The sequence below is a fragment of the Polaribacter pacificus genome, from assembly GCF_038024035.1.
GTDB classification, from domain to species: Bacteria; Bacteroidota; Bacteroidia; order Flavobacteriales; family Flavobacteriaceae; genus Polaribacter; species Polaribacter pacificus.
This window is the reverse complement of record NZ_CP150664.1, coordinates 1325235-1382905: the sequence shown is the minus strand read 5'-3', so window position 1 is coordinate 1382905 and position 57671 is coordinate 1325235. Positions and strand designations below refer to the sequence as shown.

The window sequence follows — 57671 nt, the reverse complement described above, 5'->3', positions numbered from 1 at the left end:
GTCTAAATGTCCTGTAATGATGATAATCTTATCCGTTTTCCCTTTTATTTGAACCAGAACGTTACCTCCTACAACAGTAGTGTCTGGAACATTTTTAAGATCCTTGTCAGGGTTGGCTATAGGGAACATACGTTGTCTTCTTTTTCCGCTAAAAGTGTAAGGGAACTTTTGGATATATCCCTCGCTAAAAAAAGGTTCAAGGTCTAGAAGTTCAAATTGTGAAGCAATAAACTCTTGTGCTCTGTAATTTCCAGGTTTAGAGAAGCCTCTCCCTTCATAAGAATCGCTTGCCAATTCTTTTAAATTACTAAGCAAAACTTGCTCGTCTATTTCAATTTTATTTGAGCTAAGGCTAGAGCATCCAGCTAGACTTAAAAAAGCAGTTACTACTGCAAAAGTAAAAATTTGTTTCATGTTAAAAGTTTTAAAGTAGCAAGGTACGGATTTACATGAAAGTTTTTAAATAATATTTTAAAGGATAGGGCTTTGTAAAAAGTGTCTATCAAAAGTTTTTAAAAGATACTTGGGTAGTCGTTTTTTTGGCTATAAACTGTTCTAGTAATTCTGCATCTTTGTTTGAGTAGGCCCAGTGTTGTGCTTGAGTATTACTAGTGTTTAGAAGCTTGTGCTGTTCTAGTACCATTTTTGTTTGTTTGGCAACTGCTGCGCCAGAGTCAATAATGTGCACATTTGGCCCTAAAATGGCTTGTATTTGAGGAATTAAGTAAGGGTAATGAGTACAACCTAAAACCAATTCATCTACTTGATGTTTTTGAAAAGGGGCAAGGTGTTTTTTTAGTAGCGCTGTCATCTGCTTTGAGTGCAATTGTCCATGTTCTATTAGTTCTACTAATCCCTCGCCAATCTGCTCTATAATAATAATATCTTCTTCTAATTGGCTGGCTGTTGTTGCAAATAGGCTGCTGTTTAAAGTGCCTTTTGTAGCTAAAATACCAATGTGTTTGTTTCTGCTCTTTAAGGCAGCGGGTTTAATTGCTGGCTCTATACCGATAAAAGGAATAGGATATTGTGCCCTTAAATGTTTAATGGCATTGGTGGTAGCTGTATTGCAAGCTACTACGATAAGCTTGCAATTCTGTTCTAATAAAAAAGCTGTGTTTTTTATAGAAAGCTCATTAATTGCTTTTACAGATTTTTGACCATAGGGTGCGTTAGCACTGTCTGATAAATAGATTGTTTCCTCCTGTGGTAAAAGAAGTTGTACTTCTCTTAGAATAGAAGTGCCTCCAATACCAGAGTCAAAAATCCCTATGGGTCTTAGGTCTGTAGATTTCATTGTTAAACAAAAATAAAAAATCCTACTTGATAAGTAGGATTTTTTTATAAGAATGTGAGTAACACTAAAGGGTTTTAAAATCCTAATTTAGCTTTTACTGCGTCGTAAATATCGATTCCTTTGTCAAAAACTAAAAGTCCTTTTCCTGGAGAAGAATTAAACACATAAGTCAATCCTTTCTCTGCAGCAACATCTTTAATCGCTTTTTGAGCTTTTTCAAGGATAGGATTCATTAATTCTGCATACTTTTTTTGCATTTCTTGATTTGCAAACTGCTCAGCTTGTTGAATTCTTAAAGCATCTTGTTGTACTTCTGCTTTTCTTTGCTCGTTAGTTTGTGCAGTTTGAGATTTTTCTTCTGAACCGTACTTTTGAAGTTTAGCTTCGTATTTTTTCCCTAAAGCTTCTATCTCATCTTTATAGGTTTTTTGCGTTTTTTGCAATTCAGCTTCCATAGCTTTAGTCGCTGGCATACTTTGTATTAATTTGTCTGTGTCTATATGCCCAATTTTTTGTGCATTTGCAACACCACCCATTCCCAACGTCAATACAGCGATTAATAGTAAAGTTTTAAAATTTTTCATTTCTTTTGTTTTAATTTTGATTATTTCTTTTTGTTTTCTCTACTTCCTTTTCTTTTATTACAGAATTCTTCTTTTCTAGTAATTTTTTCTTTTTATCTTCTATTTCTTTCAGTCGAGCTTCTTTTTTAGCTTGAATGATTTTATTCTGTTTGTCTATTAGCTCTTGTCTCGCTTTTTTGATAGCTTCCTTATTAGCTTCCATCTCTAGCTTTTTAGCATTTGTTTTTTCAGCAACCTCTGCTATTTTTTTGCTTTTAATGATTGTAGCTAAAACGAGTTCGCTAATATCGTATTTTTTATTGAAATATAACATGACTAGATCACTAGATTTATCAAATACAAAATCGTACTTCCTCTTTTTTGAGATATCCTGAACCGCATTGTAGATTAAGTCCTGAATGGGGTTTACCAATTGTTTTCTCAACTCAAACAATTCACCATCTGGTCCAAAATACAAAGCTTCGAGTCTAGAGAGCTCTTCTTGCTTAATCGTAATTTCTTGCTCTTTATCGCTAATGATGTCTTTGGTTAAGATTGCTTTTTCTGTAACCAAATCAGATTTTAATACTTCAATGAACCTACTTTGCTTGTTAAGATTTGCTTTCCATTCTTCTGCCTTAACATTAATCAGATCTTGCGCTTTTTTATACTCTGGTACATTTTCTAAGATATAATCCGTATCGATATAGGCAAAAGTTTGTGCTTTTTGTCCTATTGCGTATTGAATACTTAATAGTAAAATGATACTGTATGTTATTTTTTTCATGCTTCTTGTTTCTTAGTTAGAAAAATCGTGCCAAAAAAAAATCATACAAGTTAAAATTCTGTTATAATTAGAATTGTCTTCCAATTATAAAGTGTGTTTGCCATCCTGATTTTGGTGCCGTTGGACTGTTGTTGTATAATGGCAATGAATCAAATCCATGTGCAAAATCAATTCCTAACAAACCAAATGCTGGCATAAAAATACGAATACCTAAACCTGCTGATCTTTTTAATTGAAACGGATTATACTCGCTAAAATTGTCATAAGAATTACCTGCTTCAATAAACCCTAAGGTATAAATAGATGCTGTTGGCTTATCTGTGATAGAATAACGCAGCTCTAATTGAAACTTATTATAAATAGTACCACCTTCTGTTGATGAAAGTCTATTGTTTTCGTATCCTCTTAATCCTATCGTTTCTCTACCATCTAATTGATAGGCAGCTAATCCATCACCTCCAACAAAATAACGCTCAAAAGGTGTTGCTCCAACTTCACTGTTATAACTACCTAAGTAACCACCTTCTGCACTAGTCATTAATACCAGTTTTTCTGTAAATGGGGTATACCATTTTCCTTTTGCAGAAATCTTGTAGTACTCCATCCATTTGTATTTTTCAGCTAGTTCTAAACTAGAATAGTCTTTATTGTTAAACAATGAATATGGAAACGTTAATTTAAGACCTACGCTAAAATCTGATCCAGATGTTGGGAAAATTGGAGTTGGACCAGAAGAGTTTCTACTTAAGGTGATTCCATATGAAAGATTGTTTAAGCTTCCATTATCCAAAAATTCTGAACCTACTCTAAATCCATAATTATTTAAATTAAAACTTTGATAACTCAATTGCTGAGATAGCATAAAATAATCATCAGGCCATTGTAAACGCTTTCCTAAACCAACAGAGGCTCCAATAATTTTTAAATTTTGATCTCTATCAATAACACCTGTTGTGTAATCATACTGATATTGATTAGAGTTGTAAATTGAAAAAGACAATGACTGTGGCTTTTTTCCTCCTAACCAAGGTTCTGTAAATGAAAAACTATACGTGCTATAGGTTCTACTTGCTTGTAAACGAAGAGACAAGGCCTGTCCGTCACCAGTTGGTAGCGGTTTGTAAGCATCTTTTTTGAAAATATTTTTAATAGAGAAGTTGTTAAATGACAGTCCAAGTGTTCCAATAAAGGCACCACCACCATAACCACCTTGTAGCTCAATTTGACTACCTCCTTTTTCTAGTAACGGGAAGTCGATATCTGCAGTTTTGTTTTGCCAATCTGGTTTAATGTCTGGAGCTATTTGTGCGTCAAAAAATCCTAATTGTCCAATTTCTCTAATCGATCTAAGAATTGCAGAACGACTAAACAAATCACCTGGCTTGATACGTAGTTCACGATAAATTACATGATCGTTTGTTTTATCATTTCCGTAAACAGTAACATTTTTTATAGTTGCCTGCTCATCTTCATGGATACGAATTTCAACGGTTATAGAGTCATTCTCTACTTTGGTTTCAACAGCATTTACTCTAGAGAATAAATACCCTGTATTGTGGTACAATGATTGAATATCATCAGAAGTAGGTGTTCCATCACCACTTACGCGCTCTTTTAATACAGCTCCATTGTAAATGTCTCCTTTTCCAATTTTTAAGATTCTGTTTAAAGCTTCACTTGGATAGGTTTTGTTTCCTACATAAATAATATCACTAAAGTAATATTGTCTTCCTTCTTCAATAACAATTTCTAAATTAATTGTATTGTCTTCATTCCATATCATTTTATCTGAGATAATTCGAGCATCTCGGTATCCCATACGACTATACTTTTCAATAATTGCCTCTAAATCTGCTCGGTAACTATCTTCTATGTATTTAGATGCTTTCCAAAAACGACCAAAGAAACGCTCTTTGGTATTGCTCATTGCTTTTCTAAGTTTTTTTGAAGAAAGCGCTTTGTTGCCTTTAAAAATAATGTCCTTTATTTTTATTCTATTTCCTTTATCAATATAAACAGATAGGTTAACAGCATTTAAGTCACTAGTGTCTTTTTTGCTATCTATATTTACTTTCGCTTTTAAAAAACCTTTATCGGTATATTTTTTCTTGAAGTAATTATTAGAGGTCACCAATAAGTTGTCGGTAATCATCACCCCTTTTTTTAGCTCAGTTTCTTTTTTTAATTCTTTAGCTTTACTCTTTTTAACTCCAGAAATTGTTACCTCATTTAATTTTGGAAGTTCCACCACATCAAACTGTAAGTATATAACGTTGTTGTCAATCTTAGCCAGATAGACATCTACATCACTAAACTGCTTGCTTTCGTAAAGTTTTTTTATCGCACTTGTTAACTTGTCTCCTGGAAGTCTCAGCAACTGACCTTTTCTAAGACCTGTATATAGCATTACTGTTTCTTCGCTAAATATTTTTAAACCAGTAACAGAAATACCTCCTAAAGTGTATTCTTTACCTCTTTCATAAGCTAGTGGCGTAAGAATAGTGTCTTTTAGAGCAAGATTTGTTGTTTTTTTAACGGCAGTCGCATCTTGTGCTCGTGCTTGTGTTGTTGAAAAACAGATGATAAAAATTAGTATTGAGATAGTATGTTTACTCATTGGGTGTTTCAATTTGTTCGCTAGTTTTACCAAAGCGTCGTTCTCTATGTTGATATTCTATTATTGCGTCAAAAAAGTCATTTTTCCTAAAGTCTGGCCATAACACATCTGTAAAGTACAATTCTGCATAAGCCATTTGCCAAAGTAAGAAATTACTGATTCGTTGTTCTCCACTTGTACGTATCATTAAATCTACTTCGGGCAAATTAAATGTATATAAATGGTTATTAATAACTTTTTCGTCAATTTCTTCTATTTGAAGTTCGTTATTAACAACTTTTTTAGATATGTTTTTGATAGTATTAACAATTTCTTCTCGAGAACCATAATTCAAAGCAAAAGTCAAAGTGATTTTTGAATTGTTTTTTGTTTCTTCAATAACAGTTGCTAAGATTTTTTGTGCTTTCTTCGGTAAGTTACTGATGTCTCCGATGGCTCCAATTTTTACATTGTCTTTGTGGAAATTTGGTAACTCATTTTTTAATGCGCTTACCAGTAAACTCATTAAAGCATTTACTTCGTATTTGGGTCTATTCCAGTTTTCTGTAGAAAAAGTATACAGAGTAACCGCTTTTACACCAATATCAGAAGCTGCCTCTACGGATTCTCTAATAGATGTTAGTGCATTTCTATGTCCAAAAACCCTTTCCATCCCTTTACCTTTTGCCCATCGCCCATTACCATCCATAATGATGGCCACATGCTGAGGCACTTTCTGTAAATTGATATTAAGTATCTTATTCATTTTTTTATCTAAATTCTGCAAAACACGCTGGTCTTCCAAAGGTGTATACAAGTGATATCCCTGTAAATACGTACCAATCATTTGAATTGCCGCCAAAATTAAGTGACGGAAAATCCTTACTTGTATAATCTAAATCGTCTTTAAATGTGTAACTAACCTTTGATTCAATTGCTAGTGCAATTCGTTGGGTTAGTTTTGATTTAAATCCGATACCAAAAGGAATTGAAATTGCTTTTTTATTTTGATAGGCAAATTGTCCATTGCCTAAGTCCGTTTTAGGACTTTTATACATAATTCCTGCTAATTCTAACAAGATGTATGGTGTATATGTCTTCGTTGTCGAAGCGATATTATACTCAAAAAAATTAAACTCAACTCCAATTGCCAATTCATTGATGGCATTATTAAAACTATATCCTCTATTTTTTCTAATTCCATTTGTTGCATCTGCATCATCAGCTTCTATTGAATAATAGCTGATTCCTCCTCTTAAAGCAACTCGGGGATTGAGATTGTACTTGTAAAAAATACCTCCTCCAAAAGCATTTGGTGATAAGTAGGTTGTTTTTCCTACATCACCTATATAGTTAACGCCTCCAAAAGACATTCCTATTTCATGCACTTGAGACCAAGAAATACTTGTAATACAAACACATACTAGTATTAAAAATTGCTTTCTCATCTTAAAAAATAGCGTGCAAATATAGGGAATTCAATTCGCTTTATAAAGTTATTAATTTGTCTTTTTTGTTTCAAAATAATTTTACTGCTTTGTTGTGGGTTCAAATCAGAGTTCAGATTTGTTTCTGGTGTCTTCTCCCCACAGTAATTTTGTCCGAAGGGTTTTTAAAAAGGATTGATTTTCTAACAACACACTTTTGATAGTAAAAGCTGCTTTTTCTATGTGTATGATAGTGTCTTGAGTGACCGATGCAATCCGAGAGTCCAAACTCATTAAAAAATCATTTTCTCTTCCGCTAATTTCCAATTTTATTTTAGTGGTATCAGAAATAATCAAGGGTCTTGCATTTAGATTGTGTGGAGCTATAGGGGTGATCACAACATTGTTTGAGTCCGGTAGTACTACAGGTCCATTACAACTTAAAGAATATCCGGTAGAGCCTGTTGGCGTAGCGATAATCAAACCATCTGCCCAATAATTTGTTAAGTACTCGTCGTTTAAATAGGTTTTTACTCCGATCATAGATGTGGTATTTTTACGTGCCACAGTTACTTCATTTAAGGCAAAATACAGGTCTGAAAAAGCATCCGTTTTTGGAGAAGTCTCAACGCTTAATAATGTTCGCTCTTGAATACTGTATTTTTGTTCAAGGAGTAGTTCAACTGCGGTTTCAATTTCATCATTTGGAATGGTTGCTAGAAAACCCAAGCGACCCGTATTGATTCCTAAAATAGGAATGTTTAAATCTCTTATATAAGTAACGGCTCTTAAAATTGTTCCATCACCTCCAATAGTAAACATCAAATCAAATGAATCGTTTAGATCATTAAAATGAGAAAAGGTAGGGTACTTTTTAGGAAGTGCTTTCTTGTCGTGAAACAATTGGTAAAAGTTTTTCTCAAAAAAAACCACAATACCCTTTTTTCTTAGAGCTTCAAGCAGAATCAATACTTCTTTTTTCGCATTGGTATTATACGATTGTCCATAAATAGCTACTTTTTTCATGGCTTAGGTGTTTAGGTATTTTTGTAGATAATCTGCTCTGTTTTTTAGCTCTTCTAAATAGCTGTCGTCTTTGTGTTTGGTAACTACCGTATAGTTATAACGTCTAAAAGTTTGAATAATTTCATTTATTTCTTGGGATGAAATTTTCATTGTCACCTGCGTGTTGTCTACATCTTTTTTAGAGATAAAACAACCCAAAAGTAGCGCGTTATTGGCTTCTACTATTTGAGATATCTCACTCATCATGAGTTCTTTGTTGTTTTTTTGTACTACTAAGTCAAAACCATCAGTTGCCAAAAAAGGGCTTGATGCAAATACGTCTAAGATGTCGCTTAGTTCATAATAGCCCTGATATGTTTGCTCTTCAAGTACAGGGATAATATTGGCATCATTGTCTGCAAAAATCTTGAGCAATTCTAAGATTGATGCACTGCTGTCGATTGCAAAATAGTAAAATAGATCTCTTACTTCAGAGAGTGTTTGCTTTCTGTTTTCTATAGATTGAATATCGCTTTGCGCAAAACAACCAATTAGACGGTCTTGCTCTACAATAGGAATGTGGGTAATTGGTAGATCTTCACACAGATGTTGTGCTTGTTCTACAGTGCATTGTAAGGTTAGCGGTTTGAAATCTTTTAAGATGTATTCTGAAATGTTCATATCGTACGAATATAAACTAAAAGCATGAATAATTTTATTGAATTGAGTACTTTTGTCTTTTAGTTTTATAAGATGACAAAGTTAAGTGTAAATGTAAATAAAATTGCAACCTTAAGGAACTCAAGAGGGGGTAATGTGCCAAATTTATTAAAAGTAGCTACCGATATCGAAGATTTTGGAGCTCAAGGAATCACCATTCATCCAAGACCAGATCAAAGGCATATTCGTTATCAAGACGCTTATGATTTAAAAGAGATTGTTAGGACGGAGTACAATATAGAAGGAAACCCAATTCCAGAATTTATGGATCTTGTGTTGGCTATTAAACCTACCCAAGTGACTTTGGTTCCTGATAGCGTAGAAACCTTAACCTCTAATGCTGGTTGGGATACCATCACACACCAAACATATTTATCAGAAATGATTCAAGAATTTAAATTGAACGGCATTCGTACCTCAGTTTTTATTGATACGGATCTTTCTTTGATAGAAGCTGCTGCTAAAACAGGAGCTGATCGGATAGAGTTGTATACAGAGGCTTTTGCGACTGAGTTTGGAAAAGGAAATAAAAAAGCTGTTGTTCCATATACAAAAGCGGCAATTTTAGCACATGAGTTAGGCTTAGGGATTAACGCGGGTCATGATTTAAGTTTAGATAACATTGCCTTTTTTAAAGAAAGCATTCCTTATTTGGCAGAAGTATCGATTGGTCATGCTCTCATATCAGAATCCTTATACCTGGGTTTAGAAAATGTGGTAAACATGTATTTGCATCGTTTAAAATAAAACTGTTTAGAAGACAAAATAATGGGAATATTGCACTCAAAAATTGAAGGAAAAGGAACTCCGTTTTTAATCTTACACGGATATTTTGGCTCTGGAGATAATTGGAAATCAATTGCGGGTCATTTTACAGATACTCATCAAGTACATTTGATTGATCAGCGAAATCACGGTAGAAGTTTTCATTCAGATGATTTTGATTATGAGTTGATGGTTGCAGATTTGTATGCCTATGTCCAATACCATAAATTAGAGAGTTTTGTGCTTTTAGGGCACTCTATGGGGGGTAAAACAGCCATGCTGTTTGCAGTAGAGTATCCTCAGTTAGTACAAAAATTACTCGTGGCAGATATTTCACCTAGAATGTATCCGCCACACCACCACGATATTTTAAAAGCACTAAATTCTATAGATTTTACAATTCATAATTCTCGCAAACTAGTTGATGAGCAGTTAGCGACTCTTATACCAGAAGTAGGCGTTCGACAATTCTTACTAAAGAATGTTTACTGGAAAGAAAAAGGGCAATTGGCGTTTCGTTTTAACTTGAGTTCTTTAACAGAAAACAATGATGAGGTTGGAGTTGCCCTTCCGTCATTTACTATTTTTGAAGGGGATACTCTATTCTTAAAAGGGGAGAACTCAGGGTATATCTCTGCAAATGAAGAACCAATTATCTACGCGCATTTTCCAAATGCAAAGATTGTGGTAATAGCCAATGCAGGACACTGGTTACATGCAGAAAACCCTAAAGATTTTGTAGCCGCAGTTCAAAATTTTTTAAAAAGCTAAGAAGAAAAGGTTTTTTTAGGTGATGTTGACACCAAAAATATAACCTGCTAATGCAGTCAATCCCATAGCTATGGTGCCCCAGAAAGTAATTCTAAAAATAGCTTTCCAAATTCCTGATCCACCCGCTTTTGCAGCCATGCCTCCGAGGAGCATTAAAAAAACTGTCGCAAAACCATATAGGTAATATTCCATTCCTTGTAAAGGTAAAAATAAGGTTACTAAAAATGGAAGAATTCCACCTGCTGTAAAAGCAGCTCCTGAGGCTAATGCAGCCTGAATTGGGTTGGCCTGACTAATTTCATTGATGCCTAACTCATCTCTAACATGAGCACCTAAAGCATCGTGTTCTGTTAATTCTTGCGCCACAAGCAGTGCAGTTTCTTTTTTAAGACCTCTGTTTTCGTAGATTTCTGCCAAGCGCTGAAGCTCTAAGTCTGGCATTTCTGCAAGTTCAATCCGCTCTCTTTCTATATCTGCTTTTTCTACATCGGTTTGAGAACTTACAGAAACGTATTCACCTGCTGCCATTGATAAGGCTCCAGCTACCAATCCAGCTAAGGTAGCTAGTAAAATAGGCTCTCGGGTGCTGCTAGCGGCAGCAACTCCAATTGCAATACTGGCGGTTGATAAAATACCGTCATTAGCTCCAAGAACGGCTGCTCTTAGCCAATTGCTTCTGTGTATATAGTGATTGTCTAAATATTCATCTAAATGATCTTGCTCTTCAACCATTGTTTTTTTTCTTTAAAAATACATAAAATTTCACCAATCAAAATAAGGGATTCTTCTTTGTTGTATTAAAGGATGTATATGGGTTCAAATTTTATTTTTTTGCAAAAATAATAAGTGTTGTCGAATCGAATTTTAACTTACATTTACCTTGGTTAAAAAAGGTATTTTTTTTAATTTAACAAAACAGGTTTTTAGAACTCTTTGGCGTATGGAATATTCTTATCTAAATAGTGTTGTTGCCTTCTAATTGTGCAGGAACATTTTGAACAATTGATCTCTGGCTTTTTGGAAAAGCAAGTAGGTGTTTCAAATGAGTTTCTCAATGGAGAATTGGCGGCTCAATTGAAAAATAATTTAAAGATTCTTTATGAAAGTGAAGCGCTTCACTTAGCGGGTGTTGGTAATGATCATTTGTATAATAAGAACAAAGAAATTCGAAGAGATAAAATTTTCTGGCTAGAGAAAAAGAGTGCAAACTTGTATGAACAAACTTTTTTTAAGCTGATAGATGCTTTTGTGCTGTATTTAAACAGTACTTGTTTTACCAGTATCCACAGTTATGAATTTCATTATGCGCTTTATGAGCAAGGCGCTTTTTATAAAAAGCATATTGATCAATTTAAATCAGATGATCGAAGAGTTTTTTCTATGATTATGTATTTAAACGAAGACTGGGATGAGAAGGATGGAGGTCAGTTAAAGCTCTATTGCGATACTGGAATCGAAATAATTTCACCGACAAATCAAAAATGTGTCTTTTTTAAAAGCAATGAGCTTGCGCATGAAGTTTGCAAATCAAATGCGCCAAGAATGAGTATTACAGGTTGGTTAAAAACATCTTAGAGCTTAAAAAACTCAAAGATGTTTTTAACTAAAGTCTACTGTGTTATACTTCGATACTTGCTTTCTTTGATTTTCTATATAAAAAAGAATTGAAAATGTTTCTTCTTCCAAAATTGTTCATAGACTTGCTATTGACAAATTTGTTAAAGAGTTTGTGGTTTACGCCAAAATACTCATAAGTGGTTCCGTCAGTAAAGCTAACTTCTAGCAGCATGCTTTTGTGTTTAAAATCAGCAACTTGAGCTTTTGTAATCGTATTTGCGTACTCCTCTAGAGAAGCCTCCTTTGTTTCTGGAGCGATGCTTACTAAAAAATGATAACCATCAATAATTTTTGTACTTACTATGCCAGCTTCTTCCTTTTTTGCTTCGTCTTGAAACTTATCTGGGTGCCATTGTTTTACCAAGCCTCTATAGGTGGTTTTTAACTCTTTAAGGCTGATAGCTCCTTCTACTTCGAAAAGCTTTTTATATTCGTTTATGCGTTTCATTGATGCTTTTTTCAAATTTGCTGCAAAGCTATTCATATTATCTGGACTTTCGTCTATGAAAGTTCATCAATAAAAATGTATTTACTGTTTCGTGGTTGTTTTAGTGAGTATGACAAAAAAGCAGCTTAACTGACTATTTAGCAAGAAAGTAAAACTGGTATTGTTTTCGTTGTAGTATGAGTATTCTTAAAATAATGAAAATGAATTTTATCTTAAAAATACTTCTTACTGCCATTGCGGTAGTTTTGTTATCGATGTTATTGCCAGGGATCCAAATTGATAGTTCTGTAACTGCAATCTGGGTAGCTGTTGTCATTTCTTTGTTAAATATGTTTGTTAGGCCATTGTTAATCTTTTTTACCTTGCCCGCGACCATTGTTAGCTTGGGCTTGTTTTTATTTGTAATCAATGCAGTAATTATTTTGTTGGCAGGAAACTTGGTTACCGGGTTTGCAGTTAGTGGCTTCTTTACAGCCTTGCTTTTCAGTATTTTACTCAGCATCTTTAGATCCATTTTATTTTCCTTACTCGAAGAAAAAAAAGAACAATAAGCAGTCTAGAGTCTAGACTTGCTTTTAAAAATAGAAATTAACTGAAATTGAACGGGTTAAACCTTTGTAGAATTCGTAAAAAGTACTAATTTTGCAGCCAATTTTTTAGAATTATTGAGACCATGAATATTACCAAAGAAAATGTAGATGCATTAAATGCAGTTGTAAAAGTTGATATCGTAGCAGAAGACTACAAAGCTAAAGTAGAAGAAGTTTTGCTAGATTATCGTAAGAAAGCCGACATCCCTGGTTTTAGAAAAGGACATGTTCCTATGGGAATGGTTAAAAAGCAGTACGGGAAATCTGTCATGATTGACGAGGTAAATAAACTATTACAAGAATCTTTAAATAAATTCTTAACCGAAGAGAAATTAGATATTTTAGGAAATCCATTACCTAGAGTTCAAGATAACTTTTCTTGGGATACAGATAATTTTTCTTTTGAATTTGAGTTGGGTTTAGCGCCAGAAATCAAAATTGATTTATCAGCAAAGAAAAAAATCACTCAATACAATATCGTTGCAGATGATGCTTTGATTACTAAAGAGATTGAAAACTTACAATCGCGTTTTGGTAAAATGAAAGCGATTACAGAGGCTACTGAAAATGCAAATATTACAGGAACCTTTACCAATGAAGAAAAAGAAATTAACAAAAAAGCTACTATTAACTTAGCAGATATCAAAGGGAAAACAAATTTGAAAAAGTTTGTAGGCTCTAAAGTAGGAGACGTTTTAGAGTTAAAAACTAAAGGTTTGTTTGCTGATGATCATAAGTTGATGGGCGCTCTAGGTTTATCACATGATGATATTCACGGCTTGGATATAGTTGTAAAGTTTTCTATAGAAGAAATTACAGAAACAGAATTGGCAGAATTAGATCAGGAGTTATTTGATAAATTGTTTACAGACGGTAGTGTTACTTCTGTAACTTTATTAAAAGAAAAGATTAAGGAAGATGCAGAAAAGCAATTTCAAACTCAAGCTGATCAACAATTGCTAAATGCTGTAACTGAATATTTGGTAGAGAATACTAAATTTGAATTACCATCGGCATTTTTGCAAAAATGGTTGCAAAATGCAGGAGAAAAAGAATTAACAGAAGAGCAAGCAGCCGAAGAATATGCAAAATCTGAAAAAGGATTGCGTTACCAATTGATTGAAGGTCAAGTAATGAAAGACAATGATATCAAATTAGACTATGCAGAGTTAGTGGACTACGCTAAAGGGTTTATCAGAACTCAAATGGCTCAGTTTGGAAACATGAATCCAGAAGAAAAAGAATTGGATGATATCGCTGCGAGAATTTTAGGAAATCAAGAAGAGGCAAAACGTTTGCAAGAGCAGTTGGTTTCTCACAAATTGTTGACTTTTTACAAAGAAAACATCACGTTTAAAACCAAAGAACTTTCTTACGAGGATTTCATCAAAGAAGTTTATAAATAATTGAGATTCTAGTGTAAAAAAAGTTGCATTAGAAGCCCTATAAAAAGAAACTCCTTTAGCTATTAAAGGAGTTTTTTTAGCCCTAGACGCTAACAAAATACTTAGAAAATAGTTCTTATATTTACAATTCAAACAATCATAAAATAATCACGAAAATGGATTACGGAAAAGAGTTCGAAAAATACGCGACAAAACATCAGGGTATTAATAGTACCTACTTAAATAAAATCACTAGTAGTTTAACGCCTTACATTATGGAAGAGCGACAAATGAACATCACTCAGATGGATGTTTTTTCTCGTTTGATGATGGATCGTATTATCTTTTTAGGAACAGGAATTAATGATCAGGTAGCCAATGTTATTCAGGCACAATTATTATTTTTAGAAAGTGTCGATGCTAATAAAGATATTTCTATTTACATCAACTCTCCAGGAGGAGGTGTTTATGCAGGTCTTGGAATCTATGATACCATGCAGTTTATCAAGCCAGATGTGGCTACGATCTGTACAGGAATGGCTGCTTCTATGGGAGCTGTTTTAATGTGTGCAGGACAAAAAGGAAAAAGATCTGCTTTGCCTCACTCAAGAGTGATGATCCACCAACCATTAGGTGGAGCACAAGGACAAGCATCAGATATCGAAATTACTACTCGTGAAATCTTGAAATTAAAAGATGAGTTGTATGAGATTATCGCTAGTCACTCTGGTCAAAGTATAGAAAAAGTTCATACAGATTCTGATAGAGATTATTGGATGAAAGCCGATGAAGCAAAGGCCTATGGAATGATAGACGAAGTATTGGCTAGAAAATAAAAACATTTTTATCACAAGAGTTGCCTTGAGATTTATAAAAGAACTCAAGGTTAACTTTATGTTGATTAAATTAAGAAAGATAACATGTCGAAAGAAGAAAATTTAGAATGCTCATTTTGCGGACGCAAAAAATCAGAAACAAATCTATTGATTGCGGGTATTGATGCACATATTTGTGATAAGTGTATTGAGCAAGCCAATGGAATTTTGGATGAAGAAGTAGCAGAAACAAAAGTTGGAGGTCTGTCTAAGGATGTAATGCTTAAAAAGCCAAAAGAAATTAAAGCTTTTTTAGATCAGTATATCATTGGTCAGTCAGAAACTAAGATATCAATGTCCGTTGCGGTATACAATCATTACAAGCGTTTATTGCAAAAAATGGATGAGGAAGACGATGTAGAAATCGAAAAGAGTAATATTATTTTGGTCGGTGAAACAGGTACTGGTAAAACACTTATTGCTCGTACCATTGCAAAAATGTTAAATGTTCCTTTTTCTATCGTAGATGCTACGGTTTTAACGCAAGCTGGTTATGTAGGAGAAGATGTAGAAAGTATTTTAAGTCGTTTGCTGCAAGCTGCAGATTACGATGTAGAAAAAGCCGAAAGAGGAATCGTTTTTATCGACGAAATTGATAAGATTGCCAGAAAAGGAGACAACCCATCAATTACACGTGATGTGTCTGGAGAGGGCGTGCAACAAGCTTTGCTTAAATTGTTAGAAGGCTCTGTAGTCAATGTTGCTCCAAAAGGAGGACGTAAGCATCCTGATCAAAAATTTATCGAGGTAAATACAAAAAATATCTTGTTTATCGCTGGAGGTGCATTTTCTGGAATCGACAGAATTATTAGCAAAAGACTAAACATGCAAGCAGTTGGTTATTCAGCTTCGGTTGCAGAAGATAAAATTGATGAAGAAAATTTATTGCAATACATCATACCTTCTGATCTAAAAGCTTTTGGATTGATTCCAGAAATTATAGGTCGTTTGCCTGTGTTGAGTTATATGAATCCCTTGGATGCCGAAACGCTAAGAGCAATCTTAACAGTACCTAAGAATTCTATTATCAAGCAGTATACAAAGTTGTTTGGCATGGATGATATTTCATTTACCATTGCTGATGAAGCGCTTGATTATATTGTTGGGAAGGCAGTAGAGTATAAGCTAGGGGCAAGAGGATTACGCTCTTTATGTGAAGCAATCTTTACCGATGCCATGTTTGAGTTACCAAGTTCTGATGATAAAGAGTTTACCGTAACAAAAGAATACGCAGAGAATAAATTGACGAAGACAGCGCTCAAAAAGATGAGTGTTGCTTCATAAGATAAAAGAAAAGAAAAAAAGCGGTTAAATAATATTTAACCGCTTTTTTTATGCTTTATAATTCCCTTTTATTAAAGAAATTACAACGTTAGTTTCTGTTATCCACAAAAATAAACCAAAAGCCAGTCCAAAATAAAAATCGTTTTGTGTAAATTCTTTTGACCTTAAAAAGATTTGTACAAATGCCAACATTCCTACACCAGTAAAAATTAATGGAAAAAATAAGACGGCATATAATATGATTTTTAAAGGTTTTGTCATTTGTTATTATTGTTTAGAAAAGATATTTTTTATTTTATGGGTTTTCTTAATATTGATTTAGTTATTAATTGTAAAATGAAATTACAACAACGGGTAAAATACTAATGATAAAATAAATCAGTAATTTAATTTTAAGGCGATTATTATTGTTAGCTGAATAAAAATATAGATTTAAGCAGTATAAGATACTTGAAAATGCAATTATGTATAAAATATACGAAACGTTATAAAAAAGATCTAATCCATTTTTATTTGAATATAAAAACAAAAATAAGGCAATAAAATAAATAGGATGAAAAACATAATTGATGATATTTTGTATTCTTTTTTCTTTCATAATATTATAACGTTAATCATTATACATTCAAATACCATACTCAGCAAGAGTGTATACTAAACCAATATAGGATAATGCTCGAAATCCTAGCTTACCCATTAGTACTGCTAGTTCTTTTGTGGTTATTACAGCTGCAGATTCTGTTGCGTGAAGCGCAAGACCTTTGGTCATGTTGTAAACACCTTGTGCGGCACCTGTAATACCTACAACTTGAAGTAGGCACTGAAGCCATTTGGGCATTATTTTTGCATTAAATCGGTTATTGTTTCTGTAAGTAGTATTTGAATGAAGCTTAGTGATGCTTAAGAAAAAAACTAATTGAGTGAAATTTGTTTCGGTGTAGTTTAGAATTTTTTCTTTCTCTTCTAATGAGAAATCACTAAAATCTATATTAGTAAAAAATTGTTCTTTTAATAGTTTACCGCTATTAATTATCGGTTGTATAAGTTTTTCTGCTTTTTGTTCAAAAATTAAACGATTTATCAAGTTCGCTTTATATTCTTGATTAAGAAGATCTAATTGTGTAGAGATATCGTTTAATTCGTTTTTGTTTAATAGTATAGATTGTGATAGGTTAATATCATCTTTAACTAAATAATCAGCATCATCTTCACTACAAGAATTAAATGAAAGAATACTGATAAAAAGAAACATAATTATATACGCTCTTTTATTAAATTTACTTTTATTTTCATAATATATTTTTTGCGCAAATGTTTTTATTTGCAATGAATAATACATATGATTTTTTTATAGTCGTTCATAAATTTACGACTATAGTTTTGTTAATTAACTTTACTAATGTATAATATAAATTTCAAAATGACAAATACGTCGTTTTTTAAATAATACTTATTCCCAATTTGTGTTATGTATTGGCACAGATAAAAAACATAGTATTATTAAAAAAAACAGCACTAATTATAAAGAAAATTAGAGAAGATGCAGGTATCACTTTAGATGCTTTTTATATTGATACAGGTGTACATTTAGCAAGAATAGAATAAGGAAAAACAAATGTTACAATTTCAACTCTTTCAATAATTTGTACATACTTTGAAATTTCCCTATCTGACTTTTTTCTTCTATTAGAAGAACTTTAAAAGTTCACTAATACAAATGCCTAATATCTTTTTATATATTTGCTCTCCTTTTTAACTTGTTATAAATGATATCCAAACACACCATAGATCAAGTTTTTGAAATCGCTCGCGTAGAAGAGGTGATCGGTGAGTTTGTGCAATTAAAAAAAGCAGGAAGTAACTTTAAAGGGCTCAGTCCTTTTACCGATGAAAAGTCACCTTCTTTTATGGTGTCACCTGTTAAGCAAATCTGGAAGGATTTTAGTACCGGAAAAGGAGGTACGGCAGTGTCTTTTTTAATGGAACACGAGCATTATACCTATCCAGAAGCCATTAAGTATTTGGCTAAAAAGTACAATATAGAGATAGAAGAAACTGAGCAATCAGATGAGCAAAAGCAACAACTCAATGAGCGTGAAAGCATGTTTTTGGTTTCAGAATTTGCCAAAGAATATTTTCATGATCTTCTTAAAAATAGCCAACAAGGAAAGGCTATTGGTCTTTCTTATTTTAAAGAGCGTGGTTTTAGAGATGATATTATTGAAAAATTTGACCTAGGGTATTGTAAAGACGAGTGGGATAATTTTACCAAAGCAGCGCTAAAAAAAGGCTACGATCTTAAATATTTGGCTGCAACAGGGTTAAGCATCGTTAAAGACAACAAACAATTTGATCGTTTTAAAGGTCGCGTTTTGTTTCCGATACATTCCATGTCTGGTCGTATTTTGGGCTTTGGTGGTCGTATTTTAACCAATGATAAAAAAGCTGCTAAGTATTTAAATTCGCCAGAAAGTGATATCTATCACAAGAGTAAGATTTTATACGGTATATACCAGGCAAAAAAAGCCATCGCCAAAGAAGATAATTGTTTTTTAGTAGAAGGCTATACCGATGTCATTTCATTTCACCAATCCGGAATAGAAAATGTGGTGGCCTCTTCTGGTACTGCATTAACTTCTGATCAGATACGGCTTATTAGACGACTAACGCAAAATATCACCGTATTATTTGACGGAGATGCTGCAGGGTTAAGAGCTTCTATTAGAGGAATCGATTTGATTCTTGAGCAAGGCATGAACGTAAAAGTGGTGAGTTTTCCAGAAGGAGAAGACCCTGATAGCTTTGCTAAAAGTCACTCAGATGCTGATCTAAAGGCTTACTTACAAGAAAATGCTCAAGATTTTATCAATTTTAAAGTATCTATCTTATTAAAAGATGCTCAGAATGATCCTGTAAAAAAAGCAGGATTAATTAGAGATATAGTTACTAGTATTTCTAAGATTCCAGACAATATTCAACGAGAAGTGTATGTGCAAGAATGTGCGCGAATCATGGAAATTTCAGAAAGAGTCTTATTTAGCGAGTTAGCTCAAATGCTAAAGAAGGACTCTAAGGAAGCTTTAAAATCTGGACAAGGCAATATGCCGCCTCCTAGTTTTCAGGTTGTAAAAGACGAGCCTGTACAGCCTAAAGTAGATACCTTGTTCTTGTTAGAGAAAGAGATTATTAGAATCCTATTATTATATGGTAATGAAGAGGTCGATTTTGTTGATTTGGTTGAGGTAGAAGATGAGAAAGGAAACATTAAAGTAGAAAAGGAACCCTATAAAAGCAAAATCTCAAAAGAATTATATTTAAATCTACAAGAAGATGAAATAGAGTTTACCCATCCTGTTTTTCAATCGGTCTATTATGAGCTTATTCATCAATTAAATCAAGATGAAAGCATTAATATTGATCAATTAACCAATCATAAGAACGCCGATTTGGCTAATGAAGTTACTAGCATTTTAATGGATGAAGAAAAATATAGTTTAAGTGATTGGGAGCGTAAAAATATTTATGTGACAGAAATTCAAAAAATTCTTCCCAAACTTGTAACGGATGCTATATTAAACCTTCGAAGAGTTTTAATAGAAAGAAAAGTCTCTGAAATTATGGAGGAAGCAAAAGCCAATCCATCAGGTTCAATTGACTTAGAACTTGTCACTAATTACACTGAGCTTAAAAAAAGACTATTCCAAAAGTTGAATAGAGTTGTTTAGTTCCTAAAAATCAGTATATATACGTATAATTTGTATTTTATTTTTTTTGTATATTTACATCCGCTTAAAAAAGAAAGATACTAATGAAAAAAACAATTTTAATATTAAAATTGATACAGTTGTTATTTGTTTTACCTTTTTCAATCTTAAAAGGAGCCAAGAAAAAGTCTTATCATCAGATTAAAAAGACGATGATTGCAGCAAACTTACTTTAAGTTTTTTGGTATTTTACAAACTGGAATTGGATTCATCTTATGTTGATTATTCCTGTTTAATCGGGTGTATATCTTAAAAACTTCTAATTCTCTGCCAGAAAAGTCTTTTATTTCTTTTCCTGAGTCTTTCATTTCCATTGCCCATTCTAACTCATCATATGAAGCGCCAATTTGATCTTCATCAGTTCTGCTGTCTCCAAAGAGGCCGTCTGTAGGAGCTGCTCCCTGAATTGATTTAGGAACATCAACAAAGGCTGCCAATTTATATACCTCAGATTTTAATAGGTCTGCAATTGGACTTAAATCAACACCTCCATCACCGTATTTAGTATAAAATCCAACACCAAAGTCTTCTATTTTGTTTCCAGTTCCAGCTACAAGTAGGCCATGTAAACCAGCAAGGTAATAAAGTGTTGTCATTCGCAATCTAGCTCTTGTATTAGCCAAGCTTAAATCTAGAGAGGCAGAAGGGGCTACAGGTGGGGTTACTGTTTTAAAGTTTTCAAAAGTACTACTTAGGTCTACTTGGACACTTGATACGTTTGGATATCTACTCTTAAGTTGGTTAATGTGCTCTGAAGCTCTATTTACTTGGCTCTCAGCTTGATGGATGGGCATCTCTACGCAAAGCGTTTTTAAACCTGTCTCAGCACATAGAGTTGAGGTAAGGGCAGAATCAATTCCTCCAGAAACCCCAATAACAAACCCTTTTACTCCTGCATTCTCTGCGTAGTCTTTTAACCAGTTTATAATGTGTTCTGTTACGTTTTTTGCATTCATCTATAAACAATTTAGTACTTTTGTTGTTCTTTATTTGGCAAACAATATACAAAGATAATGCGAAACCTTTTTTTGATTTTTTACCTAATCTTGTTCCTTACTTCTTGTGTAAATACACCAAATAAGAAGTCTGTAAATATAGCTGAGTCAATTGACATTGAATTAAAGAGGTTTGAAGTTGATTTTTATACATCCAAACCAGAAAACTTAGAGCTTGTAAAACAAAAATATCCGCTTTTTTTTAGTCAAAATGTTTCAGATAGTGTGTGGATATTTAAAATGAAGGATCCTTTTGAGCAAAATTTGTTTGTAGAGACCCAAAAAAAATACGCAGATTTTACAGGAATAAGTAGTCAACTAGTCATACTATTTGATAGTATTCAGGGTTCTTTCCCTGATTTTCAAGATCCAGAAGTTATTACATTGGTTAATAAGTTGGATTATTTTAACCGTGTTCTCTATTCAGATAATACTATTTTAATTTCTTTAGATCTATATTTAGGAAGCAGCAATTCTGTATATGCTAATTTTCCAACTTATATCAAACAGAAATTTGAAGCTGACTATATAATAGTTGATGTAGTCAAATCTATTGTACAAGGTAAATTTAGTAGTAAAAAGACATTTCCTTTTCTCGAAAAAATGATTGAAGCAGGCAAGCAGCAGTTTTTGATAAATCAGTTTCTCCCAACTTTAGCAGATACTTTAAAAATTGGGTTTACAGAAAAACAACTCCAATGGGCAAAAACAAACGAAGTTTTTGTTTGGACTTATTTTAATGAACAGCAACTTTTACAAAGCTATGATAACTCACTAAGCCATCGGTTTTTAGAGACAGCGCCTTTTTCTCAGTTTTATAGAGTAGAAGATTCAGAGTCTCCTGGTAGGATAGCAGTTTGGATAGGCGAGAGAATAGTGAGTTCTTTTATGCAGCAGAATGATGTATCTTTGCATGATTTGGTAGCATTAGCACCTTCAGAAATTTTTACAAAATCAAAATACAAACCCACTAAATATGGCAATTAAACACAGTTCAGAAATTAACTTTACAATTGGTCTTGATGAGAATAAAATTCCAGAGGCTATTACATGGAAAGCAGAAGATGGAGGTGTAGATTCAAAAAGCTCTAAAGCTATTATGATTTCTGTTTGGGATCATATAGAGAAAGATACATTGCGAATGGATTTATGGACAAAAGATATGCCCGTAGATGAGATGAAACAATTTTATCACCAGACCTTAGTTTCTATGGCTGCTAGTTTTGAGCGCGCTACCGATGATCAAAAAATGAGTGCAACCATGCGTGATTTTTGTGATTATTTCGCAGAAAAGCTAGAATTAAATAAATAGGGGAAATCCCTAAATTTACTACTAAATTATTTTTTTCCGATTTATAATTAGTACATTGCTGCCATATTAATCTCAAAACCCCCCTATTATGAGAGCAGTTAAATTTTTATTTGTTTGCAATTTTATTGCACTTTTTTTAATGTCGTGTTCAGAACAAGAAGATTCTGTAGTTTTTTACTCTCAAGATACGATAACCAATACGCTAGTTTTAAAACATACTGGAACGTCTCAAGCACCAGTAACGATATTAGAAGATTCTTCTGATATGACGCTTACTAATTCTCCTATATTTAGTGATAACACTTCTTATTTAGAAGAATTAGAAGTAACCAAGTTTAGTTATAAAATTAAAGAACTTCAAGGTGATGCAATGTGTCTTGCTAAGGTGCAAATATTTATAGGATCTACTCCTGTTACAGATTTTATCAATCTTAAAAGTTTTGATTCTAAAAATATTAATACCAGTTATTCTATTGATGATGATCAAGTTATTTCTCAAATTCTTTCGAGTCTTAAAAATAATGAGAATGTAACATTTCTATGTAGAGAGCACAATTCAGATAATAAGCCAATGCATGTTGAAATCGAATTTAATACAGAAATAAAAGGAACATTTGTTGATTAGTTCTTTTTGTTTAAAGTTGATTAAAGAAAAAAACCTGTAAGAAATTACAGGTTTTTTAGGTATTGGGGAGAAAAAAATTATTGTTTCGTAATCTTAAGTTTTTGCCCTAAGAAAATTGAGTTATTCGTTAATTGATTAATTGATTTTAGCGCATTTACAGAGATATGGTAGCGCAATGCTATAGAATAAAGTGTGTCTCCTTTTTTAACAGTGTGATACAGCTGTTTTATGATCTTAATCTTTTGTCCTACAGATATAACAGCATCCTCTTTTAGATTATTATCAGTCAATAGTCTCTCTAAGCTAATTTTATTTGCTAGGGATATTCTGTATAAGTTTTCCCCCTTTTTAACTTCATGAATACTTGTTGAAAAGTCAGAGCTACTACTAGGTTTAATGGTTTTCGCTATCTGTTTAGGCTTCTCGATTTCAATTTCGTTTAATTGATTAAAATCATTTTCAGAAATAGGTTTGATCTCAACTCTTCTATTTAGCTGTCTACTACCTTGTGTTTCGTTGCTGTATTTTGGTCTTTCCTCTCCATAACCAATAGCTTTTAATCTGTTACTGTCAATTCCAGATTTTATAAAATAGGCTTTTACTTGGTTGGCTCTTTTTTGTGATAGGGACAAATTGTATGTATTACTGTTTGTATTATCAGTATGTCCTTCAATTACAAATTTTGAAATAGCGTCGTTTTTCATGATGCTAATAATTTCATCTAGGGTAGCGTAAGAAACTTCTTTTAAGTGGTCGCTATCTGTTTCAAAGTAAATACTCGCAGCAAGTACATTAATTTGCTGATGAATTACAGGGCTCACTACTTTTACTTCTTCTACTTTAATTGGACAACCTTGATTAGAAATTGGCCCCTTAACAAATGGACAATCGTCTTTATAGTCGGCAAGACCATCAGCATCTGTGTCAATCGCTTTTCCGTTTCCGTAAACCATAACTCCAAGCGGAGTATCTGGTTCTAGATCTAATTCATCAATTACCCCATCTTTATCACCATCCTGTACTTTAAAAGGTTCAGCTTTAACAGATTCTTCTCCCCAAATAGAAAAGACATTTTCTCTTCCTAATTTAACAACCAGGCCTATTCCGGTTAAAAAAAATGTTTCCCAATCTTGTTTGTTAGAAATAGTTGCGTCTAAATGATCTTCGTTGTTAAAATAAATACCACTTCTAAGTTCCACATCAACTCTATTGCTTATTTTTCTTTTCAGACCTAATTGAGCAGATAGATAAATAGAACTTGCTGCGCTTTTATTGTTTCTGGTTGGGTTGGTTCCAAAATCAATCAATTTGTTAATGCTTCCGTCTGCAGCTTTTTCAAACAATGCAGAATCATAGAGTTGGAAACCAGCTCCAAAGTATCCTGAAATATTCCAGTTTTGAGAATATTTTTTATAAAGGTTAGAAAAACTCATAATAAGATTTAACTCTAAACCATAAGCAGCTCCTTCAAAGTATAAGTTATCTGTTATTTTTGTTTTGTCAATATAAAGGATGTCATAAACATTAGAAAAGTATTGAGCACCACCAGAGATTTTAAAATAATTGGCTTTTATCTCCATCCCCAAAAGTGGGTTGAACATCTTGTCTGCATAAATATAACCTCCAAAATTATAGAAATTCCCTAGGCTTCCGGTTCCAATTGATCGTAAGTCACCGTGCATGATAAAGTTAAGACCACCTGCACCAAGTGCCCATGTATTGTTATTGCTAAGGCTAAGTTGTTTAATATTTACGGAGTCTCTAGCTATGTCTTGACTAGACAATGTGCTTAAAGAGAGTATACTTAATAAGAAAAAGGAATAAATAATTCTCCTCATGAAACTAATTTTAATCTGTAAATTAAACTGGGGAATTACTTTAGCAAAAGTACGAAAAATTTAATAATTTTCTATTTTGTTTTTAATGAAATTATAATCTTTTTTGTTTTTAACGAAATCCAGCTCAGAAACATCTATAATTATACTGTTTAATTGAGGCTGTGTACCAATGAATTGCTGGTATCCTTGATGAATTTTATCTAAATAATCTTTTGAGATACTTTGCTCATAGTCTCTGCCTCTTTTTTGGATGTTTTCTATTAATCGGTCTGTATTTTGGTATAGATAGACATACAAATCTGGTTTTGTAATTTCTTTATACATCAAATCAAACATCCTTCTATATAAATTGTACTCTTCTTTTCCTAAAGTCACCTGAGCAAAAATTAAGGACTTAAAAATGTAATAATCCGAAACAATTAAGCTTTTAAATAAATCAAATTGTGCTAAATCATCTGTAAGCTGTTGGTAGCGATCTGCTAAGAAACTCATTTCTAAAGGAAAAGCATATCGTTCTTTGTCTTCGTAGAATTTTGGCAAAAAAGGATTGTCTGCAAAACGCTCTAAGACCATTTTTGCATTAAACTCATCTGAGATCATTTTTGCCAGAGTGGTTTTACCAGCACCAATATTTCCTTCAATAGCGATGTATGAGTATTTTTCTGTTAACGGGATGGGTCTCGTTAAGGTTTCTGAAATTTTTGTAATTTCTGATGCATCACTGCACTGCTCAAGAGCCTTAGATATAAATGTTTTGCTGATTGGGTGTTTTACTGTAGAAGCAATGTCTGCAAGCGGGTATAAAACAAATCTTCTATCGAGCATTCTCGGATGAGGGACAATCAAGTCTTTTGAGAAAATTACTTCATCGTCAAAGAGCAAAATGTCCAAATCGATGGTTCTGTTGCTATAGTTGTTACTAGCTCTAATCCTTCCTAATTCTAACTCAATGTCTAACAAAGTTGACATTAAAGTTTCTGGTGGTAAATAAGTAGAAATTTTAACGCAGGTATTTAAAAAATTAGCACCCTCAAAACCCAAAGCAGGTGTTTGATATACATCTGCAATTTTTAAGACGGCTCCAATTCTTTCTGAAAGCAAAAGTATAGCTTTCTGGAGATTTTCAAGCCTATTTCCTTGGTTGCTTCCAAGAGATAAATATGTGATGCGTTGAATTTTCATACGGATCTACAAAGAAAATAAAACAAAGCTAGATGTGCTCGTTTTTAACAAAAAAAAATCGCCAAAATAATTTGGCGATTTTTATAAATATTTAAAAGAAAAATCTAGTCGCGATTTTCTCTTGGTTTTCTATCATCTCTTCGGTTATCTCTACCGCGATTATCTCTACTTCCACCTCTTTGGTCTCTACCACCACTTCTACTATCATCTCTAGGCGGTCTAGCTACATAGCCTTCAGGTTTTGGTAAAATAGCTTTTCTAGATACTTTCTCTTTACGAGTTCTTGGGTCTACTCCAAAGTATTTTACATCAAAAACATCACCCATGTTTACTACATCAGAAACATTTTCTGTGCGTTCCCAAGCTAATTCACTAACGTGTAATAAAACTTCGTTTCCAGGAGCCTCAGTATATTCAACCACAGCACCAAAATCTAACATTTTTATTACTTTAACTTCGTATACACTTCCAACCTCAGGTTTGAATAACATTGATTCAATACGAGCAATTACAGCGTCGATACCTTCTGGTTTAGTACCTAAGATTTCGATAATTCCTTCTTCGGTTACAGCATCTTCAGTAATTACAATAGTAGTTCCTGTTACTTTTTGTAATTCTTGAATATGTTTTCCACCTGGTCCAATAAAGGCCCCGATCATATCGTTAGGAATACGTCTAGTAATCATTTTTGGAGCATGTGCTTTTACATCAGCATTAGGAGTTGCAATTGTATCAGTAATTTTTTCCAATATATGTAAACGTCCTTCACGTGCTTGTTTTAAAGCATTAACTAAGATTTCATAAGAAAGTCCTTTTACTTTAATATCCATTTGACAAGCAGTAATTCCATCAGCAGTTCCTGTTACTTTAAAGTCCATATCTCCTAAGTGATCTTCATCACCTAAAATATCAGACAATACAGCATAACGATCACCGTCAGAAATTAATCCCATTGCAATACCAGAAACTGGCTTTTTTAACTGAACTCCAGCGTCCATTAATGCCATAGTTCCAGAACAAACAGTAGCCATAGAAGAAGAACCATTTGATTCTAATACTTCCGAAACTACTCTTACTGTATATGGGCAATTATCAGGAATCATTCCTTTTAAAGCACGTTGTGCTAAGTTTCCGTGTCCTACCTCTCTACGTGAAGTACCTCTTAAAGGTCTTGCTTCGCCTGTACAAAAAGGAGGGAAGTTATAATGTAAATAGAAAGTCTCTTCTCCTTCGTAAGAAGGCATGTCTATTTGATTTGCTTCTCTAGATGTTCCTAAAGTAACTGTTGCTAATGCTTGAGTTTCTCCACGAGTAAAGATAGATGAACCATGTGTTGATGGTAAATAATCTACCTCACACCAGATAGGTCTAATCTCAGTCGTTTTACGACCGTCTAAACGCAATCCTTCGCTTAAGGTAAGGTCTCTAATTGCTTTTTTCTCTGCTTTGCTGTAGTATTTAGAGATCAACCCTCCAAAGTCAGCTAGTTCTTCTTCAGAAAAACTACTCTTGATTTCTTCTTTTATAGTTGCAAATGCTTCTGAACGTTCTTTTTTTGAAGAACCTGCTTTTGCTATAGCATATACTTTGTCATATGCCATCCCTTCTATCTTTTCAGCTAAGGCTTCATCTTCTCTTTCTGATTCGTAAGTACGAGTTTCCTTTTTTCCAAAGGCTTCAGCTAAACGAACTTGTGCAGCACACTGTACTTTAATAGCTTCATGGGCAAATTTAATTGCGTCTGCCATTTCTTCTTCAGAAATCTCATCCATTTCACCCTCTACCATCATTACTGAATCAGCAGAAGCACCAATCATCATGTCGATATCAGACTCTGCTAATTGCGCTCTGTTAGGATTGATTACGAATTCTCCATTAACTCTGGCAACACGTGCTTCAGAAATAGGCGTTTCAAAAGGTAAGTCACTCAACTGTATTGCAGCAGATGCAGCTAGTCCAGCCAAAGCATCAGGCATTACATTTTCATCATGAGACATTAATTGAATCATTACCTGAGTTTCTGCATGGTAATCTTTTGGGAATAATGGACGTAATACACGATCAACCAAACGCATGGTTAATACTTCTCCATCACTTGGTCTTGCTTCTCTTTTAAAGAAACCTCCAGGGTATCTTCCAGCAGCAGCAAATTTTTCTCTATAATCTACCGTTAACGGTAAAAAATCAACATCACTTTGTTTGTAATTTGACACTACTGTACATAATAACATAGCGTCACCCATTTGCACAACAACCGAACCGTGGGCTTGTTTGGCCAACTTACCAGTTTCTAATTTGATGGTTCTTCCATCTCCAAGATCGATGATCTCGTTAAATACTTTTGGAATCATACTTTTTTAATTCTTAATGTTTACTAATTGATCTGTGTTGTGTGTTGTTGTGTTTTTTTCCAATGGAAAATCAGTATTGTTGTTAGGATACTGATATTTTTATTTTAAAACTAGTTGTTAGTTAGTCTCGTTTTTTTATTTTTTTTGATTTGGTGTTGAGTCAAATCTGCCTCTTGAAATGTAGTAGGCAAGCTACGTGATTTATTTTAAAAAAAAAAGAGGCACGTTTATAGAGCCTCTTTTATGGTTAGGTTTTATTTTCTAATTCCTAATTCTTTGATAATTTCACGATATCTGTTGATATCTTTGTTTTTTAGATAGTCTAATAAACTTCTACGTTTACCTACCAACTTTACTAATGAACGCTCTGTGTTGTAATCTTTACGATTTCTTTTTAAGTGCTCAGTTAGGTGGTTAATTCTAAATGTAAACAAAGCAATTTGTCCTTCAGACGTACCAGTATCAGTTACTGATTTACCGTGTTTTGAAAAGATTTCCTCTTTTACTTCTTTTGTTAAATACATGCCAATATTGTTTTAAATGATTTTTATGTATTCAATGAGATTTTCATTGAAGCTGCAAATATACAACTATTTTTATTTTATTTTTATGAAGTAGCAGCATTTTTTTTCAGTGCTCACAGACTTATAAAGGGCTCAAATAGAAGTACTTTAAAAAAAAAGAGCCCGAAGGCTCTTGTTAATCTCTAACTGGTAAATTTTGAATTAAATCAATATATAAATTCACTTGTTTTTTTAAGTTTTTTCGCTCGTAAATGGCATCTAAGAAACCGTGTTCTAATAAGAATTCTGAACGTTGAAAACCTTCTGGTAAATCTTTTCCTGTGGTGTCTTTTACTACTCTAGGTCCAGCAAATCCAATTAAGGCATTTGGCTCAGCAATATTAATGTCTCCAAGCATGGCATAAGAAGCAGTTGTTCCTCCTGTTGTAGGATCTGTACACAAAGATATATAAGGTATTTGAGCATCTGCCAACTGTGCTAGCTTAGCTGATGTTTTTACGAGCTGCATTAAAGAAAGAGAAGCTTCCATCATACGAGCACCTCCGGATTTTGAAATCATCAAAAAAGGAATTTTATGCTCTATAGAATAGTTAATTGCTCTGGCTATTTTTTCACCAACCACTGAACCCATTGAACCTCCAATAAATGTAAAATCCATTGCGGCAATAACCAAATCTTTTCCTAAAGATTTACCTACAGCTGTTCTAACAGCATCTTTTAATTTTGTTTTTTCTTGTGCAGCCTTTAATCTATCAGGATATTTTTTAGTGTCTTCAAACTTTAAAGGATCTAAAGAGGTAAGGTTGGCGTCTAGTTCTGTAAAAACATTGTCATCAAAAAAGAGTTCAAAATACTCTTTACTCCCAATGCGAACATGGTAACCATCTTCTGGGCTTACGTATAAGTTTCTTTTTAGTTCTTCTGTGTCAATAATTTTTCCACTAGGAGTCTTGTACCACAAGCCCCTAGGGATGTCTTTTTTATCTTCTGTAGCGGTATGAATACCTTTTTCTTTTCTTTTAAACCAAGCCATAGTATTGTTGTTTGTAGGTTGTGTTTTAATATTTTTTAATTCCTTAAGCAAGTGTATTGATATTATTCAGGTCTGCAAAAGCAACTTTTAGACGAGTCTTAAACGTAAGCTCTCCTTCTCGTAACCATTTTCTTGGATCGTAATATTTTTTGTTTGGTAATTCAGCACCTTCTGGGTTTCCAATTTGCGTTTTTAAATATTCTTGTTTGCTAATAATATAATCCCTAGCACCTTCAGTAAAAGCAAATTGCATGTCAGTATCAATATTCATTTTAATAACTCCATAGCTAATTGCCTCTCTGATTTCTTCTACGCTTGATCCAGAACCTCCATGAAACACAAAACTAATGGTGTTATGTGGTACTTGAAATTTCTTAGAAATATATTCTTGTGAATTTTTTAAAATCTTTGGAGTTAACTTAACATTTCCAGGTTTGTATACACCATGTACATTACCAAAAGCAGCAGCAATTGTAAATTTATCACTTACTTTTAGCAATTCTTCATAGGCATAGGCAACTTCTTCTGGTTGTGTGTACAATTTAGATACATCTACGTCAGTATTGTCAACACCATCTTCTTCACCACCTGTAATTCCTAACTCGATTTCTAAAGTCATGCCTATTTTGCTCATACGAGCCAAATATTTTTTGCAAATCTCAATGTTCTCTTCAATAGGCTCTTCAGATAAATCTATCATATGTGAGCTATATAATGGTTTGCCTGTTTCTGCGTAAAATTTTTCTCCAGCATCTAACAATCCATCGATCCATGGAAGTAATTTTTTTGCAGCATGGTCTGTATGTAAAATAACAGGAATTCCATATAATTCTGCCATTTGATGTACGTGTTTAGCGCCAGAAATGGCTCCAGCAATAGCAGCTTTTTCATTTTCATTAGTCAATCCTTTTCCAGCAGTGAAAAGGGCTCCTCCATTTGAAAATTGTATAATTACTGGTGAATTCACTTCTTTGGCAGTCTCTAAAACAGCATTTACGCTATTTGTTCCTACTACATTTACAGCTGGTAAGGCAAAGCCTTTTTCTTTAGCAAAGGCAAAGATTTCTTGTACAGTTTCTCCAGTGGCTACTCCAGGTTTTATTGTATAACTCATGTTCATTTAATTTTTAAATAAGGTTCCTGTTGGGCTTCAAAAGTAAGCAATTTTTCAATAGGTAAATTGTGTTTTGATATGAAATTCTAAATTCGATATTGAATTAAAAAGGATAGTTTATACCAATATTATAGACGGCATTGCCAAAATTAAAGTTTTGAAACCATTTATTGCCATTTAAATAAGGCTCATGAGTTTTTAAACCCACATCTAATCTAAGTACTAAAAAGCTAAAATCATATCTGGCACCAAAACCAGACCCTACAGCAATTTGCTTTAAAGAAGAAATACTATTAAAAGCGGCTTTCGAATCTACAAATTCTGAATTTGTAATGTCCCAAATGTTTCCTGCATCAATAAATAGTGCTCCTTTTAAACTACCAATCAAATCAAATCGATACTCAATACTTGTTAAGAACTTTAAACTTCCGACATTGTATTCTAAACCAGGGGTAGAAGAACCAGGACCTAAGTCATAAGTTCTCCAAGCTCGGATGTCATTTGATCCACCAGCAAAATAACTTTTTGTAAAAGGAATGTCAGAATTCTCATAAGGAATAATCAATCCTAAGAAACTTCGAAAACCTAAAACCGAATTTCTAGTTACGTCCCAGAATTGTTTGTATTCAATATCTGTTTTAAAGTATTGAGCAATCGGCGTATCAGAAATGGTTTTGGCACCATCGCTGTTTGTACCATTAGCTAGAAGTGAAAAGAAGTTTCCAGAGTTTGCAACTCTAATTTTAAAAAAAGAAAAATTATTGTCTTTATAATTGGTCTGACTATTGTAAGTAAACGTATAGGCAATTGTAGGAATAAAAAAGTTTGAAGTAATAATATTATATCGATTAAACGTATTAGCACTTTCTTTATAGGCTTCTGGGTTGCTGCTTTCAAAAGCAGAATCTGAACTTGCCGAGTTCATAAAGTTTACCGCATCAGCTTGCTGCAAATTGTAATTAGGGTCGTTGTAATAGGTGGCTGCTAAAGGTTTTAATTTGCTAAATTCAGAAGTGTAAATATTAAAATATTCACTGACGTTTAGGTTTCGTATATACTGGATATTGAAGAGCTCAACACTAATGTTTTTTTTAGAATTAAAGTTCCAATTGTAATTGATTGTGCCAGTAAAATTTTGTTTGTCTAATCCGATATTTTTTTGAATTCCAGTACCAACAGAAAAAAAAGTTTTAGGAGACATTTTTTTGTTTACTAGCTTGTTTAGGCCAAAAGGAGCTACAAATCGAGGGATCTCTAATGATAGATCTGCTCCAATTTCCCATGCGTTGAAAAAACCAGCGGAGTTTTCAAGTTCTGTAGAGGTATTGAAAAAAGAACCTAAAAATGAAAACTTCATAAGTTCTGAGCCACGAAATGTATTTCTATTGACTATAGAAAATTTTGCAGATACCCCTAATTTTCTCAAGTTAGAATGTGTAAGCTCAGTGTCAGCTCCAATGCTAAATTTTTCAATAGGAGTTAAATAAATGTTAGCTTCCAAATCATCTGTATCTCCAATTTCAGAATACTGTATGCTAACAGATTTGAAATTTTTTAATGATTTTAAATGACTTCTTGTAAGGTTTGTGAGTGTGTCTGTGTATTTCTCAAACGGTTTTATAAAGATGGATTGAGACAAGAATCTAGGATTGTATTTTACTTTTTTATGCGCTATAAAACGAATACCATTATAACTGATAGTGTCTAAATAGGGTTCATCTTTCTCAGTATAGGTATAGTCAGTGTACACATTTACTTTTGTGACTTTGTTAATTACAAATGGACGTTGTATTGGTTGGTTCACATTATTCTCAAATTGATAGGTTCCTGAGATAACCAAATCCATGTTTGTTTTGTGGTCAGGTCTTTTGGATTGCACATTAAAAACCATGTTTTCTACATTCCCAGTGAAGTGATAAACACCAGCATTTCTGAATAATTTCACAATTTGCTCAGTCTCTTTTATAAAATTCTCACTATTGTATTGCTCACCAGATTTTAAGTGACTGGTTAACTTACCATCTTTGCCATAAGCTTCTTTATATATAGAGTCTAAAACAGGGGATAAAATTTGAGTGCTGATGGTATCTAATATTAATGGCTCTCCTTTGTTTATGTAATAAGATACAATCCCTTTTTTAGGTGCTATGGAGTCTTTTTTTGAGCTAACAGTGTTTTTAAGATACCCTTTCGTTTTAAAATATTCACTAAGGGTTTTTACTGTTCTTTTGGTTTTTTCATCGTCAATAATGATGGGTTTTTCACCGCTATTTAAAAACCAATTGTTAAAGTTTATATAGGATTTTGCGAGCCCAATACTTTGCTTTTCTGAAAATACTTTTTTTATGAAATTATATTTTTTAGGGTGGTTTTCTCCCCATTTTTTGGCTCCTTGAGGATATTCGGGATTTCCGAGGTTGTAGAAATAAATAGAAATCGGAAGGCCTAAAGTTCTCGAGTTGGGTTTTTGAACGACATAATCGTTTAGCTCACTGTTCTTATTTTTCTTATTATCTACAAAAATTTTGGTTGCTCTTAAAAGCTGCTCATCTTCTGCAACCCTTTTAACCGAATTACACGCGGTCAGTAGGTAGAGAAATAGTAAGTAGAAAGAAACTTTTTTCATTAGCTTTGTATAAACAATAAGATACTTCAAAAATACTGTTTTTTGGAGATTATTCTAAATTTAAAATAAATTGATGAATTTATCAAAAAAGGAAATCAAACTAGTAAGTAGTTTACAGCAAAAAAAGTACAGACAAAAATATAAATTATTTGTTGCAGAAGGTGTTAAAGTTGTAAAAGAATTACTTGATTCTTCCTTTGTTTTGCATCAACTCTATCTAACGGATGATATTTTTTTAACAATAACAGAAAGTAAAAGAAAACAGATTACAGAAGTTGATTTAAAAAAAATAAGTCAACTTAAGACACCAAATAAAGTTGTTGGATTATTTCAAATTCCAGAACCGTTAAGTGTTTTAGAGGAGGGACTAACTTTGGCTTTGGATGATATAAATGATCCTGGAAATTTAGGAACCATAATTCGTCTCTGTGATTGGTTTGGTGTAGATCAATTAGTATGCTCTAAAGACACTGTAGATTGTTTTAATCAAAAGGTTGTTCAGGCAACGATGGGTTCTCTAGCGAGAGTCCGAATTTCTTATGTTGATTTATTGCCGTATTTAAAAAAGGCAACTAGACCTATTTTTATCGCAGATATGGATGGCGATAATCTTTATAAGACCAGTTTGCCAGCCCAGGCAGTTTTGGTAATGGGTAACGAAGCAAATGGCATTTCTTCTGAGATATCAAATCTTAAAAACACCTGTATTAGCATTCCTAGATTTGGTAATCTTCAGCAAACTGAAAGTTTAAATGTAGCGACCGCTACCGCTATAATTTTAAGCGAGTTTAAAAGAGTTTAGCCGAGTTTTTACTCAAAAGAGAAATTTAAAAAGATGCCTCGAGTACCAAGAAAATTTACAGGAGAGGTCCACTGACTAGTTGGGTCGCTGTCATAAATTAACTCATTGTTTAGCGCAAATACGCCTCTAATTGACGGTGAAAACTTAAAATAGTATAAGTAAAAATCAACCCCGATACCTAGTTCATACATGGCGCCGTTTGTTTTTGTTCTAAATTCACCAGCTGCATTGTCATTACTATTGTTTTCATTACTGGTAAAATTTATATCGTATGAGATTCCTGCTAGTAAATAAGGACGAACATTGTCTAGTCGGTTGGTGCTTATCTTTAAAACCAAGGGCATGTGCAGGTAGGTGCTATTAGCGGTTCTGCTCTTCTGTGCCGTACCGTTTATATGCTCAAAGGTTAAACTTTTACTATTGCTAATCAGCCCTGGCTCAAAACGCAAATTAAAATTCTTATGCAGTCTTAAATCTGTAATCAAACCTACGTTAAAGCCTGTAGTTGCTGTAGTTGTAATTTCTGGATTGGCTATAGAGCTGTTTTTATAATCAATTTTAAAGTCATTTTGATTTAGTCCTAAGTAAAAACCAAAATGCAGTCTGTTTTGATCAAAAGTAGGTTTGTGCAAGACACGTCCCTTTTGTGCTAACAGCATCGTGTTAGTGCACAAAAAAAATAGCAGAACGATATGTTGTACAGGTTTCATAAATTATTTTGTCGCTGTGTAAATCGAGGCCACTCCAAAAGTGACTGGCTGGTTTACTGCTGTACTAAACCCATTTTTTAATAAAATATTGTTAAAGGCGGTTCCAAAAGGAAAAGAATTTGCAGATTCAGAAAGGTAAGAATAAGCAACCTTGTCTTTAGAAAATAATTTCCCTACAAGTGGTAAAATTACTTTACTGTGAAAATGATATCCTTGTTTGTATGGGAATTTTGTAGGTACAGAAGTTTCTAAAATAACCAAAACACCTCCAGGTTTAAGAACTCTGTAAATTTCTTTAAGTCCCTTGTTTAAGTTGGCAAAATTGCGAACTCCAAAAGATACGGTAATGGCATCAAAAGTATTATCTTCAAAAGGCATTTTTTCTGAATCACCAACAATTAATTCAATGATTTCTGATAAATTGTCTTTGGCAACTTTTTCTTTTCCAACTTCTAGCATGCCGGCAGAAATGTCTAAGCCAATGATTTTTGAAGGTTGAAGTTTGGCCATCATAATTGCCAGGTCACCAGTACCTGTTGCAATATCTAAGATTTGTTTAGGCTTGTTTTTTCCAACGATTGCAACTACTTTTTTACGCCATTTTACATCAATTCCAAAAGAAATAACACGGTTAAGACCGTCGTAATTTTTAGAAATAGCGTTGAACATTTGAGCAACTTGCTCTTTTTTTCCTAGGTCTGATTCCTTGTATGGTTTAATTTGTTCTGCTGACATTTCTTATCCGTTAATTGCAACTACTTCGTTAATCTGATTTGGCAGCATTTCTTTTAACATGGTTTCAATACCATTTTTTAAGGTTATTGTAGAAGAAGGGCATCCACTACAGGCGCCTTGTAAAATAACGCTAACAATTTTGCTTTCTGCATCGTAAGATTGAAATGCGATATTTCCACCATCAGATGCCACCGCAGGTTTTATGTATTCATCTAAAATGCTAACAATCTCTGCTGAGGTTCCTTCTAATTTAACTGGAGGAGTATCAGCTGATTTTACGGTATCAGAGCTACTTGCTTTAGGCAGCTCTTTGATGATCGTTTTGTTTTCTTGTAAGTAGTTTAATAAAAAGCTTCTAAGCTCTGGGTAAATGTCATTCCATTCTACCATTTCAAACTTGGTAATCGAGACATAGTTTTCTGAGATAAAAACTTCTTTGACAAAAGGAAAATGGAAAAGAGCTTGTGCTAATGGCGAAACAGCAGTTGCTTCGTCGATGTTTTTGCACTCTACATCAACCTTTGTTAATGATTTGCTAGAGCCAAATTTCATTACAGCCGGATTCGGTGTCACCTCTGCGTAGACTTCAATGGCTAGCTTTTTAGTCGTGCTTTCTGAAATTACAATATTTCCATCTTGAATATAACTTTCTATCTGTGCTCGAACTTCTTCTTGCACATCACTCCAGGTTACAATGTCATATTTTTGTATGGCAATAAAATTAGGTGTGATATACACTTTTTTTACAAAGGGAAGGTAAAATAATTGCTGCACTAAAGGAGCGTTTTTAGCTTCATCAATATTGTTAAATTCTTGACTGCCACCATTCATAAGCACAGAAGTACTCGTGAATTTTAAAATGCTATCGTTGTTAGTGCTCTGTATAGATATGGTTGTATTATTCATGCTTTTATTGCTGTGATAGTGCGTTTTTTCGCTCTAAATATTTTACAAAATTAAGGTAAATAAGTCATTCAATAGCAAAGACCCTATAGGTTTTTCTTATAGGGTCTTTACTAGAAATGATTAAGATTTTTATAGGTAAATGGTTAAGGTAGCTGTAATAATTTTTTGGTCGATGTTTAATTCAGCTGCATTTACTTGATTGTACTGAGGGTAAAAATTGTACAAAGAGGTTTGTGTGTTTTTCTGATAAGAAAGATCAAACGCAGCATTGTTAAATTTATAACCAGCTCCTAGAGAAAAGCCTTTTAGGTTGTCTGATTCAATTGCGTTTTTGTCTGGACTTTGTTCATAGTGATAACCTCCTCTTAAACTCAAGGCTTGAAAACGCCATTCAGTTCCTAGATTTAAACTATAAGTATTTCTAAGCTCGTTTGAGAAATACTGATTTTCGGTTGTGAAATTATCATTTGAAAGCTTCATGGTTTCATAGTTTTTGTAGCTATAATCCATGCTGATCAATCCGTTTGAGCCAAATACATAGGCCAAACTAGCTGTCATTTTACCTGGTGTTTTTAATTTGTATTCAAAAAATTGTGAAGGAAAATAATTTCCAGAAGTATTGTCGTAGACGCTATTGCTCTCTGAGCTGGTCATTTGAGTATCACCTAAATACCCATCATTATTAACAATGTTTGTTGTCTCTGCAATGCTTGTAAACCATGTTGGTGTATGATAAGCTCCCCCGATTCTTAAATTTTGACCAAGCTTGTATATAAATCCAGCTCCTATAGAAAAACCAGTTCCAGCAGAAATGTTCTCTTGATAAAACCGAGCATCCAAAGTGCTGTTGTTTGCTGCGCTATTGAATTCTGAAAGTGTTGATTTTTGAGAAAATTTTAAATCGAAACTATTAAAGGACAATCCTAAGTATAAGTTTTTATTGTACTGACCTGAAAGTGCAAAGTTGTACTCAGTTAGTTCTCCGTTGTATTTGTTGATGAATTCTTGACCATCAGCTATGTTGTATTGAGTCCTTGGGTTGTTGTTGTCTAAAGGAAACTCTGTAAAGGTTGCATAGCCACTGTTTCCGCCTGCCAAAAACGTATCTTTAAAATCATTTTTAATGCGGTAGTTAAAGCTAAAAGCTACTTTGTCCCAATCACTACTGTTGTAGTTGTCAAAAACAAATACAACACCAGCCTGTGAAAAATTAAAATAGTTGTCTTTGCTATTATATGTATTGTTGTAATAATTGCTCAGGATATTTGAGTTTCGGGTATTTAAGCCAAATGTAGTAAGGCTATTGTTAAAGACAGCAGCTCCTGCTGGATTAACACTTATAGCAGAAATATCTCCACCTAAGGCTCCAAAAGCACCGCTCATGGCGTTAAATCGAGCTGATCCGGAAATCTGGTCTTTAGAAAAAAGTAAGGCCAAATCTTGGTATCCTAATGCTTGTGAAAAACCAGTGAATATAAATCCACAAAGGCAAACAAAAAGAGTTCCTTTTTTTATCATGTTTCGTTTCTATTTAAATGGGATTATTAGTTTTTTCTTCTTGAGGTGGTTGTTGTTCCACTAGACCTTGAACTTGTTGTTCTCCCTGAGTTTGTATTGGTAGTAGTTCTTCTAGAGTTAGTATTGCTAGAAGAATTTCTAATTACTGGCTTGTATTTAGAAGGTTCTATATTTTTTCTTGTAGTCGTGTTTCTTCTGGTTGTAGACGTGTTTGTTCTACTCGTGTTAGAACTCTTGGTGTTTGTACTAGTTCTTCGGGTAGCAAATTTTATGTTGCTAAGCGTTGAGTTTACACGTCTAGTTGTAGACGTATTTGTATTTCTAACAGCATCATACGTTCTGCGACTATTAACGGTGGTAGCTCGTCGACCAGTATTTACATAAGGGCTGTTCCTTTTTGTGTATGTGGTGTTTCTTCTGTTGTTGTAACTGGTGTAATAATTGTTGTAGTAAGGGTAGTAGTATGCAGGATAATAATAAAAAGCTCCGTATCCATATCCATAGTAATAAGGTTGGTAAGCATAGTCTCCATAGAAACCATATCTATAACCCCAACGTTGATTCCAAGGATTCGAGTATCCGTAATAATGGTCCCAATAACTCCAATTGTTAAAGTCTAAATCAATATGTACTACAACATCATTTGCATTGTCGTTATAACCCCAAGGACTATTGCTGTAGTTAACCTGAGCGTTTTGATCAATGGTATTGTAGTCATAGTCTACATAATCTGCATCAGAACGATAACTGTCTACATCAGTAAACACCTCATCGCTATCAACTTGTTTAATTCGATCCAGTTCATTTGAAAAATAATTTTCCTCTACCTCTTTTCGTTTTTCTTCTGTTTTAACAACAATTACTTTAGCGTCTCTATTGCTATAGATTCCGTCGTCATCATTGTAAACACTTTGGTAGGTGCCGCATGAAACAAAAGCAAAGCTACTTGATAAAATAGCCAAGTATAAAGCGGTATTTTTTAAAGTGAAGTTGTGTAGTTTCATGAGGTTTGTTTTTTTTGATTGATACTGGTTTTGCAAAAAAATGCCAACTTTAGATTGGGACAATAATCTTTTTGCCTTAGTTTTGCGTTGGGAAACGTTCCCATAGTAAAGATAACAAGTTTTATGCCAAACTTTTGATTATGAGCAAGAAGTTAACAACGAGAGAAGAAGATTATTCTAAATGGTATAACGAATTGGTTGTAAAAGCCGATTTAGCAGAGAACTCTGCAGTTAGAGGCTGTATGGTTATTAAACCTTACGGTTATGCGATTTGGGAAAAGATGCAAGCAGAGCTAGATAGGATGTTTAAGGAAACAGGGCATGAGAATGCTTATTTTCCGCTTTTTGTTCCAAAAAGTTTGTTTGAAGCAGAAGAGAAAAACGCAGAAGGCTTCGCTAAAGAATGTGCTGTTGTTACCCATTATCGTTTGCAGAACGATCCAGATCGTCCAGGAAAACTCCGTGTGGATCCTGAAGCTAAATTAGAGGAAGAATTGGTTGTAAGACCTACCTCTGAAGCGATTATTTGGAACACTTATAAAGGATGGATTCAGTCATACAGAGATTTGCCATTGCTAATAAATCAATGGGCAAATGTAGTTCGTTGGGAAATGCGTACTCGTTTGTTTTTGCGTACTGCAGAGTTTTTATGGCAAGAGGGGCATACAGCCCATGCAACTAAAAAAGAAGCTCTTATAGAGTCAAAACAAATGCAGGAAATCTATGCTATTTTTGCTGAAGGTTTTATGGCGATGCCCGTGGTTAAAGGAGCAAAATCAGAAAGTGAACGTTTTGCGGGAGCAGAAGAAACTTATACTATTGAAGCATTGATGCAAGACGGAAAAGCTTTGCAAGCAGGTACTTCACATTTTTTAGGGCAAAATTTTGCCAAGGCTTTTGATGTAAAATACACATCTAAAGAAGGAAAACAAGAATATGTTTGGGCAACATCTTGGGGTGTTTCAACGCGTTTAATTGGTGGGTTAATTATGACACATTCTGATGATTTCGGTTTGGTATTGCCTCCAAAATTAGCGCCGATTCAAGTGGTGATTGTTCCTATTTATAAAAATAATGAACAGTTAGACCTAATTTCAGAGAAAGTATCAGTTATGGTATCTGATCTAAGAAAAAAAGGAATTTCTGTAAAGTTTGATAATAGAGATACTTTTAGACCGGGAGCAAAATTTGCTGAATACGAACTAAAAGGTGTACCAGTTCGGATTGCTATTGGTGCAAGAGATCTTGAAAGTAATACGGTTGAACTCGCGCGAAGAGATACGCTGGAAAAACAAACTGTTTCTCAAGACCACTTAGCTGATTTTATTGAAAACCTTTTAGAGGATATTCAGAACAATCTTTTTAATAGAGCCAAGGAGTATAGAGATGAGCATATCACTGAGGTTTCTAATTTTGAGGAATTTAAAGATGTAATAGAGAATAAAGGTGGATTTGTACTAGCTCATTGGGATGGTACAGAAGAGACAGAGGATGCTATTAAAGAGCAAACAAAAGCAACTATTAGATGTATTCCTAATGATAGTAAATTTGAGGCGGGAACCTGCGTGTTTTCAGGAAAACCGTCAAAGCAAAAAGTGCTTTTTGCAAAAGCGTATTAAATTTTGTAAAAAAAATAAAAAATTTCTTGCAGAGTTTTAAAAACGTTGTATATTTGCACCCGCAATCAGCAATAAGATTGTAATGGTCCGTTCGTCTAGGGGTTAGGACGCCAGGTTTTCATCCTGGTAACACGGGTTCGATTCCCGTACGGACTACAAGTTTTCATTAAAAACTAAACAAAAATTATGGCAAATCATAAGTCAGCATTAAAGAGAATTAGAAGTAACGAAGCTAAGAGATTAAGAAACAAGTATCAGCATAAGACAACTAGAAATGCTGTGAGATCTTTGCGTGCACTTGAGGATAAAACTGAGGCACAAGCTGCATTACCTAAGGTTGTTGCAATGTTGGATAAGTTAGCTAAGAATAACGTAATCCACCAAAACAAAGCAAGCAACTTAAAATCTAAATTAGCAAAGCACGTAGCTGCATTGTAATATTTAAACTTGCACTAATACAAAAAAGCGTTCTGATTTTCAGAACGCTTTTTTTGTATGCACTATTTTTTGTTTACCAGTCGTTTCCTTTATTTGCATCTAATTTAATAAAGATAAACAAGAGCAGTGTAAAGCCCCATAGAGAGGAACCACCATAGCTAAAAAAGGGTAGTGGGATACCAACAGTAGGTAATAATTGAATAACCATTCCTATGTTAATGAGTACGTGGAAAAACAGTATTGAGGCTAAACTATAGCCATAGATACGACCAAACTTGTTGTTGTGGCTCTCGGCCAGATAAAGGATCCTGTAGAGTAAGAGCATAAAAGCAATGACAACAAAAGAAGTTCCTAAAAAGCCCCATTCTTCTCCTACGGTACTAAAAATATAATCAGTGTCCTGCTCTGGAACAAAACGACCTTGAGTTCTGTCGCCGTCTAAAAAGCCTTTTCCAGTTAAACCACCAGAACTAATTGTCTGAATAGATTGATTGGTGTTGTAGCCAATTTCTTTGGTGTCTTGAGTGATTCCTAATAAAACATCAAAACGATCTCGTTGGTGTTGTTCAAATACAGAATTGTACATATAACTAGATCCAATGATTAGCAAGCTAGCAAACAGATAAATTCCTAAAAACTTATGCCAGTTAAATTTAAAGTAGCCTTTGTTTTTTTTAATAAAGTAGATTAGAAATAAAGTGAGTATTGCGTAAACACTTACCATAGTTATTGTTATTCCGAAAAGTATGGTTAGAATAAATAAGACGATAGCAAGTGAACCTAAAAGTATATAGTTGTGTGTAAGCCCTTCTCTGTTTAAGACAAAAAAGAACGATACATACACTAAAACGGATCCCATGTCTGGTTGTAAAGCGATTAATAAAGCTGGTAAAAAGATAACAATAAAGGCCTTAACTTGATTTTTAATGAGCTTTAAGTTGTATTGTTTGTCACTCAGCAGTTTTGCAACAGCTAAAGCGGTAAAGGCTTTGGCAAATTCTGAGGGCTGTAGACTCATACCTCCAAAATCATACCATGAGGTAGCGCCATTTATTTTCTTTCCAAAAAGCAGTACACCAGCCAAAAAAAGCAGGCCAATAAAATAAATGACACTGGCAAAGCGTTCGTAGAATTTTGAATTAAAAAAGAGGATGACAATAATTAAGGGTATGCACAAAAGAATCCACAATAATTGCTTTCCGTATCTCGTAGAAAAATCAAGAAGTTCTCCACTTGTATCAGAAACTGTAGCGGCATAGATGTTTGTCCACCCAAAGCCTACCAAGATCATGTACAAAAGGACTAGGATCCAATCTACCCCTGAAAAAATATTGTTTTTCTCTGCTCTCAATCTAGTAAGGTTTTTGCTGGGAGTACTATTTTTTTCTCGTAGATAGATTGTAGGCTTAGATTAAGCATTCTGTCTTCTATCCATTTTCTTTTAGGTGCGATCTTTCCGTTTATGTATTTTTCTACAAGCAAGCTTGTTATTGGAGCTGCGATAGTAGATCCAAAACCTCCGTTATCAACAAAAACAGCGATGGCAATTTTTGGATTGTCTTTGGGAGCAAAAGCAATTAAAATAGAATGATCTTTTAATTGTGTTCGCACGCCATTTCGAATTACAAAATTTTCTGCAGTTCCTGTTTTCCCTACAATGTCAATCCCGTCAATTTTTACCCATTTAGCAGTTCCTGTTTTAAATACTTCTTCCATTCCATCTATAATAGGAGGGAAGTATTTAGGATCGATGCTTGTGTATTTGGGGGTGGTGTATTTAGGGTTATTTATGCTGCTCTTGTTTACCTTTTTTAAGATGTGGGGTGTATAGAAGTAGCCTCTGTTGGCAATTGCCGCTGTTACATTGGCCAGTTGTATTGGCGTCATACTAACCTCTCCTTGTCCAATTGAATTGGAAATATTGGTGGTAGGCCCCCAAGAGTATTGATATCGGTCATCATAATATTTTCCGTCTGGGATTAAGCCTTTTTGACCTGTTGGTAGGTCATATCCTAGATAGTTCCCCAAACCAAAACTCTTTACATGTTCACTCCAAGCATCCATGCCCAATGTTGAGTTTTTGTATTTGTTGATAATTCGAATATAGGTATTAGCAAAATAACTGTTACACGATTCAGAAATTGCAACATGCAGCCTAATTGGCAAGCCTACAATACCACAGTGACAACCCATAAACTCTTTTGTCCGACTTCCGTATCTGAACCCGTGGTTGCAATAAAAAGGAGTTTGCTCATCAATGACGCCTTCTTGCAAGCCAATTAATGCATTAACTACTTTAAAAGGAGATCCAGGAGGATATAGTGCGTTAAGTCCTTTGTCGTACATTGGCTGCCCTATGGTGTCACCAAAGAGTCGTACCGAATTTAATTTACGCTGTCTTCCTACCATTTCATTTGGGTCGTAAGTAGGCATAGAAACGGCTGCTAAAATCTCACCCGTACTTGGTTCAATTGCTACGATTGCTCCGCGTTTTCCACGCATAAGTAATTCGCCGTATTGCTGTAGTTCACTGTCTATGGTAAGTGTAATGTCTTGCCCATTTACAGCGATGGTATCATAGATGCCATCTTTATAGCTACCTATAATTTTATTTAATCGGTCTCTATGCAGGTATTTTTTTCCTTTTACTCCTCGTAAAATGGAATCGTACATTTTTTCTACCCCACTAGAACCTGTAAGCTCACCTTGTTGGTAGTTTGGATTCTTTTTAGTGTCTTCTTCATTTACCTCACTTATATAGCCTAAGACATTGGCGGCAGAAGCTATTGGGTAGTTTCGAATGCTTCTTTTTTGTATGTAGAAGCCTTTGTATTTATGTAGTTTTTCTTGTAGAAAAGCAAAATCCTCTTTGGCTAGTTGTTTTAAAAAAACGGAAGGAAGCCAAGGGGCGTAGTTTTTTGCTTTTTGATATCTTTTTACAAAATCTTCTTTGCTAATTTTTAATAGGGTGCAAAACTCTAGGGTGTCTAAGGGTTTTACTTCTTGAGGGATGATCATCACATCATATGAGAGTTGGTTAGCTACCAAAAGTTTTCCATTTCGGTCATAGACATAGCCTCGCTCAGGGAATTCATACTCTACTTTAACCGCTGCATTTTTTACAGGATTTTGATCTGCACCTCTAATTACTTGCAATTGGAACAGTCGCCCCAGCAACACTAAGCCAGCCATGGTAATCAAAAAAAATAATAAAAAATTACGTTTCATTTATTTCTTATTTCTAAATAACGAGTTTCCTAAGAAAAATAGAATAGCAGTAAAAATACTAGAATATACAGTTTGTGTCAATACACTTGTCAAGTTGTTGAAGCTAAAATTAGCTAAAAAAAACAATAAAAAGTGATGCGTTATAATGATAATCATGACAAAGTTAAAAACCTTGCCATAAGGTTCTTTGTTTAAATCAAAAAGCAAGTAGTCTAGACTTGATTTTTTAAAAACCAACTTAATTAACGTCAAGCGAATATAGGCAACAAAAAGAAGTGAAAAAGCATGTATGCCTCCAGAGTCTGTGAAAAAATCGACAGACAAACCTAATAAGAAAGAGAAAAGAAGAAGTGAAAAACGCTCTTCTTTTAATGGATAGAAAATAACAAAAGCAACATATAAGTATGGGTTTATATAGCCTAAAAACAAGATGTTATTTAATACAAATACTTGTAGAAATAACAGTGTAAAAAACATAAAAACAACATACAATCTCTTATTCATTTTCTGTATTCTCTAGGGTGTTTATTTCGGGTTTATTCAAGTTTTTTATTACATAGACAGGGCCAATATTACTCATATCATTAAAGAGTTTAATGTCAATTTCACTAGACGTATTGCTATGGCTGATGTCTTTAACGGTTCCAATTAAGATTCCTTCTGGAAAAATGGTTGATTTACCTCCAGTAATAATTGTATCGCCAAGTTTTACATTTGCTTGTCTTGGAATATCGATTAACTGAACTTTGTTGTAATCTTTTCCGTTCCAAATTAAAGTACCAAAATGAAAACTGTTTTTAAGGCGTGCATTTATCTTGCTATTAGAATTTAAAATAGACTGAACTCTAGCAAATTTTGGACTCACTTGGTCAGTGATTCCAATCAAACCTTTGCTGTTTGTTACTGCCATTTCTGCTAGTACTCCATTGCTGGATCCTAAATTAATGAGTAAAAAATTATTTTGTTTGTGGTAATCATTTTTGATAACTCTTGCAGTGGTATAGGTATATTTTTGATGATATTTTACACTGTCAATAATGTTGATATCTACTGTAGAATCCAAACGTGCTTTAATAAGCTCTATTTGATTTTTTAAAAATGTGTTTTCTTCAATCAGTTCTGTGTTTTCTGATTTAAGATGTAGGTATTCTGAGAATTTTGATGATTTTTCATACAGTCCTCCCGTAATACTGTTTGCAGAACTAATAAATTTGCTTTTGTGAAAATCGTGGTTGTTAATCGTTAAAGCAAGGGCAACGGCACTTAAAAAAACAAAAAATAAAAAGTATTTATACTTTTGAATAAAATAAGCGATTTGTTGCATAGGCCTGTTTTTTGAAAAGTGCTTACTTCATCAAGATGCTTTTGTATTTTTCAATTTCTTTTAATGCAATACCGGTTCCTCTAACTACAGCTCTAAGAGGATCTTCTGCAACATAAACTGGTAAGTCTGTCTTTCTTGATAATCTTTTGTCTAAACCTCTAAGCATAGATCCTCCTCCTGCTAAATAAATACCTGTATTGTAAATATCTGCAGCTAATTCTGGAGGTGTTTTAGAAAGTGTTTCCATCACAGCGTCTTCGATTCTTAAAATAGATTTGTCTAATGCTTTGGCAATCTCTCTATATGAAACCTGTACTTGTTTTGGTTTTCCGCTTAACAAATCTCTACCTTGTACCAGCATATCTTCTGGTGGATTGTCTAAATCTTCAGTCGCAGCTCCAATGGTAATCTTTATTTTTTCGGCTGTTGTTTCACCAACATGTAAGTTGTGTTGGGTACGCATATAATACATAATATCATTGGTAAAAAGATCTCCAGCTACTTTTACTGATTGATCACAAACAATACCTGCTAAGGCAATTACAGCAATCTCAGTAGTACCTCCACCTATATCGATAATCATGTTCCCTTTGGGTTCCATGATATCTATACCTACACCTATCGCAGCTGCCATAGGTTCAAAGATTAAATAAATTTCTTTGGCATTCATGTGTCTTGCAGAATCCTGCACAGCACGCTTTTCTACTTCTGTAATTCCAGAAGGAATGCAAATAACCATACGTAAAGCGGGTGGGAATAATTTTTTCTTGATAGAAGGAATTTGCTTTACAAATTCTTTAATCATTTCTTCAGAGGCTTGAAAATCAGCAATTACTCCATCTTTTAAAGGGCGGATAGTTTTGATGTTTTCGTGCGTTTTTCCCTGCATCATATTTGCTTCTTTACCAGTTGCAATTATTTTGCCAGTTGTTCTATCACGGGCAACGATAGACGGACTATCAATAACTACTTTACCATTGTGAATGATCAGTGTGTTAGCTGTGCCAAGGTCGATAGCAATATCCTCCGTCATAAAATCGAAAAAACCCATACGCTTTCTGTTATTTTTTTTATTGATGTATTCTTACAAAGCTACTAAATTTATGTATGTATAATACAGGAATTTAGAAGTTCTTTTTTTAATGTTTAAAATGTCTTGTTCCTGTTAATACCATTGAGATATTATTTGCGTTACAGTAATCAATACTCAGTTGGTCTTTTATAGATCCCCCTGGTTGAATAACACTTGTAATTCCTGCATTGTCAGCGATTTCTACACAATCTGGAAAAGGGAAAAATGCATCACTTGCCATGACAGCCCCTTTCAGGTCAAAGCCAAAACCAGTTGCTTTTTCTATCGCTTGCTTTAAAGCATCTACTCGGCTTGTTTGTCCAGTTCCGCTAGCTAACAATTGTCTGTTTTTTGTAAATACGATAGTATTTGATTTGGTGTGTTTACATATTTTAGAAGCAAACAATAAATCATCTAACTCTGTTTGGCTAGGTTTATTGTTAGTAACATAGGTTAAATCTTCTAAGGCATCTGTAATCATATCCTTGTCCTGAACTAGTAATCCATTTAGGGCAGTTCGAACATTTTGCTGAGGTAGCTCAGTCATTTTTTGTACTAAGAGTATTCTATTCTTTTTGCTTTTTAAAACCTCTAGCGCTTCGCTATTAAATTCTGGAGCAATTACCACTTCACAAAAAAGTGAATTAATTTCATTTGCTGTTGCTAAATCAATAGGGCTGTTAGAGATTAAAACCCCTCCAAATGCTGATACTGGATCTCCAGCTAAGGCATCTACATAGGCTTGGTGAACAGTGTCTCTTTGGGCAAATCCACAAGCGTTGTTGTGTTTTAAAACGGCAAAAGTAGGTGCTTCACCAGTAAACTCATTCATCAAGTTAACAGCTGCATCTACGTCTAGTAAGTTGTTGTAGCTTAATTCTTTTCCGTGTAATTTATTAAACATGGCGTCTAAATCTCCAAAGAAAAATCCTTTTTGATGAGGGTTCTCACCATAACGCAATACAGTAGATCTGGTTTCACTAACCTTAAAGACTACCTCGTCTTGGTTAAAATAATTAAAAATAGCTGTATCGTAATGAGATGAGATATTAAAAGCTTTAGAAGCAAGTGATTTTCTGTCTGCTAAAGTTGTGGTACCGCTGTTGTCTGTAATCAATGCTAAGAAGTCATTGTATTGCTCCATAGAAGATAAGATAACAGTGTCTTTAAAGTTTTTTGCTGCAGCGCGAATCAAAGAAATTCCTCCGATGTCAATTTTTTCAATGATATCTTGTTCTTTTGCTCCAGAAGCAACTGTTTTTTCAAAAGGGTACAAATCAACAATCACCAAATCAATTTGAGGAATGTCAAACTCTATTAATTGAGCTGCATCTGTTTCATTGTCCTGTCTGTTTAGTATTCCTCCAAAAACTTTTGGGTGAAGAGTTTTAACTCGACCACCTAAAATAGAAGGGTAAGAAGTAACGTCTTCTACAGGAACTACAGGGATCCCTAAATCAGTGATAAATTTTTCGGTGCCACCAGTAGAATAAATAGTAACATTTAGTTGGTTAAGTTTTTCAACTAAAGGCTGTAAGCCGTCTTTGTGAAATACTGAAATTAAGGCAGATTTGATTGTTTTTGAGTCGCTCATGAGTTGTGTTGTTAAGCACACAAAGCTACTAAAAATCAAAAGTTTTCACAAGGCTTAAAATGTAAAAATAAAAGAAAATTATACAGCCAAACTCGCTTTAAAATTTGCAACTAAATTATTGTAGTTTTCATTGGTAATTTCTTGCTTTGTCAAGCTGCTTTTTTGTACTGAAGTCTTTGAGAAAAATCTTCTAAAGGGGTTAATTTTTGTATTCATCTTGGGGGATTTATTGTATTAAGCTCAAAAAATGTTTAAAAGCTGTATGCAAAGATACGACAGGGATTTACTATCTGAAATAGGTAAAATCCCTAAAAATGAATGCATTAAGTGCTTTTTAATTGTGGTAAATTACACAAAGCTGTATTCCTTTATAATTTATTAATAAAGGCTTGCTACTCGTTGGCAAATATATTCTAGTAAGGTTTCATCTTCTTTGGTAAAAATATTAGCTGTATGTGAGTCGATATCAATCTGTCCAATGTTCTCTCCATTGACAAAAATAGGAATCACAATTTCTGATTTCACCTTCCATCCACAAGAAATATAATTGTCTTGAGAACTTACGTCTTGTACTACAAAATTTTCATTGCTTACAGCAACCTGACCACAAATTCCTTTGCCAAAAGGGATGATGATATGATCGGTTGGCTCTCCAGTAAAAGGGCCAAGTTTTAATTCATTTTTATCCCCATTTTTAAAATAAAAACCAACCCAATCATAATAAGAGACTTCAGCTTCTAGGTAGTCACAGATACCCTGAAGTTTTTCGTTGGTAGAAACTTGATTATCAATAATGCTATCTATATGATTTTTTAAAAGATTTACTTCCATTGTTTTAATACTATGCTAGAATGACTATATTTGTTTGAGAGCTACCTAAAGTAGCGGGTACAAAAATAAATCATTTTTGTTTTGAAAAAGTATAAAAAAAGTATCATTTTTTTATTAAAGTTTTTCGTAAGCTATTTTTTGCTTTTTACGATGTATGCTTACTATCTAAAGAATACTCAGCAAAAAGAAAGTCAGTTTGTTTGCGCACCTTTAACAGCTACTGTAGCAAATCAAACAGCAGGAGTGTTAAACTTTTTTGGCTACCACACAAAAGTTATTCAGCACAGTGAAGAAATGTCTGTTAAGATTTTAATAGACGATGTGTATATAGCACGTGTTATTGAGGGATGTAATTCTGTTAGCATAATTATCCTTTTTATTTCTTTTATCATTGCTTTTCCTGGTCCACTAAAAACAACCTTGATTTTTTCAGTCTTTGGTAGTTTGATTATCTATGGAATCAACATTTTGAGGATTGCAATTTTATCAGTTTTACTCTATAAGTATCCAGATCAACAAGTATTTTTGCACAATCTTGTCTTTCCGGCTATTATTTACGGAACAACCTTTTCACTCTGGGTTGTTTGGGTACACAGATATTCAAATTATAAACGATGAAAGCAGTTGTAAAATACAGTATTGTAACAGTGTTGTTTCTTCTTTTAGTCTCTATTAGAGCTTTTGAAAATGATTTGTTTTACGATCCTCTAATAGCGTATTTCAAAAACGACTATTTGTATAGTCAAATGCCCGATGTTCATACTCAAAAATTGTTGTTAGATGTCTTTTTTAGATACCTTGTAAATACAATAATTTCATTGCTGATTATTTATTTTTTATTTAGAAAAAAAACTTATTTAAAATTTGCAGGAGCCTTTTATGTGCTTGCTTTTGTTCTGTTAATCAGTGTCTTTGCTATTTTGATTAATCAAGAGTTTGAGCAAGGTTATTTACTGCCGTTTTACATTCGAAGATTTTTAATCCACCCGCTTTTTTTGTTAATTTTGTTGCCGGTTTTTTATTATATGAAATTGCATGTCAAAAAAAAGAACTAGCAGTAACCAATTTAGAATAGAAAAATAAAATCCACTTTAATAGATCAAAAAATGAAAAAAATATTATTTGCCCTAGCGATTATTTGCTCAATTAGTTTTGTGTTTACAGGGTGTAAATCAGAAAAAAAAGAAGAAAAAAAAGAGCATGTTTCTGTAGATAAAAGATGCTAAAGGGAGTGCCGATAAGGTATTGTACCAATGTCCTATGGATTGTGAAAAAGGCAAGACTTATGAAAATGAAGGGAACTGTCCAGTATGTAAAATGAAATTAAGAAAGAAGGTTGATGAGAGTGAAGATTCTCATGATGATCATTAAATCATAAAAAAAAACCTCGAGATATCTCGAGGTTTTTTTATGATTGCTTGTGATGTGTATTACATCATTCCTGGCATTCCGCCACCCATTGGAGGCATTGCTCCGCCAGCGTTGTCTTCTTTGATGTCAATCAAGGCACACTCAGTTGTAAGAATCATACCTGCAACAGAGGCAGCATTCTCTAAAGCTACTCTTGTTACTTTTTTAGGATCTATAATTCCTGCTTTTAGCATGTCTACATATTCATCAGATTTAGCGTCATAACCAAAGTCTTTTTTACCTTCTAATACTTTGTTGATCACAACTGATCCTTCTCCTCCAGCATTCTCAACAATAGTTCTCAAAGGAGATTCTATAGCGCGTGCAACAATTTGAATTCCGGTTACCTCATCTAAGTTGTCAGCAGTTAGTTTTTCTAGTACTTTCTTAGCTCTCACTAAAGCAACACCACCTCCAGCAACGATTCCTTCTTCAACGGCAGCTCTAGTAGCGTGCAAGGCATCGTCAACTCGGTCTTTTTTCTCTTTCATTTCTACTTCAGAAGCAGCACCAACATATAAAACAGCTACTCCACCAGCCAACTTCGCTAGGCGTTCTTGTAATTTTTCTTTGTCGTAATCAGAGGTTGTAGTTTCTATTTGAGCTTTAATTTGATTTACTCTAGCTTTGATCAATTTGGCATCTCCAGAACCGTTTACAATTGTTGTATTGTCTTTGTCAATAGTTACAGTTTCAGCAGTTCCTAATAAGTCTAAAGTTGCGTTTTCTAATGAGAAGCCTCTTTCTTCAGATATTACCGTTCCTCCTGTTAAGATAGCGATGTCTTCTAACATTGCTTTTCTTCTGTCTCCAAAACCTGGAGCTTTAACAGCTGCAATTTTTAATCCACCACGTAATTTATTAACTACCAGTGTTGCAAGGGCTTGTCCGTCTACATCTTCTGCGATAATTAATAAAGGTCTGCTAGATTGAGCAACTGGCTCTAAGATTGGAAGAATTTCTTGGAGATTTGAAATCTTTTTGTCAAATAATAAGATATATGGATTTTCTAAATCTGCAATCATCTTATCTGCATCAGTAACAAAATATGGAGATAAATACCCTCTGTCAAATTGCATTCCTTCTACAACATCAACGTAGGTTTCCATTCCTTTTGCCTCCTCTACAGTAATCACTCCTTCTTTTCCAACTTTTGAAAAAGCAGTAGCGATTAAATCACCAATAACATCGTCATTGTTGGCAGAGATCGCTGCAACTTGTTTGATTTTTTCTGATGAATTCCCTACTTTTTGAGATTGTTTGTCTAAGTCTTTAACAATGGCAAGTACGGCCTTATCAATACCGCGTTTTAAATCCATAGGATTTGCTCCAGCGGCAACATTCTTTAGTCCTTCTTTTACGATAGCTTGTGCTAAAACAGTAGCGGTTGTTGTTCCGTCTCCAGCTAAATCATTGGTTTTAGAGGCAACCTCTTTTACCATTTGTGCACCCATGTTTTCTAATGGGTTTTCTAATTCAACTTCTTTGGCAACAGAAACACCATCTTTAGTTACTGTTGGAGCTCCAAATGCTTTCGAAATAATTACATTACGTCCTTTTGGACCTAAGGTTACTTTTACAGCGTTAGCCAATGCGTCTACACCACGTTTTAAACCGTCGCGTGCTTCAATATCAAATTTTATATCTTTTGCCATGGTATGTTTAGTTTTTGTTTTGTCGGTTGATACCGATATGCTAGTTACTTTTAATTGTATTAATTATAAACTCTTTTGCTAGAAAAAAGTTGGATTAAATAATTGCGAGGATATCAGATTCTCTCATCATTAGATAATCATTTCCTTCTAATTTTAGTTCGGTGCCAGCGTATTTCCCATACAAAACAGTGTCACCAATCTTTACGGTCATAGGTTCGTCTTTGGTTCCTTTCCCAACTGCAACAACAGTTCCCTTTTGTGGTTTTTCTTTTGCATTGTCGGGAATAATCAACCCAGAGGCGGTTTTAGTTTCCGCTGCTGCTGGTTCTAAAAGAACTCTGTCTGCTAATGGTTTAATGTTTAGTTTCATGTGTTTATAAATTTTATAACCTGTTGAAAAAAACAGGAAGGTTACTTGTTAATACTGTTCTCTTTATAGACAGAAATTATGCCAATTATAGAAGTCTGACAAATTTTCTAATCTCTAGTCTAACAATGTGATTTTACTCTAAAAAAAATGCCAACGTGTCATTTACGTTGGCATTTTTATACTATATGTTTTGTGACGTTTAGTTCACGCTATCTTGAGTTAAGGGAGCGCTTTGAACTGGCGTTGTAGTTTGAACATTTTGAAGTGTTTGCTCTAATTGAGGATTGTTAACACTGTTTGCTCTTGGAATTGCAAAATTTGCCAATAAAATTAAAGCAAACATAGAAATAGCCAAAGTCCAAGTAGCTTTGTCTAAAAAGCTATTTGTGTTTTGAACTCCTCCCATAGATTGAGCACCACCACCACCAAAAGATGAAGATAATCCTCCTCCTTTAGGGTTTTGAACTAAAACAATTAATATTAGTGCTACTGCAACAACCAATATTAAAATTAAAAATAATGTATACGTCATGATTTATTGTTTTGTAAAATTCTGATTCTTTTAATTTGGTCTGCAAAGAAACCACTTTTTTCTGGATATTTCAAACTTAAAATTTCATACGCTTTTATTGCGTTTTCATATTTTTTCTGTTCCAGGTATACCTTTGCAAGGGTTTCAGTCATTAAGTGAGAGCTTGCCTTGTTTTCTGTAACTTTAACAACCGTCTCGGTTTGCTTGTCAATCCGAATGATTTTTGGATTGTGTTTAATGAAATTTTCTATAATTGTGCTTTTCTCTTTTGCTTTGGATGGCTGTTTTACACTGCGATCAATTGTTTTATATGATGCCAGTTGTAGCCACTCATTAAATGAATGTGTTTCATTTGCGGTAAAAGGAATTGGTTTGCCTAAGCTTAGGTCTAGGTTTTCTGAGTCTGTTGTTTTAACTGCTGTTGTGTTTGCTATTTTTTGAACAGGCGCTTCTTTTTGTGTTTGATTGTCATTTGTGATAAAATCAAATAAAATACTTCTATCTGTTGTAAATGCTGCGGTGCGTTTTAGTTCATTATTATACCTAAAGCTTTCCTGTTTTTGTAAGCCTTTTAAGTGTAGCGCTCTCGCAGCTTGGAAAAAAGGGTATGCGTCAACAATCTTTTTTAGAGATTTTGTTTCTTCTTTGCCAATTGTATTTGGGTGTTCTAAGAGATGTACAAAAGCCTTTGTTGTCATAATCCGTTTACCATTTTGCAATTGAAGCATTAAAAATATCTTGAGTTATTCTAGGAATAATCTCATTAAAAGCTGTCTCTAGTGCACTTCCAATTAATTGTGTATTTGCAGGATAATCATAATAAAAAGAAAAGCTTCTTTCAAAATTGTCCTTTTCTATAAAACGATTTGTGTAGCGAACATTGACCGTAATGGTTAGCCTGTTTTGTGCAGCAGCTTGATCAGCAGTTGCACTCATAGGAACAATAGTGTAGCCTGTGATTTCTCCTTCAAAATGTATATCCCCATCAGATTTTACTGAGCTTAAATTAGTTTGTCGAAGAAACAGGTCTTGAAAGTCTACCGTAAACTTCTGACTTAATGAAGGCTCAATTAAAGGGGCCACGTTTCTAAAAAAATCAACTTGAATTGTTTTTGCTTTTCCAGTGTCTCCACCTGTAAAATTATAAATTCCGCAGCTAGAGAGTAAGAAGCATATAGTAAGTAAACTAAAAAGAGTTCGTGTAATTTTCATAGTTGAGTTAAAAGTAACAATTTTCATGGCAAAAGCCTTGTTATAAATCGTATTGTTTGATTTTTCGATACAGAGTTCGCTCTGAGATTCCTAATTCTTTGGCAGCGAGCTTTCTTTTGTTGCTGTTTTTTTCTAATGATTTTTTAATCATCTCAATTTCTTTGTCCTGAAGTGATAAAGACTCATCTTCTTCTATGGTTTCTATATAATCATATGATTTACTAGTTTCAGAACTCTTGTTTTTTGGAATTTGAACCACTTCAACATTTCCAGAGTTGGTGTTGTGTATTTGTTCTTCGTAAATCTTTTCTAGCAATTTGTGATTTTCTTCTTGAAGATCTTCAATACTACCGTTCTTTAATAGATCTAAGGTTAGTTTTTTAAGATCATTAATGTCATTCCTCATATCAAAAAGAATCTTGTACATGATATCTCTTTCTGTAGAAAAATCACTTTTTGAATGTCCAGAATCATTGATGATAGCAGGCAAGTTTCCAGAGCCGTTTGGTAAATAATGTAACAATTTTTGCGGCGTAATCATTCGAACTTCTTCTACGACAGAAATTTGTTCAGCGATATTTCTCAGTTGACGAATGTTTCCTGGGAACCGATAGTTCTCAATCATTTTTGTAGCATCTTCATCCAGTCTGATTGTTGGCATGCTGTATTTTTGAGCAAAATCTGAAGCAAACTTTCTAAACAATAATGAGATGTCTCCTTTTCGTTCTCTAAGGGGTGGTAAGGCAATTTCTATTGTGCTTAAACGATAGTATAGATCTTCTCTAAATTTTCCTTTACCAATGGCAGGTTCCATTTTTAAATTGGTCGCTGCAACAATTCGGACGTTGGTCTTTTGTACTTGAGAAGATCCTACTTTGATAAACTCACCATTTTCTAATACTCTTAATAAGCGAACCTGAGTGGTTAATGGTAGCTCACCAACCTCATCTAAAAAGATAGTTCCTCCGTCAGCTACTTCAAAATAACCTTTTCTACTTGCAGAAGCTCCTGTAAAAGCACCTTTTTCATGTCCAAATAACTCGCTGTCAATTGTTCCTTCTGGAATCGCCCCACAGTTAACTGCAATGTATTTTGCGTGCTTTCTATGTGATAGTTGATGGATAATCTTAGGGATGTTTTCTTTTCCAACACCGCTTTCTCCAGTAACCAAAACAGAAATGTCAGTAGGAGCAACTCTAACCGCTTTTTCTAATGCTCTATTAAGCATCGCATCATTACCAATAATACCGAAACGTTGTTTAATGATTTGTAAGTTTTCCATTTTTGTATAGTTTCAGCCTTCCTAAAGATCAAAGTTAATGTGGGTAACTTTGTGGCTTTGTAGCTGTATTGTTTAACTTAATTGTTCTCAGAGTAGCCCACTGCAGTTCCAATAAGAGTTGCTGAGGTACAATCTTCTACTTTTACATTGACAAAATCACCAACTTTGTAATTTTCTTTTGGAAAAACAACAACGGTGTTTTGCGTATTTCTTGCCTTCCAATGTAAGTCTGATTTTTTTGAAGAACCTTCAATCAAAAACTCTTCAATTTTGCCAACATGTTGTTGAGTTCTGTATAAACTGTGTTTTAATTGCAGATTAATTACTTCTTGTAACCGACGCTTTTTAACTGCAAAAGGCACATCATCTGGCAATTTTTTTGCTGCCAATGTACCAGGTCTTTCAGAATAGGCAAACATAAAACCAAAATCGTATTTTACATGCTCCATCAAACTCAAAGTGTCTTGGTGGTCTTCTTCAGTCTCTCCACAGAAGCCTATAATCATATCCTGAGAAAAAGACATCTCTGGGACTATTTTTAAGATATTGTCTATTAATTGCATGTACTCTTCTCTAGTATGCTGTCTGTTCATGGCCTTTAGCATGGTATTGCTACCACTTTGAACAGGTAAGTGTAAGTATTTGCAGATGTTCTTGTGTTTGGCCATTACATGGATAACATCCAGGCTCATATCTTGTGGATTTGATGTAGAAAAGCGCAATCTCATTTTTGGAAATCGAGTAGCGCACTGGTCTAATAATTGAGCAAAATCTACTGCGGTAGCTTGCTCCATTTCTGTTGCCTTTTTAAAATCCTTCTTTAAGCCACCACCATACCATAGGTAGCTATCTACATTCTGACCTAACAGTGTAATCTCTTTATAATTGTCGTCTGATAATTTTTGAATTTCTTCAAGGATGCTTCTTGGGTCTCTACTTCTTTCGCGCCCTCTAGTAAAGGGAACCACACAAAAGGTACACATATTGTCACAGCCTCTTGTAATAGAAACAAAAGCAGAAACTCCGTTGGTGTTTAAACGAACTGGTGAAACGTCTCCGTAGGTTTCATCTTTAGATAAGATAACATTTACAGCATCTCTACCAGCATCAATTTCTTCTAAAAGGTTAGGTAAATCTCTATAGGCATCAGGACCAACGACTAGATCAACTATTTTTTCTTCTTCTAAAAACTTTTCTTTAAGCCTTTCTGCCATACATCCTAAAACCCCAACTTTCATCTTTGGGTTTATCTTTTTTACAGCATTGTATTTTTCAAGGCGCTTTCTAACAGTCTGCTCAGCTTTTTCTCTAATAGAACAAGTGTTTACCAAAACCAAATCAGCATCTTCTAGGTTTTGTGTAGTGTTAAAACCTTGCTCGCCAAGGATTGACGCAACAATTTCACTATCACTCATGTTCATTTGACAGCCATAACTTTCTATAAAAAGCTTTTTGGTATTGCCTATTTTATTTTCTAAAACAAGTGCTTGACCTTGTTTTGATTCATCCATTGTCTTTTCTATCGATTCCATATTCATGCTAAAATGAAAGGCAAATATACGACCAAAAACTAAAATTCGTGACAAATTGGCAGAAATTTAACGTGGTATTTCTTGCTTTTTATAAGGGAAAATGCCTAAAAAAATTAAAATTAAAAAAAACTAACTACTTTTGCAGTCCAATTTTACAAGTTCAGTTGAGTAGAATTGTTCAATTTTAAGATGTATGGCAAAGAATTTAGTAATCGTAGAGTCACCGGCTAAAGCAAAAACAATCGAAAAATTTTTAGGTAAAGATTTTCAAGTAGAATCAAGTTTTGGGCATATTGCAGATCTGCCTTCCAAAGAGCTTGGGATAAATGTAGATGGAGATTTTTTGCCAAACTATATAGTTTCTTCAGACAAAAAAGCTTTGGTAAAAAAGCTAAAGGACTTG

Annotated in this window: 60 protein-coding genes and 1 tRNA gene (2 of these 61 cut by a window edge); 20 read left to right on the top strand and 41 right to left on the bottom strand. The window is 33.9% G+C overall.

Annotation, left to right across the window (positions count from 1 at the left end; genetic code table 11):
* From WHC90_RS06305 to WHC90_RS06265, 9 genes are all read right to left on the bottom strand, one after another.
* Positions 1–414 carry the 5' end (the start) of a M20/M25/M40 family metallo-hydrolase gene (locus tag WHC90_RS06305; protein ID WP_188597633.1) on the bottom strand. Its footprint begins 555 nt before the window's first position, so only the first 414 of its 969 coding nucleotides appear in the window; the start codon lies at positions 412–414; its stop codon lies beyond the left edge, outside the window.
* A gap of 88 nt (positions 415–502) precedes the next feature.
* Positions 503–1297, bottom strand: coding sequence for a glutamate racemase (murI, locus tag WHC90_RS06300; protein WP_188597632.1), 795 nt, complete (start codon positions 1295–1297; stop codon positions 503–505).
* Between the two features lie 74 nt (positions 1298–1371).
* The gene (locus WHC90_RS06295; RefSeq protein ID WP_188597631.1) at positions 1372–1881 is read right to left on the bottom strand and encodes an OmpH family outer membrane protein; all 510 of its coding nucleotides are present in this window, start codon (positions 1879–1881) and stop codon (positions 1372–1374) included.
* Between the two features lie 10 nt (positions 1882–1891).
* A complete protein-coding gene (locus WHC90_RS06290; RefSeq protein WP_188597630.1) occupies positions 1892–2647 on the bottom strand; it encodes an OmpH family outer membrane protein in 756 nt (251 codons plus the stop codon).
* Between the two features lie 67 nt (positions 2648–2714).
* The gene (gene bamA, locus WHC90_RS06285) at positions 2715–5264 is read right to left on the bottom strand and encodes an outer membrane protein assembly factor BamA (protein WP_188597629.1); all 2550 of its coding nucleotides are present in this window, start codon (positions 5262–5264) and stop codon (positions 2715–2717) included.
* Positions 5257–6009: an isoprenyl transferase gene (locus WHC90_RS06280; RefSeq protein ID WP_188597628.1), complete on the bottom strand. Its 753-nt coding sequence runs from the start codon at positions 6007–6009 to the stop codon at positions 5257–5259. Before WHC90_RS06280 ends, bamA begins: the two co-directional genes overlap by 8 nt.
* Positions 6010–6013: 4 nt before the next feature.
* Positions 6014–6691, bottom strand: a complete 678-nt coding sequence (locus WHC90_RS06275; RefSeq protein WP_188597627.1) for a DUF6089 family protein — start codon at positions 6689–6691, stop codon at positions 6014–6016.
* A 105-nt stretch (positions 6692–6796) separates the two neighbouring features.
* Positions 6797–7696, bottom strand: coding sequence for an NAD kinase (locus WHC90_RS06270; RefSeq protein WP_188597626.1), 900 nt, complete (start codon positions 7694–7696; stop codon positions 6797–6799).
* Between the two features lie 3 nt (positions 7697–7699).
* A complete protein-coding gene (locus WHC90_RS06265; protein ID WP_188597625.1) occupies positions 7700–8356 on the bottom strand; it encodes a CBS domain-containing protein in 657 nt (218 codons plus the stop codon).
* A 72-nt stretch (positions 8357–8428) separates the two neighbouring features.
* Here WHC90_RS06265 and WHC90_RS06260 point away from each other — a divergent pair, with 72 nt between their 5' ends.
* Both WHC90_RS06260 and WHC90_RS06255 read left to right on the top strand, forming a co-directional pair.
* Positions 8429–9142, top strand: a complete 714-nt coding sequence (locus WHC90_RS06260; protein WP_188597624.1) for a pyridoxine 5'-phosphate synthase — start codon at positions 8429–8431, stop codon at positions 9140–9142.
* Positions 9143–9163: 21 nt separating this feature from the next.
* On the top strand, positions 9164–9931 hold the full coding sequence (locus WHC90_RS06255) for an alpha/beta fold hydrolase (RefSeq protein WP_188597623.1): 768 nt from the start codon (positions 9164–9166) through the stop codon (positions 9929–9931).
* Positions 9932–9946: 15 nt separating this feature from the next.
* Here WHC90_RS06255 and WHC90_RS06250 read toward each other — a convergent pair whose 3' ends face one another.
* Entirely contained in the window at positions 9947–10663 is a 717-nt protein-coding gene (locus tag WHC90_RS06250; protein ID WP_188597622.1) for a VIT1/CCC1 transporter family protein, read from the bottom strand.
* Between the two features lie 285 nt (positions 10664–10948).
* Between WHC90_RS06250 and WHC90_RS06245 the strand changes: the two genes are divergently transcribed.
* A complete protein-coding gene (locus WHC90_RS06245; RefSeq protein WP_229664880.1) occupies positions 10949–11506 on the top strand; it encodes a 2OG-Fe(II) oxygenase in 558 nt (185 codons plus the stop codon).
* A 43-nt stretch (positions 11507–11549) separates the two neighbouring features.
* Here the strand turns inward: WHC90_RS06245 and WHC90_RS06240 are convergent, their stop codons facing one another.
* Positions 11550–11996 carry a KTSC domain-containing protein gene (locus tag WHC90_RS06240; protein WP_188597620.1) on the bottom strand — a complete coding sequence of 149 codons (447 nt, stop codon included), beginning with the start codon at positions 11994–11996 and terminating at the stop codon, positions 11550–11552.
* Positions 11997–12196: 200 nt separating this feature from the next.
* On the opposite strand from WHC90_RS06240, the gene WHC90_RS06235 reads away from it, so the two are divergent.
* From WHC90_RS06235 to clpX, 4 genes are all read left to right on the top strand, one after another.
* Positions 12197–12547, top strand: coding sequence for a phage holin family protein (locus tag WHC90_RS06235; RefSeq protein ID WP_188597619.1), 351 nt, complete (start codon positions 12197–12199; stop codon positions 12545–12547).
* A 122-nt stretch (positions 12548–12669) separates the two neighbouring features.
* Positions 12670–13992, top strand: a complete 1323-nt coding sequence (gene tig / locus WHC90_RS06230) for a trigger factor (protein ID WP_188597618.1) — start codon at positions 12670–12672, stop codon at positions 13990–13992.
* 155 nt (positions 13993–14147) lie between these two features.
* Positions 14148–14807 carry an ATP-dependent Clp endopeptidase proteolytic subunit ClpP gene (gene clpP / locus WHC90_RS06225; protein ID WP_188597617.1) on the top strand — a complete coding sequence of 220 codons (660 nt, stop codon included), beginning with the start codon at positions 14148–14150 and terminating at the stop codon, positions 14805–14807.
* An 84-nt stretch (positions 14808–14891) separates the two neighbouring features.
* Positions 14892–16130, top strand: coding sequence for an ATP-dependent Clp protease ATP-binding subunit ClpX (gene clpX, locus WHC90_RS06220; RefSeq protein WP_188597616.1), 1239 nt, complete (start codon positions 14892–14894; stop codon positions 16128–16130).
* Positions 16131–16178: 48 nt separating this feature from the next.
* Here the strand turns inward: clpX and WHC90_RS06215 are convergent, their stop codons facing one another.
* Together WHC90_RS06215 and WHC90_RS06210 are read right to left on the bottom strand one after the other, a co-directional pair.
* The gene (locus tag WHC90_RS06215; protein WP_188597615.1) at positions 16179–16391 is read right to left on the bottom strand and encodes a hypothetical protein; all 213 of its coding nucleotides are present in this window, start codon (positions 16389–16391) and stop codon (positions 16179–16181) included.
* Between the two features lie 364 nt (positions 16392–16755).
* Positions 16756–17469: a hypothetical protein gene (locus WHC90_RS06210; protein ID WP_188597614.1), complete on the bottom strand. Its 714-nt coding sequence runs from the start codon at positions 17467–17469 to the stop codon at positions 16756–16758.
* Between the two features lie 427 nt (positions 17470–17896).
* Between WHC90_RS06210 and dnaG the strand changes: the two genes are divergently transcribed.
* Together dnaG and WHC90_RS06200 are read left to right on the top strand one after the other, a co-directional pair.
* Positions 17897–19855, top strand: coding sequence for a DNA primase (gene dnaG / locus WHC90_RS06205; RefSeq protein WP_188597613.1), 1959 nt, complete (start codon positions 17897–17899; stop codon positions 19853–19855).
* An 83-nt stretch (positions 19856–19938) separates the two neighbouring features.
* Positions 19939–20070, top strand: a complete 132-nt coding sequence (locus WHC90_RS06200) for a hypothetical protein (RefSeq protein WP_262890144.1) — start codon at positions 19939–19941, stop codon at positions 20068–20070.
* Here the strand turns inward: WHC90_RS06200 and nadE are convergent.
* Complete coding sequence (gene nadE, locus WHC90_RS06195) at positions 20062–20850, bottom strand: NAD(+) synthase (RefSeq protein ID WP_188597612.1); 789 nt, start codon at positions 20848–20850, stop codon at positions 20062–20064. The genes WHC90_RS06200 and nadE overlap by 9 nt on opposite strands.
* A gap of 57 nt (positions 20851–20907) precedes the next feature.
* On the opposite strand from nadE, the gene WHC90_RS06190 reads away from it, so the two are divergent.
* The 3 genes from WHC90_RS06190 to WHC90_RS06180 all read left to right on the top strand — a co-directional run bounded on the left by WHC90_RS06190 (position 20908) and on the right by WHC90_RS06180 (position 22826).
* Entirely contained in the window at positions 20908–21876 is a 969-nt protein-coding gene (locus WHC90_RS06190; protein WP_188597611.1) for a gliding motility lipoprotein GldB, read from the top strand.
* Positions 21866–22201: a gliding motility protein GldC gene (gldC, locus tag WHC90_RS06185; protein ID WP_188597610.1), complete on the top strand. Its 336-nt coding sequence runs from the start codon at positions 21866–21868 to the stop codon at positions 22199–22201. Before WHC90_RS06190 ends, gldC begins: the two co-directional genes overlap by 11 nt.
* Before the next feature lie 88 nt (positions 22202–22289).
* Positions 22290–22826: a hypothetical protein gene (locus tag WHC90_RS06180; protein ID WP_188597609.1), complete on the top strand. Its 537-nt coding sequence runs from the start codon at positions 22290–22292 to the stop codon at positions 22824–22826.
* A gap of 77 nt (positions 22827–22903) precedes the next feature.
* Here the strand turns inward: WHC90_RS06180 and WHC90_RS06175 are convergent, their stop codons facing one another.
* The 7 genes from WHC90_RS06175 to WHC90_RS06145 form a co-directional block, all read right to left on the bottom strand.
* Positions 22904–24664 carry an OmpA family protein gene (locus tag WHC90_RS06175; protein WP_188597608.1) on the bottom strand — a complete coding sequence of 587 codons (1761 nt, stop codon included), beginning with the start codon at positions 24662–24664 and terminating at the stop codon, positions 22904–22906.
* Between the two features lie 60 nt (positions 24665–24724).
* On the bottom strand, positions 24725–25846 hold the full coding sequence (folK, locus tag WHC90_RS06170; protein WP_188597607.1) for a 2-amino-4-hydroxy-6-hydroxymethyldihydropteridine diphosphokinase: 1122 nt from the start codon (positions 25844–25846) through the stop codon (positions 24725–24727).
* 104 nt (positions 25847–25950) lie between these two features.
* Positions 25951–28197, bottom strand: a complete 2247-nt coding sequence (locus WHC90_RS06165; protein ID WP_188597606.1) for a polyribonucleotide nucleotidyltransferase — start codon at positions 28195–28197, stop codon at positions 25951–25953.
* 254 nt (positions 28198–28451) lie between these two features.
* Positions 28452–28721: a 30S ribosomal protein S15 gene (gene rpsO, locus WHC90_RS06160; protein ID WP_188597605.1), complete on the bottom strand. Its 270-nt coding sequence runs from the start codon at positions 28719–28721 to the stop codon at positions 28452–28454.
* A 175-nt stretch (positions 28722–28896) separates the two neighbouring features.
* Complete coding sequence (gene accD, locus WHC90_RS06155) at positions 28897–29754, bottom strand: acetyl-CoA carboxylase, carboxyltransferase subunit beta (RefSeq protein WP_188597604.1); 858 nt, start codon at positions 29752–29754, stop codon at positions 28897–28899.
* A 43-nt stretch (positions 29755–29797) separates the two neighbouring features.
* Complete coding sequence (gene fbaA, locus WHC90_RS06150; protein ID WP_188597603.1) at positions 29798–30868, bottom strand: class II fructose-bisphosphate aldolase; 1071 nt, start codon at positions 30866–30868, stop codon at positions 29798–29800.
* Between the two features lie 103 nt (positions 30869–30971).
* Positions 30972–33494: a BamA/TamA family outer membrane protein gene (locus tag WHC90_RS06145; protein WP_188597602.1), complete on the bottom strand. Its 2523-nt coding sequence runs from the start codon at positions 33492–33494 to the stop codon at positions 30972–30974.
* A gap of 73 nt (positions 33495–33567) precedes the next feature.
* Here WHC90_RS06145 and WHC90_RS06140 point away from each other — a divergent pair, with 73 nt between their 5' ends.
* Positions 33568–34296 (top strand): TrmH family RNA methyltransferase, encoded by a 729-nt coding sequence (locus tag WHC90_RS06140; protein ID WP_188597601.1) that lies wholly within the window; start codon positions 33568–33570, stop codon positions 34294–34296.
* A gap of 8 nt (positions 34297–34304) precedes the next feature.
* Here the strand turns inward: WHC90_RS06140 and WHC90_RS06135 are convergent, their stop codons facing one another.
* The 5 genes from WHC90_RS06135 to WHC90_RS06115 form a co-directional block, all read right to left on the bottom strand.
* Entirely contained in the window at positions 34305–34955 is a 651-nt protein-coding gene (locus WHC90_RS06135; protein ID WP_229664878.1) for a porin family protein, read from the bottom strand.
* A gap of 54 nt (positions 34956–35009) precedes the next feature.
* Positions 35010–35741, bottom strand: a complete 732-nt coding sequence (gene ubiE / locus WHC90_RS06130; RefSeq protein WP_188597599.1) for a bifunctional demethylmenaquinone methyltransferase/2-methoxy-6-polyprenyl-1,4-benzoquinol methylase UbiE — start codon at positions 35739–35741, stop codon at positions 35010–35012.
* 3 nt (positions 35742–35744) lie between these two features.
* Positions 35745–36647, bottom strand: coding sequence for a NifU family protein (locus WHC90_RS06125; RefSeq protein WP_188597598.1), 903 nt, complete (start codon positions 36645–36647; stop codon positions 35745–35747).
* Between the two features lie 129 nt (positions 36648–36776).
* Positions 36777–38165, bottom strand: coding sequence for an OmpP1/FadL family transporter (locus WHC90_RS06120; RefSeq protein ID WP_188597597.1), 1389 nt, complete (start codon positions 38163–38165; stop codon positions 36777–36779).
* Positions 38166–38191: 26 nt separating this feature from the next.
* Positions 38192–39169: a hypothetical protein gene (locus WHC90_RS06115; RefSeq protein ID WP_188597596.1), complete on the bottom strand. Its 978-nt coding sequence runs from the start codon at positions 39167–39169 to the stop codon at positions 38192–38194.
* A 140-nt stretch (positions 39170–39309) separates the two neighbouring features.
* On the opposite strand from WHC90_RS06115, the gene proS reads away from it, so the two are divergent.
* From proS to rpsT, 3 genes are all read left to right on the top strand, one after another.
* A complete protein-coding gene (gene proS / locus WHC90_RS06110; protein WP_188597595.1) occupies positions 39310–40788 on the top strand; it encodes a proline--tRNA ligase in 1479 nt (492 codons plus the stop codon).
* 84 nt (positions 40789–40872) lie between these two features.
* Positions 40873–40944: transfer RNA gene (locus tag WHC90_RS06105), tRNA-Glu, on the top strand.
* 30 nt (positions 40945–40974) lie between these two features.
* Positions 40975–41226 (top strand): 30S ribosomal protein S20, encoded by a 252-nt coding sequence (gene rpsT / locus WHC90_RS06100; RefSeq protein WP_188597594.1) that lies wholly within the window; start codon positions 40975–40977, stop codon positions 41224–41226.
* 73 nt (positions 41227–41299) lie between these two features.
* On the opposite strand, the gene rodA is transcribed toward rpsT, so the two are convergent.
* From rodA to WHC90_RS06060, 8 genes are all read right to left on the bottom strand, one after another.
* On the bottom strand, positions 41300–42577 hold the full coding sequence (rodA, locus tag WHC90_RS06095) for a rod shape-determining protein RodA (RefSeq protein ID WP_188597593.1): 1278 nt from the start codon (positions 42575–42577) through the stop codon (positions 41300–41302).
* The gene (gene mrdA, locus WHC90_RS06090; protein ID WP_188597592.1) at positions 42574–44454 is read right to left on the bottom strand and encodes a penicillin-binding protein 2; all 1881 of its coding nucleotides are present in this window, start codon (positions 44452–44454) and stop codon (positions 42574–42576) included. The genes rodA and mrdA overlap by 4 nt, the downstream gene beginning before the upstream one ends.
* Entirely contained in the window at positions 44455–44958 is a 504-nt protein-coding gene (gene mreD / locus WHC90_RS06085) for a rod shape-determining protein MreD (protein WP_188597591.1), read from the bottom strand.
* Positions 44951–45778 carry a rod shape-determining protein MreC gene (gene mreC / locus WHC90_RS06080; protein ID WP_188597590.1) on the bottom strand — a complete coding sequence of 276 codons (828 nt, stop codon included), beginning with the start codon at positions 45776–45778 and terminating at the stop codon, positions 44951–44953. The genes mreD and mreC overlap by 8 nt, the downstream gene beginning before the upstream one ends.
* Before the next feature lie 22 nt (positions 45779–45800).
* Complete coding sequence (locus tag WHC90_RS06075) at positions 45801–46829, bottom strand: rod shape-determining protein (protein WP_188597589.1); 1029 nt, start codon at positions 46827–46829, stop codon at positions 45801–45803.
* 88 nt (positions 46830–46917) lie between these two features.
* Positions 46918–48444 (bottom strand): bifunctional phosphoribosylaminoimidazolecarboxamide formyltransferase/IMP cyclohydrolase, encoded by a 1527-nt coding sequence (purH, locus tag WHC90_RS06070; RefSeq protein ID WP_188597588.1) that lies wholly within the window; start codon positions 48442–48444, stop codon positions 46918–46920.
* A 78-nt stretch (positions 48445–48522) separates the two neighbouring features.
* Positions 48523–48660, bottom strand: a complete 138-nt coding sequence (locus WHC90_RS06065; protein WP_188597587.1) for a hypothetical protein — start codon at positions 48658–48660, stop codon at positions 48523–48525.
* A gap of 162 nt (positions 48661–48822) precedes the next feature.
* Positions 48823–49275, bottom strand: coding sequence for a GAF domain-containing protein (locus WHC90_RS06060; RefSeq protein WP_188597586.1), 453 nt, complete (start codon positions 49273–49275; stop codon positions 48823–48825).
* 81 nt (positions 49276–49356) lie between these two features.
* On the opposite strand from WHC90_RS06060, the gene xrtF reads away from it, so the two are divergent.
* From xrtF to WHC90_RS06045, 3 genes are all read left to right on the top strand, one after another.
* The gene (gene xrtF / locus WHC90_RS06055) at positions 49357–49893 is read left to right on the top strand and encodes an exosortase family protein XrtF (protein ID WP_229664877.1); all 537 of its coding nucleotides are present in this window, start codon (positions 49357–49359) and stop codon (positions 49891–49893) included.
* Positions 49890–50330 carry an exosortase F system-associated membrane protein gene (locus tag WHC90_RS06050; RefSeq protein WP_188597585.1) on the top strand — a complete coding sequence of 147 codons (441 nt, stop codon included), beginning with the start codon at positions 49890–49892 and terminating at the stop codon, positions 50328–50330. The genes xrtF and WHC90_RS06050 overlap by 4 nt, the downstream gene beginning before the upstream one ends.
* A 205-nt stretch (positions 50331–50535) precedes the next feature.
* Positions 50536–50646, top strand: a complete 111-nt coding sequence (locus WHC90_RS06045) for a heavy metal-binding domain-containing protein (RefSeq protein ID WP_229664914.1) — start codon at positions 50536–50538, stop codon at positions 50644–50646.
* Between the two features lie 59 nt (positions 50647–50705).
* On the opposite strand, the gene groL is transcribed toward WHC90_RS06045, so the two are convergent.
* The 7 genes from groL to miaB all read right to left on the bottom strand — a co-directional run bounded on the left by groL (position 50706) and on the right by miaB (position 57268).
* On the bottom strand, positions 50706–52340 hold the full coding sequence (gene groL / locus WHC90_RS06040) for a chaperonin GroEL (protein WP_188597584.1): 1635 nt from the start codon (positions 52338–52340) through the stop codon (positions 50706–50708).
* Positions 52341–52434: 94 nt separating this feature from the next.
* On the bottom strand, positions 52435–52710 hold the full coding sequence (locus WHC90_RS06035) for a co-chaperone GroES (RefSeq protein ID WP_188597583.1): 276 nt from the start codon (positions 52708–52710) through the stop codon (positions 52435–52437).
* A 199-nt stretch (positions 52711–52909) separates the two neighbouring features.
* On the bottom strand, positions 52910–53242 hold the full coding sequence (secG, locus tag WHC90_RS06030; RefSeq protein WP_188597582.1) for a preprotein translocase subunit SecG: 333 nt from the start codon (positions 53240–53242) through the stop codon (positions 52910–52912).
* Positions 53239–53940 carry a hypothetical protein gene (locus WHC90_RS06025; RefSeq protein ID WP_188597581.1) on the bottom strand — a complete coding sequence of 234 codons (702 nt, stop codon included), beginning with the start codon at positions 53938–53940 and terminating at the stop codon, positions 53239–53241. The genes secG and WHC90_RS06025 overlap by 4 nt, the downstream gene beginning before the upstream one ends.
* Positions 53941–53947: 7 nt before the next feature.
* Positions 53948–54454 (bottom strand): LptE family protein, encoded by a 507-nt coding sequence (locus WHC90_RS06020; protein WP_188597580.1) that lies wholly within the window; start codon positions 54452–54454, stop codon positions 53948–53950.
* Positions 54455–54494: 40 nt separating this feature from the next.
* Positions 54495–55736, bottom strand: coding sequence for a sigma 54-interacting transcriptional regulator (locus tag WHC90_RS06015; RefSeq protein WP_188597579.1), 1242 nt, complete (start codon positions 55734–55736; stop codon positions 54495–54497).
* A gap of 77 nt (positions 55737–55813) precedes the next feature.
* Complete coding sequence (miaB, locus tag WHC90_RS06010) at positions 55814–57268, bottom strand: tRNA (N6-isopentenyl adenosine(37)-C2)-methylthiotransferase MiaB (protein WP_188598573.1); 1455 nt, start codon at positions 57266–57268, stop codon at positions 55814–55816.
* Between the two features lie 193 nt (positions 57269–57461).
* On the opposite strand from miaB, the gene topA reads away from it, so the two are divergent.
* On the top strand, positions 57462–57671 hold the start of the coding sequence (topA, locus tag WHC90_RS06005) for a type I DNA topoisomerase (RefSeq protein WP_188597578.1). Its footprint extends 2292 nt past the window's final position; the window shows 210 of its 2502 coding nt (coding positions 1–210); it begins with the start codon at positions 57462–57464; its stop codon lies off the right edge, out of view.

Bases quoted from the DNA above. Each gene is read 5' to 3' on its own strand.
- WHC90_RS06025 (WP_188597581.1), bottom strand. From the start codon at position 53,940: ATGACAACAAAGGCTTTTGTACATCTCTTAGAACACCCAAATACAATT.
- WHC90_RS06275 (WP_188597627.1), bottom strand. From the start codon at position 6,691: ATGAGAAAGCAATTTTTAATACTAGTATGTGTTTGTATTACAAGTATT.
- WHC90_RS06280 (WP_188597628.1), bottom strand. From the start codon at position 6,009: ATGAATAAGATACTTAATATCAATTTACAGAAAGTGCCTCAGCATGTG.
- WHC90_RS06035 (WP_188597583.1), bottom strand. From the start codon at position 52,710: ATGAAACTAAACATTAAACCATTAGCAGACAGAGTTCTTTTAGAACCA.
- WHC90_RS06075 (WP_188597589.1), bottom strand. From the start codon at position 46,829: ATGGGTTTTTTCGATTTTATGACGGAGGATATTGCTATCGACCTTGGC.
- WHC90_RS06145 (WP_188597602.1), bottom strand. From the start codon at position 33,494: ATGAAAAAAGTTTCTTTCTACTTACTATTTCTCTACCTACTGACCGCG.
- WHC90_RS06115 (WP_188597596.1), bottom strand. From the start codon at position 39,169: ATGAAACTACACAACTTCACTTTAAAAAATACCGCTTTATACTTGGCT.
- tig (WP_188597618.1), top strand. From the start codon at position 12,670: ATGAATATTACCAAAGAAAATGTAGATGCATTAAATGCAGTTGTAAAA.
- WHC90_RS06215 (WP_188597615.1), bottom strand. From the start codon at position 16,391: ATGACAAAACCTTTAAAAATCATATTATATGCCGTCTTATTTTTTCCA.
- WHC90_RS06190 (WP_188597611.1), top strand. From the start codon at position 20,908: ATGCGAAACCTTTTTTTGATTTTTTACCTAATCTTGTTCCTTACTTCT.
- WHC90_RS06295 (WP_188597631.1), bottom strand. From the start codon at position 1,881: ATGAAAAATTTTAAAACTTTACTATTAATCGCTGTATTGACGTTGGGA.
- WHC90_RS06120 (WP_188597597.1), bottom strand. From the start codon at position 38,165: ATGATAAAAAAAGGAACTCTTTTTGTTTGCCTTTGTGGATTTATATTC.
- WHC90_RS06020 (WP_188597580.1), bottom strand. From the start codon at position 54,454: ATGAAAATTACACGAACTCTTTTTAGTTTACTTACTATATGCTTCTTA.
- WHC90_RS06050 (WP_188597585.1), top strand. From the start codon at position 49,890: ATGAAAGCAGTTGTAAAATACAGTATTGTAACAGTGTTGTTTCTTCTT.
- WHC90_RS06265 (WP_188597625.1), bottom strand. From the start codon at position 8,356: ATGAACATTTCAGAATACATCTTAAAAGATTTCAAACCGCTAACCTTA.
- WHC90_RS06200 (WP_262890144.1), top strand. From the start codon at position 19,939: ATGAAAAAAACAATTTTAATATTAAAATTGATACAGTTGTTATTTGTT.
- WHC90_RS06180 (WP_188597609.1), top strand. From the start codon at position 22,290: ATGAGAGCAGTTAAATTTTTATTTGTTTGCAATTTTATTGCACTTTTT.
- WHC90_RS06260 (WP_188597624.1), top strand. From the start codon at position 8,429: ATGACAAAGTTAAGTGTAAATGTAAATAAAATTGCAACCTTAAGGAAC.
- mreD (WP_188597591.1), bottom strand. From the start codon at position 44,958: ATGAATAAGAGATTGTATGTTGTTTTTATGTTTTTTACACTGTTATTT.
- WHC90_RS06250 (WP_188597622.1), bottom strand. From the start codon at position 10,663: ATGGTTGAAGAGCAAGATCATTTAGATGAATATTTAGACAATCACTAT.
- ubiE (WP_188597599.1), bottom strand. From the start codon at position 35,741: ATGTCAGCAGAACAAATTAAACCATACAAGGAATCAGACCTAGGAAAA.
- WHC90_RS06240 (WP_188597620.1), bottom strand. From the start codon at position 11,996: ATGAAACGCATAAACGAATATAAAAAGCTTTTCGAAGTAGAAGGAGCT.
- WHC90_RS06045 (WP_229664914.1), top strand. From the start codon at position 50,536: ATGGATTGTGAAAAAGGCAAGACTTATGAAAATGAAGGGAACTGTCCA.
- WHC90_RS06210 (WP_188597614.1), bottom strand. From the start codon at position 17,469: ATGTATTATTCATTGCAAATAAAAACATTTGCGCAAAAAATATATTAT.
- clpX (WP_188597616.1), top strand. From the start codon at position 14,892: ATGTCGAAAGAAGAAAATTTAGAATGCTCATTTTGCGGACGCAAAAAA.
- mrdA (WP_188597592.1), bottom strand. From the start codon at position 44,454: ATGAAACGTAATTTTTTATTATTTTTTTTGATTACCATGGCTGGCTTA.
- WHC90_RS06255 (WP_188597623.1), top strand. From the start codon at position 9,164: ATGGGAATATTGCACTCAAAAATTGAAGGAAAAGGAACTCCGTTTTTA.
- WHC90_RS06235 (WP_188597619.1), top strand. From the start codon at position 12,197: ATGAATTTTATCTTAAAAATACTTCTTACTGCCATTGCGGTAGTTTTG.
- WHC90_RS06175 (WP_188597608.1), bottom strand. From the start codon at position 24,664: ATGAGGAGAATTATTTATTCCTTTTTCTTATTAAGTATACTCTCTTTA.
- bamA (WP_188597629.1), bottom strand. From the start codon at position 5,264: ATGAGTAAACATACTATCTCAATACTAATTTTTATCATCTGTTTTTCA.
- fbaA (WP_188597603.1), bottom strand. From the start codon at position 30,868: ATGAGTTATACAATAAAACCTGGAGTAGCCACTGGAGAAACTGTACAA.
- gldC (WP_188597610.1), top strand. From the start codon at position 21,866: ATGGCAATTAAACACAGTTCAGAAATTAACTTTACAATTGGTCTTGAT.
- WHC90_RS06165 (WP_188597606.1), bottom strand. From the start codon at position 28,197: ATGATTCCAAAAGTATTTAACGAGATCATCGATCTTGGAGATGGAAGA.
- clpP (WP_188597617.1), top strand. From the start codon at position 14,148: ATGGATTACGGAAAAGAGTTCGAAAAATACGCGACAAAACATCAGGGT.
- accD (WP_188597604.1), bottom strand. From the start codon at position 29,754: ATGGCTTGGTTTAAAAGAAAAGAAAAAGGTATTCATACCGCTACAGAA.
- WHC90_RS06290 (WP_188597630.1), bottom strand. From the start codon at position 2,647: ATGAAAAAAATAACATACAGTATCATTTTACTATTAAGTATTCAATAC.
- groL (WP_188597584.1), bottom strand. From the start codon at position 52,340: ATGGCAAAAGATATAAAATTTGATATTGAAGCACGCGACGGTTTAAAA.
- WHC90_RS06015 (WP_188597579.1), bottom strand. From the start codon at position 55,736: ATGGAAAACTTACAAATCATTAAACAACGTTTCGGTATTATTGGTAAT.
- WHC90_RS06060 (WP_188597586.1), bottom strand. From the start codon at position 49,275: ATGGAAGTAAATCTTTTAAAAAATCATATAGATAGCATTATTGATAAT.
- WHC90_RS06140 (WP_188597601.1), top strand. From the start codon at position 33,568: ATGAATTTATCAAAAAAGGAAATCAAACTAGTAAGTAGTTTACAGCAA.
- dnaG (WP_188597613.1), top strand. From the start codon at position 17,897: ATGATATCCAAACACACCATAGATCAAGTTTTTGAAATCGCTCGCGTA.
- purH (WP_188597588.1), bottom strand. From the start codon at position 48,444: ATGAGCGACTCAAAAACAATCAAATCTGCCTTAATTTCAGTATTTCAC.
- rpsT (WP_188597594.1), top strand. From the start codon at position 40,975: ATGGCAAATCATAAGTCAGCATTAAAGAGAATTAGAAGTAACGAAGCT.
- rpsO (WP_188597605.1), bottom strand. From the start codon at position 28,721: ATGTATTTAACAAAAGAAGTAAAAGAGGAAATCTTTTCAAAACACGGT.
- proS (WP_188597595.1), top strand. From the start codon at position 39,310: ATGAGCAAGAAGTTAACAACGAGAGAAGAAGATTATTCTAAATGGTAT.
- mreC (WP_188597590.1), bottom strand. From the start codon at position 45,778: ATGCAACAAATCGCTTATTTTATTCAAAAGTATAAATACTTTTTATTT.
- WHC90_RS06270 (WP_188597626.1), bottom strand. From the start codon at position 7,696: ATGAAAAAAGTAGCTATTTATGGACAATCGTATAATACCAATGCGAAA.
- nadE (WP_188597612.1), bottom strand. From the start codon at position 20,850: ATGAATGCAAAAAACGTAACAGAACACATTATAAACTGGTTAAAAGAC.
- WHC90_RS06125 (WP_188597598.1), bottom strand. From the start codon at position 36,647: ATGAATAATACAACCATATCTATACAGAGCACTAACAACGATAGCATT.
- folK (WP_188597607.1), bottom strand. From the start codon at position 25,846: ATGAAAATTCAACGCATCACATATTTATCTCTTGGAAGCAACCAAGGA.
- WHC90_RS06065 (WP_188597587.1), bottom strand. From the start codon at position 48,660: ATGAATACAAAAATTAACCCCTTTAGAAGATTTTTCTCAAAGACTTCA.
- murI (WP_188597632.1), bottom strand. From the start codon at position 1,297: ATGAAATCTACAGACCTAAGACCCATAGGGATTTTTGACTCTGGTATT.
- secG (WP_188597582.1), bottom strand. From the start codon at position 53,242: ATGACGTATACATTATTTTTAATTTTAATATTGGTTGTTGCAGTAGCA.
- WHC90_RS06135 (WP_229664878.1), bottom strand. From the start codon at position 34,955: ATGCTGTTAGCACAAAAGGGACGTGTCTTGCACAAACCTACTTTTGAT.
- miaB (WP_188598573.1), bottom strand. From the start codon at position 57,268: ATGGAATCGATAGAAAAGACAATGGATGAATCAAAACAAGGTCAAGCA.